The organism is Acetobacterium sp. MES1 (assembly GCF_002237635.1).
GTDB classification, from domain to species: domain Bacteria; phylum Bacillota; class Clostridia; order Eubacteriales; family Eubacteriaceae; genus Acetobacterium; species Acetobacterium wieringae.
The window spans coordinates 1-56385 of the sequence record NZ_MJUY01000015.1 but is presented as its reverse complement, the minus strand read 5'-3'; the positions used below and the strand labels follow the sequence as shown (position 1 = coordinate 56385).

The 56385-nt window shown below is 42.1% G+C and carries 69 protein-coding genes and 1 tRNA gene; 14 read left to right on the top strand and 56 right to left on the bottom strand.

Going from position 1 to position 56385, the window contains the following annotated elements; all coding sequences use genetic code 11:
• Positions 1-359 precede the first annotated feature (359 nt).
• The 45 genes from BI182_RS06635 to BI182_RS06415 form a co-directional block, all read right to left on the bottom strand.
• On the bottom strand, positions 360-572 hold the full coding sequence (locus tag BI182_RS06635; RefSeq protein WP_286806420.1) for a DUF3006 domain-containing protein: 213 nt from the start codon (positions 570-572) through the stop codon (positions 360-362).
• Positions 573-583: 11 nt separating this feature from the next.
• Positions 584-2128 (bottom strand): MBL fold metallo-hydrolase, encoded by a 1545-nt coding sequence (locus BI182_RS06630; protein WP_286806418.1) that lies wholly within the window; start codon positions 2126-2128, stop codon positions 584-586.
• 93 nt (positions 2129-2221) lie between these two features.
• Complete coding sequence (locus BI182_RS06625) at positions 2222-3061, bottom strand: hypothetical protein (RefSeq protein WP_286806417.1); 840 nt, start codon at positions 3059-3061, stop codon at positions 2222-2224.
• Positions 3045-3497, bottom strand: coding sequence for a Panacea domain-containing protein (locus tag BI182_RS06620; protein WP_286806415.1), 453 nt, complete (start codon positions 3495-3497; stop codon positions 3045-3047). Before BI182_RS06620 ends, BI182_RS06625 begins: the two co-directional genes overlap by 17 nt.
• 267 nt (positions 3498-3764) lie before the next feature.
• Positions 3765-5279, bottom strand: coding sequence for a GH25 family lysozyme (locus BI182_RS06615; RefSeq protein WP_286806414.1), 1515 nt, complete (start codon positions 5277-5279; stop codon positions 3765-3767).
• A gap of 17 nt (positions 5280-5296) precedes the next feature.
• Positions 5297-5683, bottom strand: a complete 387-nt coding sequence (locus tag BI182_RS06610) for a phage holin (RefSeq protein ID WP_286806412.1) — start codon at positions 5681-5683, stop codon at positions 5297-5299.
• 14 nt (positions 5684-5697) lie between these two features.
• Complete coding sequence (locus tag BI182_RS06605) at positions 5698-6072, bottom strand: hypothetical protein (protein ID WP_286806411.1); 375 nt, start codon at positions 6070-6072, stop codon at positions 5698-5700.
• 55 nt (positions 6073-6127) lie between these two features.
• Positions 6128-6304: a CD1375 family protein gene (locus tag BI182_RS06600; RefSeq protein WP_286806410.1), complete on the bottom strand. Its 177-nt coding sequence runs from the start codon at positions 6302-6304 to the stop codon at positions 6128-6130.
• Positions 6304-6528: a hypothetical protein gene (locus BI182_RS06595; protein ID WP_286806409.1), complete on the bottom strand. Its 225-nt coding sequence runs from the start codon at positions 6526-6528 to the stop codon at positions 6304-6306. Before BI182_RS06595 ends, BI182_RS06600 begins: the two co-directional genes overlap by 1 nt.
• Positions 6528-9206 (bottom strand): discoidin domain-containing protein, encoded by a 2679-nt coding sequence (locus BI182_RS06590; RefSeq protein ID WP_286806408.1) that lies wholly within the window; start codon positions 9204-9206, stop codon positions 6528-6530. Before BI182_RS06590 ends, BI182_RS06595 begins: the two co-directional genes overlap by 1 nt.
• 4 nt (positions 9207-9210) lie before the next feature.
• On the bottom strand, positions 9211-10305 hold the full coding sequence (locus BI182_RS06585; protein ID WP_286806406.1) for a siphovirus ReqiPepy6 Gp37-like family protein: 1095 nt from the start codon (positions 10303-10305) through the stop codon (positions 9211-9213).
• 3 nt (positions 10306-10308) lie between these two features.
• Entirely contained in the window at positions 10309-11145 is an 837-nt protein-coding gene (locus tag BI182_RS17315) for a phage tail family protein (RefSeq protein WP_286806404.1), read from the bottom strand.
• Positions 11146-11198: 53 nt separating this feature from the next.
• Positions 11199-14978, bottom strand: coding sequence for a peptidoglycan DD-metalloendopeptidase family protein (locus tag BI182_RS06575; protein ID WP_286806402.1), 3780 nt, complete (start codon positions 14976-14978; stop codon positions 11199-11201).
• Positions 14978-15268 (bottom strand): hypothetical protein, encoded by a 291-nt coding sequence (locus BI182_RS06570; RefSeq protein ID WP_286806400.1) that lies wholly within the window; start codon positions 15266-15268, stop codon positions 14978-14980. Before BI182_RS06570 ends, BI182_RS06575 begins: the two co-directional genes overlap by 1 nt.
• A gap of 53 nt (positions 15269-15321) precedes the next feature.
• A complete protein-coding gene (locus BI182_RS06565) occupies positions 15322-15681 on the bottom strand; it encodes a hypothetical protein (protein WP_286806398.1) in 360 nt (119 codons plus the stop codon).
• Between the two features lie 10 nt (positions 15682-15691).
• Complete coding sequence (locus tag BI182_RS06560; protein WP_186895370.1) at positions 15692-16303, bottom strand: major tail protein; 612 nt, start codon at positions 16301-16303, stop codon at positions 15692-15694.
• The gene (locus tag BI182_RS06555) at positions 16300-16650 is read right to left on the bottom strand and encodes a hypothetical protein (protein WP_286806394.1); all 351 of its coding nucleotides are present in this window, start codon (positions 16648-16650) and stop codon (positions 16300-16302) included. The genes BI182_RS06560 and BI182_RS06555 overlap by 4 nt, the downstream gene beginning before the upstream one ends.
• Positions 16631-17143: a hypothetical protein gene (locus BI182_RS06550; RefSeq protein ID WP_286806393.1), complete on the bottom strand. Its 513-nt coding sequence runs from the start codon at positions 17141-17143 to the stop codon at positions 16631-16633. Before BI182_RS06550 ends, BI182_RS06555 begins: the two co-directional genes overlap by 20 nt.
• Positions 17143-17466 carry a phage head closure protein gene (locus tag BI182_RS06545; RefSeq protein ID WP_286806391.1) on the bottom strand — a complete coding sequence of 108 codons (324 nt, stop codon included), beginning with the start codon at positions 17464-17466 and terminating at the stop codon, positions 17143-17145. Before BI182_RS06545 ends, BI182_RS06550 begins: the two co-directional genes overlap by 1 nt.
• Positions 17454-17756, bottom strand: coding sequence for a head-tail connector protein (locus BI182_RS06540; protein WP_286806389.1), 303 nt, complete (start codon positions 17754-17756; stop codon positions 17454-17456). The genes BI182_RS06545 and BI182_RS06540 overlap by 13 nt, the downstream gene beginning before the upstream one ends.
• Before the next feature lie 19 nt (positions 17757-17775).
• Positions 17776-18906 (bottom strand): phage major capsid protein, encoded by a 1131-nt coding sequence (locus BI182_RS06535; protein ID WP_286806388.1) that lies wholly within the window; start codon positions 18904-18906, stop codon positions 17776-17778.
• Positions 18907-18915: 9 nt separating this feature from the next.
• Positions 18916-19554: an HK97 family phage prohead protease gene (locus BI182_RS06530; RefSeq protein WP_286806386.1), complete on the bottom strand. Its 639-nt coding sequence runs from the start codon at positions 19552-19554 to the stop codon at positions 18916-18918.
• Positions 19551-20786 (bottom strand): phage portal protein, encoded by a 1236-nt coding sequence (locus BI182_RS06525; RefSeq protein WP_286806384.1) that lies wholly within the window; start codon positions 20784-20786, stop codon positions 19551-19553. Before BI182_RS06525 ends, BI182_RS06530 begins: the two co-directional genes overlap by 4 nt.
• A 2-nt stretch (positions 20787-20788) precedes the next feature.
• Complete coding sequence (locus tag BI182_RS06520) at positions 20789-20953, bottom strand: hypothetical protein (RefSeq protein WP_175440878.1); 165 nt, start codon at positions 20951-20953, stop codon at positions 20789-20791.
• Positions 20953-22578: a terminase large subunit gene (locus BI182_RS06515; RefSeq protein ID WP_286806383.1), complete on the bottom strand. Its 1626-nt coding sequence runs from the start codon at positions 22576-22578 to the stop codon at positions 20953-20955. Before BI182_RS06515 ends, BI182_RS06520 begins: the two co-directional genes overlap by 1 nt.
• The gene (locus tag BI182_RS06510; protein ID WP_084633437.1) at positions 22568-22951 is read right to left on the bottom strand and encodes a phage terminase small subunit P27 family; all 384 of its coding nucleotides are present in this window, start codon (positions 22949-22951) and stop codon (positions 22568-22570) included. The genes BI182_RS06515 and BI182_RS06510 overlap by 11 nt, the downstream gene beginning before the upstream one ends.
• Before the next feature lie 63 nt (positions 22952-23014).
• The gene (locus tag BI182_RS06505; protein ID WP_286806379.1) at positions 23015-23491 is read right to left on the bottom strand and encodes a DUF8602 domain-containing protein; all 477 of its coding nucleotides are present in this window, start codon (positions 23489-23491) and stop codon (positions 23015-23017) included.
• 173 nt (positions 23492-23664) lie between these two features.
• Positions 23665-24225 carry a sigma-70 RNA polymerase sigma factor region 4 domain-containing protein gene (locus BI182_RS06500; protein ID WP_286806378.1) on the bottom strand — a complete coding sequence of 187 codons (561 nt, stop codon included), beginning with the start codon at positions 24223-24225 and terminating at the stop codon, positions 23665-23667.
• Positions 24226-24233: 8 nt separating this feature from the next.
• Positions 24234-24782 (bottom strand): DUF4406 domain-containing protein, encoded by a 549-nt coding sequence (locus tag BI182_RS06495; protein WP_286806377.1) that lies wholly within the window; start codon positions 24780-24782, stop codon positions 24234-24236.
• 3 nt (positions 24783-24785) lie between these two features.
• A complete protein-coding gene (locus tag BI182_RS06490) occupies positions 24786-25148 on the bottom strand; it encodes a hypothetical protein (RefSeq protein WP_286806375.1) in 363 nt (120 codons plus the stop codon).
• 11 nt (positions 25149-25159) lie between these two features.
• On the bottom strand, positions 25160-26233 hold the full coding sequence (locus tag BI182_RS06485; protein WP_286806373.1) for an RtcB family protein: 1074 nt from the start codon (positions 26231-26233) through the stop codon (positions 25160-25162).
• Between the two features lies 1 nt (position 26234).
• Positions 26235-26465 carry a hypothetical protein gene (locus BI182_RS06480; RefSeq protein WP_286806372.1) on the bottom strand — a complete coding sequence of 77 codons (231 nt, stop codon included), beginning with the start codon at positions 26463-26465 and terminating at the stop codon, positions 26235-26237.
• Positions 26465-27073, bottom strand: coding sequence for a Holliday junction resolvase RecU (locus BI182_RS06475; RefSeq protein WP_286806371.1), 609 nt, complete (start codon positions 27071-27073; stop codon positions 26465-26467). The genes BI182_RS06480 and BI182_RS06475 overlap by 1 nt, the downstream gene beginning before the upstream one ends.
• Positions 27074-27557: 484 nt before the next feature.
• On the bottom strand, positions 27558-29204 hold the full coding sequence (locus tag BI182_RS06470; RefSeq protein ID WP_286806369.1) for a PcfJ domain-containing protein: 1647 nt from the start codon (positions 29202-29204) through the stop codon (positions 27558-27560).
• Between the two features lie 188 nt (positions 29205-29392).
• Positions 29393-29947, bottom strand: coding sequence for a Cas9 inhibitor AcrIIA9 family protein (locus BI182_RS06465; protein ID WP_286806367.1), 555 nt, complete (start codon positions 29945-29947; stop codon positions 29393-29395).
• A gap of 16 nt (positions 29948-29963) precedes the next feature.
• Entirely contained in the window at positions 29964-30293 is a 330-nt protein-coding gene (locus BI182_RS06460) for a hypothetical protein (protein ID WP_286806365.1), read from the bottom strand.
• The gene (locus BI182_RS06455; RefSeq protein ID WP_286806363.1) at positions 30283-31035 is read right to left on the bottom strand and encodes a rolling circle replication-associated protein; all 753 of its coding nucleotides are present in this window, start codon (positions 31033-31035) and stop codon (positions 30283-30285) included. Before BI182_RS06455 ends, BI182_RS06460 begins: the two co-directional genes overlap by 11 nt.
• A 469-nt stretch (positions 31036-31504) precedes the next feature.
• A complete protein-coding gene (locus BI182_RS06450; RefSeq protein ID WP_286806360.1) occupies positions 31505-31660 on the bottom strand; it encodes a hypothetical protein in 156 nt (51 codons plus the stop codon).
• On the bottom strand, positions 31657-31800 hold the full coding sequence (locus BI182_RS06445; RefSeq protein ID WP_286806358.1) for a hypothetical protein: 144 nt from the start codon (positions 31798-31800) through the stop codon (positions 31657-31659). The genes BI182_RS06450 and BI182_RS06445 overlap by 4 nt, the downstream gene beginning before the upstream one ends.
• Before the next feature lie 144 nt (positions 31801-31944).
• The gene (locus BI182_RS06440; RefSeq protein ID WP_286806356.1) at positions 31945-32280 is read right to left on the bottom strand and encodes a hypothetical protein; all 336 of its coding nucleotides are present in this window, start codon (positions 32278-32280) and stop codon (positions 31945-31947) included.
• Positions 32277-32933, bottom strand: coding sequence for a hypothetical protein (locus tag BI182_RS06435; protein ID WP_286806354.1), 657 nt, complete (start codon positions 32931-32933; stop codon positions 32277-32279). The genes BI182_RS06440 and BI182_RS06435 overlap by 4 nt, the downstream gene beginning before the upstream one ends.
• Positions 32934-33005: 72 nt before the next feature.
• The gene (locus tag BI182_RS06430; protein ID WP_286806352.1) at positions 33006-33170 is read right to left on the bottom strand and encodes a hypothetical protein; all 165 of its coding nucleotides are present in this window, start codon (positions 33168-33170) and stop codon (positions 33006-33008) included.
• 23 nt (positions 33171-33193) lie between these two features.
• On the bottom strand, positions 33194-33970 hold the full coding sequence (locus BI182_RS06425; RefSeq protein WP_286806350.1) for a phage antirepressor: 777 nt from the start codon (positions 33968-33970) through the stop codon (positions 33194-33196).
• Positions 33967-34254: a hypothetical protein gene (locus BI182_RS06420; protein WP_286806349.1), complete on the bottom strand. Its 288-nt coding sequence runs from the start codon at positions 34252-34254 to the stop codon at positions 33967-33969. The genes BI182_RS06425 and BI182_RS06420 overlap by 4 nt, the downstream gene beginning before the upstream one ends.
• Positions 34255-34260: 6 nt before the next feature.
• Positions 34261-34563: a helix-turn-helix domain-containing protein gene (locus BI182_RS06415; protein WP_286806347.1), complete on the bottom strand. Its 303-nt coding sequence runs from the start codon at positions 34561-34563 to the stop codon at positions 34261-34263.
• A 246-nt stretch (positions 34564-34809) separates the two neighbouring features.
• Between BI182_RS06415 and BI182_RS06410 the strand changes: the two genes are divergently transcribed.
• From BI182_RS06410 to BI182_RS06400, 3 genes are all read left to right on the top strand, one after another.
• Positions 34810-35208, top strand: a complete 399-nt coding sequence (locus BI182_RS06410) for a helix-turn-helix domain-containing protein (RefSeq protein WP_286806345.1) — start codon at positions 34810-34812, stop codon at positions 35206-35208.
• 4 nt (positions 35209-35212) lie between these two features.
• Positions 35213-35641, top strand: coding sequence for an ImmA/IrrE family metallo-endopeptidase (locus BI182_RS06405; protein ID WP_286806343.1), 429 nt, complete (start codon positions 35213-35215; stop codon positions 35639-35641).
• A gap of 156 nt (positions 35642-35797) precedes the next feature.
• Entirely contained in the window at positions 35798-36907 is a 1110-nt protein-coding gene (locus tag BI182_RS06400; protein WP_286806341.1) for a tyrosine-type recombinase/integrase, read from the top strand.
• A 58-nt stretch (positions 36908-36965) separates the two neighbouring features.
• Here BI182_RS06400 and BI182_RS06395 read toward each other — a convergent pair.
• The 4 genes from BI182_RS06395 to BI182_RS06380 form a co-directional block, all read right to left on the bottom strand.
• Positions 36966-37055, bottom strand: a tRNA-Ser gene (locus tag BI182_RS06395).
• A 203-nt stretch (positions 37056-37258) separates the two neighbouring features.
• Positions 37259-39298: a CotH kinase family protein gene (locus tag BI182_RS06390; protein ID WP_286806340.1), complete on the bottom strand. Its 2040-nt coding sequence runs from the start codon at positions 39296-39298 to the stop codon at positions 37259-37261.
• 14 nt (positions 39299-39312) lie between these two features.
• Positions 39313-39984 carry a DUF4956 domain-containing protein gene (locus BI182_RS06385; protein WP_148636901.1) on the bottom strand — a complete coding sequence of 224 codons (672 nt, stop codon included), beginning with the start codon at positions 39982-39984 and terminating at the stop codon, positions 39313-39315.
• A gap of 47 nt (positions 39985-40031) precedes the next feature.
• Positions 40032-40706 carry a polyphosphate polymerase domain-containing protein gene (locus BI182_RS06380; protein WP_070371732.1) on the bottom strand — a complete coding sequence of 225 codons (675 nt, stop codon included), beginning with the start codon at positions 40704-40706 and terminating at the stop codon, positions 40032-40034.
• A 166-nt stretch (positions 40707-40872) separates the two neighbouring features.
• Between BI182_RS06380 and BI182_RS06375 the strand changes: the two genes are divergently transcribed.
• Together BI182_RS06375 and BI182_RS06370 are read left to right on the top strand one after the other, a co-directional pair.
• Positions 40873-41553 carry a response regulator transcription factor gene (locus BI182_RS06375; protein WP_286806337.1) on the top strand — a complete coding sequence of 227 codons (681 nt, stop codon included), beginning with the start codon at positions 40873-40875 and terminating at the stop codon, positions 41551-41553.
• 5 nt (positions 41554-41558) lie between these two features.
• Positions 41559-42773, top strand: a complete 1215-nt coding sequence (locus BI182_RS06370) for a sensor histidine kinase (protein ID WP_286806335.1) — start codon at positions 41559-41561, stop codon at positions 42771-42773.
• 87 nt (positions 42774-42860) lie between these two features.
• Here the strand turns inward: BI182_RS06370 and BI182_RS06365 are convergent, their stop codons facing one another.
• Positions 42861-45113 (bottom strand): HD domain-containing phosphohydrolase, encoded by a 2253-nt coding sequence (locus tag BI182_RS06365; protein ID WP_286806333.1) that lies wholly within the window; start codon positions 45111-45113, stop codon positions 42861-42863.
• A 372-nt stretch (positions 45114-45485) separates the two neighbouring features.
• Positions 45486-46160: an NAD(P)H-dependent oxidoreductase gene (locus BI182_RS06360; protein WP_070371736.1), complete on the bottom strand. Its 675-nt coding sequence runs from the start codon at positions 46158-46160 to the stop codon at positions 45486-45488.
• 196 nt (positions 46161-46356) lie between these two features.
• Here BI182_RS06360 and BI182_RS06355 point away from each other — a divergent pair, with 196 nt between their 5' ends.
• The 6 genes from BI182_RS06355 to BI182_RS06330 all read left to right on the top strand — a co-directional run bounded on the left by BI182_RS06355 (position 46357) and on the right by BI182_RS06330 (position 50701).
• Positions 46357-47256, top strand: coding sequence for an ABC transporter ATP-binding protein (locus BI182_RS06355; RefSeq protein WP_286806331.1), 900 nt, complete (start codon positions 46357-46359; stop codon positions 47254-47256).
• Positions 47253-48050 carry an ABC transporter permease subunit gene (locus tag BI182_RS06350; protein WP_286806329.1) on the top strand — a complete coding sequence of 266 codons (798 nt, stop codon included), beginning with the start codon at positions 47253-47255 and terminating at the stop codon, positions 48048-48050. The genes BI182_RS06355 and BI182_RS06350 overlap by 4 nt, the downstream gene beginning before the upstream one ends.
• A gap of 20 nt (positions 48051-48070) precedes the next feature.
• On the top strand, positions 48071-48868 hold the full coding sequence (locus BI182_RS06345) for an ABC transporter permease subunit (protein WP_148636909.1): 798 nt from the start codon (positions 48071-48073) through the stop codon (positions 48866-48868).
• Between the two features lie 118 nt (positions 48869-48986).
• Positions 48987-49619: a TVP38/TMEM64 family protein gene (locus BI182_RS06340; RefSeq protein WP_250934301.1), complete on the top strand. Its 633-nt coding sequence runs from the start codon at positions 48987-48989 to the stop codon at positions 49617-49619.
• Complete coding sequence (locus BI182_RS06335; RefSeq protein ID WP_070371746.1) at positions 49620-50111, top strand: hypothetical protein; 492 nt, start codon at positions 49620-49622, stop codon at positions 50109-50111.
• A gap of 47 nt (positions 50112-50158) precedes the next feature.
• The gene (locus tag BI182_RS06330) at positions 50159-50701 is read left to right on the top strand and encodes a PH domain-containing protein (protein WP_286806323.1); all 543 of its coding nucleotides are present in this window, start codon (positions 50159-50161) and stop codon (positions 50699-50701) included.
• Positions 50702-50764: 63 nt separating this feature from the next.
• Here the strand turns inward: BI182_RS06330 and BI182_RS06325 are convergent, their stop codons facing one another.
• The 5 genes from BI182_RS06325 to BI182_RS06305 are packed head-to-tail and all read right to left on the bottom strand — an operon-like array spanning position 50765 to position 53144.
• A complete protein-coding gene (locus BI182_RS06325) occupies positions 50765-50968 on the bottom strand; it encodes a YwbE family protein (RefSeq protein ID WP_228881886.1) in 204 nt (67 codons plus the stop codon).
• Entirely contained in the window at positions 50965-51219 is a 255-nt protein-coding gene (locus BI182_RS06320; protein ID WP_286806321.1) for a TIGR03905 family TSCPD domain-containing protein, read from the bottom strand. Before BI182_RS06320 ends, BI182_RS06325 begins: the two co-directional genes overlap by 4 nt.
• Positions 51220-51231: 12 nt before the next feature.
• Positions 51232-51708, bottom strand: coding sequence for a methylglyoxal synthase (locus BI182_RS06315; protein WP_286806319.1), 477 nt, complete (start codon positions 51706-51708; stop codon positions 51232-51234).
• A 37-nt stretch (positions 51709-51745) separates the two neighbouring features.
• A complete protein-coding gene (locus tag BI182_RS06310) occupies positions 51746-52753 on the bottom strand; it encodes a PLP-dependent cysteine synthase family protein (RefSeq protein WP_286806317.1) in 1008 nt (335 codons plus the stop codon).
• A complete protein-coding gene (locus tag BI182_RS06305) occupies positions 52746-53144 on the bottom strand; it encodes a winged helix-turn-helix transcriptional regulator (RefSeq protein WP_148636916.1) in 399 nt (132 codons plus the stop codon). The genes BI182_RS06310 and BI182_RS06305 overlap by 8 nt, the downstream gene beginning before the upstream one ends.
• Before the next feature lie 126 nt (positions 53145-53270).
• Between BI182_RS06305 and BI182_RS06300 the strand changes: the two genes are divergently transcribed.
• The 3 genes from BI182_RS06300 to BI182_RS06290 all read left to right on the top strand — a co-directional run bounded on the left by BI182_RS06300 (position 53271) and on the right by BI182_RS06290 (position 55890).
• The gene (locus BI182_RS06300) at positions 53271-53663 is read left to right on the top strand and encodes a pyridoxamine 5'-phosphate oxidase family protein (protein WP_286806314.1); all 393 of its coding nucleotides are present in this window, start codon (positions 53271-53273) and stop codon (positions 53661-53663) included.
• Positions 53664-53875: 212 nt separating this feature from the next.
• On the top strand, positions 53876-55237 hold the full coding sequence (locus BI182_RS06295; protein ID WP_070371753.1) for a DUF2252 domain-containing protein: 1362 nt from the start codon (positions 53876-53878) through the stop codon (positions 55235-55237).
• 158 nt (positions 55238-55395) lie between these two features.
• Entirely contained in the window at positions 55396-55890 is a 495-nt protein-coding gene (locus BI182_RS06290) for a QueT transporter family protein (RefSeq protein ID WP_070371754.1), read from the top strand.
• Positions 55891-56385: the final 495 nt, after the last annotated feature.

Sequence of the window (56385 nt, the reverse complement as noted above, 5' to 3'; positions counted from 1 at the left end):
TTTGAAAGAATGGACGCATTAATCAAGAGTCTTTAGGGGTCAACAAATCTCTTTGGGGTAACCTTAGGGGTCAACCCTGCAAAGAGTATAAAAAAACAGCCACAAACGGCTGTATTATTCGATTTCTTTATTAATTTCAAATGGCGGAGAGAGAGGGATTCGAACCCGAAAAAATTGTATAAGTGGCTATTAATATGGATAAACTGTTTTAAGTACTCCTCTATTCCATGCCGTTTTATATCAATTATTGCAAATGATTATAAATTGGTTTCAAACAAAAATATGTCAAAAAATATGTCATCGAGCAACAGGATCCCAGGTTCTATTATGCCTGGGATCCATGATCTGTTTATGTAATTTTATTTCCATAACCCCTTTGCCAACTCTTCAATTTCTTTTTTTCTTTGTTCCGTCGCTTTGTGATCAATAATGATTTCTCCATTTTCGATAATGAGCACATCGCCTTCCTTGGCATCTTCCGGAGTTACAATTCTTGGTATCTCCGTCATTGTACGGTCTTCTTTTTCACATACCGTCGCTCGTCCTTCAAATCGATCAATTATTACTCTCATCTCTTCACCTTTTATGGGTTACATTTACTGCATGGCCCTAATCCTTGGGCTATAGCAGCTGACTTCATAATAGCAATTTTACTTTTGCTTAGGTATGAACAACCATCCCGATGATATTTTGTACCTGATGTTGTCTTATACACAGTATAGTCCATTGGTGTTTCAGGTGTTGGTGTAGGAGTTGGTGTCGGTGTTGGTGTTGGTGTCACTGGAACCGGATTCGTTGGATTGACATTAAAAGAAATATTCGTTCCATCTGACGTTGCAACAATCGTACCATTTTGATCTGTTCGGAAAATCTTTTCGCCATTATTTTGAAGTCTGGTTATCGTGCTGGCTGCAGGGTGTCCATAAGTATTTCCAACTCCGACTGATATGATGGCATAGGAGGGTGATGTAGCATCTAAAAATGCTTGTGTCGTTGAAGATGTGCTACCATGATGTCCAACCTTCAAAACATCGACGTTCATATCTCGCCCAGAATTTATCATCGCAGCTTCATTCACCGCTTCTGCGTCACCAGTAAACATAAAGCTGTTATTATTATAGTCAACTTTTAGAACGATTGAGCTAGTGTTTAAGTCCTCTTGGTTCCAATTCCCCTCAATGGGTCCTAAAATTGTACAAGTGGCATCACCAAGCATAAATGAAGATCCCGCTACTGGAGAATTAAACTGCATTCCTTTATTTGCGACAGCTGTCAATAAATCTTGAAATGTTTGAGTTGTGGCCATGGCTTCAGGAAGATAAATCTTACCGATATTAAAGCTATTTACAATATAATCCATTGCCCCTATGTGGTCCTCGTGAGGATGTGTGCAGATCACATAGTCAAGAACAGATACTCCTTGATTAGAAATATAGTTTTTGACAGTATTGGCATCATCGTTGTTGCCGGCATCGATCAACATAGCGTGATCTCCCTGCTGAATCAATATGCTGTCGGCTTGCCCTACATCTATATAACTTACTTTAAGTTTGCCATAAGTTGGGGTGTTTTTGACAAATGGTTTTTCTGTTGATCCTGGTGCAGCGGATCCAGCAGGTACAATAACTATTTTTATACCTTCGAGTCGATAACTAAACCCTGCCGTTCCGGCACTTTCGCCATTTTTCGCCCATCCCATCCAACCGATGTTTTGAGCATGGACCTGGTAGTAGATGTCAAATTTTGAAGCATCAGCCCCGGTAAGCTTAATTTGGATACCTTCAAGACGATATGAAAGACCCTCTGTTCCACTCATAACATCATTGGCCTTCCAACCTCTGGATGTATCTGCTTCCCATCCAATGTTTTCGATGTGTGTCTGATAGGATACTCCCAGATCATAGCCCTGAGTATCCAGTTTGATCTTAATTCCCTCTAATCGATAAGACTTACCCTCGGTACCACTCATTACACCATTGCTTTTATAATCTTGCCAACCAACATTTTGAACGTGGGTGCAATAAGATGCAGTAGGGGTAGAAGCAGCCATAACACTGGCTGGGATCATTCCCACAATAAGCAATAAAGCCAATAACAATACTGAAAACTTTTGAATGCTTTTTTTCACAAATTCGTCCTCCTTCTCAACTTTTACTCTATGATAACGATTGTAACATTGAAGCTAAGTGAAATTCAACGGTAAATAAAAAAAAGACCGGCACTAAGCCGGTAATAAAAATACATCTACTAATAAAAATATTACAATTAAAAATAATAGAAAGATATTCATAACAAAAGCGTATGGATATTTTCGAATGAATTTATGAAACCACTTATTTAATTTCATTTTATCATTGCAAGTGTCTCCATTCCCACATTCAAGACAATTCTCATGATTCTTTGGTGCAAGTGTACTTCCGGATACCCTTCCAGCCGCATAAATCAAAGAATAAATAGTATTGAACATAACAAAACCTACGATCAAAGAAATGATGGCAATATGTATATAATCGCCCTTATCTTTGATGCTAGTCAACGCACCTGAGAACATCGAAAAACCGCCAAAAAATGCCATTGCAACACCAGTGAAAATACTTAAAACAGTTACTGCTTGGATATTTGAATTTTTCCTATCCTCGAGAACTTGATCTTTTAAATTTCTGGTTTCATTTAAAATAGATTTTGCATTCTCCTCGGTATCTTTAATTGAATTGTAGTTTGTCGCTCTAGCTGCTTCTAGCACAGTATAATCACGTAACTTGATAAATTTTTCTACTATTTTCTCACTACATGTTTCGTCTTCATCAAGCAACGTTTCAATTTGAGCTAAACGAAAATCTAAATAATCTAAAGCTCCTTGATCTTCAATGTCTGACAACCATTGATATGTTTGACTGTATAGATTATAATTTCCGTCTTGATAATACCTTTTGAAGTCTTCTTTGTAGCTTCCAATTTTTCTTTCAAATTCTCTATCATTAACTATATGTATTTCACGAAGCAATTTGCTCAACGAATCTCTTTTATTTTTGCTCTTACTTTTATCAGTTTGTTTGTCCAATATTTACCCTTTCTGACGCAATATCAGATATAGGAATTGTATTATTACATCTTGGCAAATAACTATCTTTCCATGCCTTTGTTTCGTGTGTATAATCAACTAATTTCCAAGGATCTATATCTAATGTTATATCAATTATTTCATTGATTAAATACGTGTCACATGGGTCTATGTCTATTGCTTGTTTAAAAATATTGTCATCCAAAGAAATTGGAGTAGATATGTATTTTTTTAGAGCTGAGTACAACTCGTTAATTACTGGTCCATGTCTCCAAGCTTCAAATGCCGCATCAAAAAATACACATCCGGTCTTATTTAAAGAATTCATTTGTACGTAAAAAAGTACCTTTTGCAGTTTAAGATTAGAAATTCCGCTTTCCTTCTTTTCATATTCAGATACAACGTATTTAGCCGTATCAAAAACTGAGTATGCCATTTTTTTACCTACCTTTCAAGACACATTATCAAATGAATTAACATTTTGAGATAATGTCAAAATACATTGCACATATTTACCGTAAACACATGCAATGCTCAATATTTAACAATTTGTTAAGTTTATACCCGTATTCTATACCATATTAACCCTTTTTGACAACTATATTATTGTTAATTCCTTTGATTTTCTTTTGCAATTGTAGTATAATAGCAAAGTTTGTCACAAAAAATAAAAAAACAGCTACCCTTTCGGGCAGCTTGAGTCTTAATAAATGAACACGCCTGTTTCCTGGTTGTATACGCCACCAAGGTCTGACAACTCTAAATGAGCAAATTCCTGTGATGGGTATACCCTAACCGCAATGCCAAATACCTGCCATGCTATCCTGGCAAATTCGATGATGTCCAGTCCTGGACAATAACAGTCTATAGCTTCACCCAACATATGCAGTGAATTCCAAACGCCTTGCCAGTATTTGTTGTTCTCCGGACAGCGGATCCCACACGTTATGACAATCGCCCCGACATAGTCCCGGAGCTGCTGCAGTTTATCAATTAGCTGTTGCGCTATGATCTGTCCATAATTTGTTTCCGGATATCCATTGCAACCGCTTGTCGGATCCCCCTTGATGCATCCACAGGCGAACTCGTACCAACTGAAATTCTTTGAGGCCATTCCTTCAGGCAATGCGACTACCGGTGCCGTTGCTGCTACCGGTGCATTTGTCACTGAGAACAACGCCGTAAAAGTATTGGTCCCAATTATTCCGTCAATTGTCAAGTTTCTATCTTTCTGGAAACTTAATACCCGGTCTGTTGTTTGGGTGCCGGTATCTCCAAGGCGACCATCAATATCGCATACATAACCTAATTCATTTAACCGGGCCTGCACTGACATTAGCTGACCTCTTAGGCACCGTTCCAGATCCAGACCTGATTCTCCGGTTTCAGCCAGGCCATAACCTCTTCTAGCATTATTTCTTGCAGATCTTGTTAAATCGCCGGCTTGTCCATCCGCTTGGATATCTCCATAATTTAAAAGTCTTAGAACTCTTTGCTCTTCTATAATAGAAAATACCTGGACACTTAACGGATCCGCTGGTGTAATCACTTCCTGGGATGGACTAGATGGCTGTGTAACAACGACTTCTACTGATTTCATCGGAAATGGGTTGTCAATGTTCACGTAGTCCTGATAACAGATATTAAGATCAACGTTTCCGGAAATACCTTCAACAGATCCTTTATCTGAATACTGCCAGATGCTGGGTATAAATTCCGGCTGATCCACATCCCATTGAGCCAACCACTTGAACCACTTTCCTTTGTTGATGTCATTAACCTTATTTTCAAACCAATCCAATGACGTATAAACAATGACTTTATACCCGGAATCATGGATCTCTTCACAGAATGCATCAATGATCGGGTTAATGTCGATGTTCCCCTGATACTGCTGATCCTCAACATCATATGCGATTGGATATGCAAAGGTTGATCGTGGATACTTGGACAATATGGTTTTAACAAAATTTGCTTCCATCTTTGCCTCTTCCACGGTTTGAGCATAGGAGTACAAGTATGGCATTGGTGGAATACCATTGGCAACACATGCATCCAAGTTGACCAGAGCTTTTGCATCAAGTTCCCCACCTGATGCATTCCTGGCTTCACCCCATCCGATTCGGACGCCGGAAAACTTTTTGTTTGAGTTTTTTACGAGTGACCATTGAATATCCCCCTGGTGCTGAGAAACGTCAATTCCTTCGATTTGCAGCATTTCGCCACCTCCGCATTTTAATCTTTTTTATAGTTCCCTGTATTTTGAACAGTTTCTGTATTCTGATCAGCTGATGTGTTCTTTTTTTCTTTGACCTGTTGGATGTATTGTTGAACCTCAGCGACTGTGACCAATCCCTGTTTTAATAGTTTTAGCACCTCATCCGCTGTTTGCGCTGATTTCGTGATTGATATATTTTTCCAGATCCCATAACCGATACTGGCAAATACCAGCGCCCACGACACGTACTGAAATAGCTGATCATCTGATACCTCAATCGGATTATGCCCGGTTACTGTAAGAATCGCATTTACAACCGCTAAAAGAATTGTTGCCAGTACCACCCACGTAGAAACGGACACTCCACTTAGAGCATCCGCAATTTTTGTTATTTTTTCTTTCATTTTCTTATTTCTCCTTAATCTGTTTTGAATTTCAGAGCGCATACACGCTCATACAGCTTTTTGCATGTTCCATTTCCACCCATGGCCGTATAAGCATTATAAAGGTGTTCCAGATTCTTCAGATCCTCAACATCGATGCTTTCCTGTTCGATGTAATGTTTACATGCCTGGTATACCCGATCATGGAGTATCGCCAATTGTCCGGCGATCAGAATCTTTTGAGTTTTTTCATACTCATCACACCGCTTATTTAGATCATCATGTGGCTTGATAATTTTTTTTCTTAAGCACTCAATGACCGGTGGCCATATCTTTGCTTTAAATGTTAATAATACGAGAACCCCTCCCACTACCTTTACTGCCAGATCAAACGCCGTTTCCGCTCCCAATTCCACCCTCCTGTGATTCTTTTTCAATGTCGTTTTTTTTAAATAAAAAAACAGCCTATGATAAAGCTGCTACTTCCCGGTTTGCAATTTCAATTTCAACTTCCGCTCTCAGAGTGGTTTTTGTGCCATCGCTCAATTCCCACTCTGTTTCCGGCACTTCTTCAAGTTTTTTTCTTCCTGCCATAACCAACGTGGCATAAGCATTTGTTAATCTTTTTTGTAATGCTGTCATTATAAAAGACCTCCTTCCTGTAATATTTGAATGGTTTGAATTTCAATTTCTGCCATCAGAATTTCTTTTTCATTTGGAATTAGACTATCAAGTATTTTTTGCTGTTCTCTTTCTTCATCGATTATTTTTCTTTTTTCAATAAATACCTCTGATGGCTCAATAAGCACTTCAACAAAACCGTCGACTTCCCATAACCCATCGTCATTTGTTTTTGTATAGCTCATTAATCTTCACACCCCCATAAAGAAAATACCGCTCCTGGCATCATGTAAGTTAGAGAAAATTTAATTCCTTCAACATCATCACCTTGATAATTGTCATAGTAACTGTATCCGTCTAATTTAGAAAAGCAGTATAAATCAGCGTTTTTGCTTGAAGAATACCCTTTATATATGCACTTTGGTCTATAACCTTTATCTCTAATAATTAAAATATCAAACGTCGTGCTTTCTTCTGATCGTCCACCATAATTTGCAATCGGATCTTTGTTCTGTCCCATGAGATTGGTTCCAAGTTTTATATCTCCTGTCCCACTTGCAATAGAATTAAGTGGAATATAAGAGTTATCCGACGTTCTAATGAAAACTTCTTGCTGTACCCCAAAGTGAGAACCTAATGATCCATCATCTTTAGAAAACAACCCAAAATATGAAGCATAGACGTTTGTTGTGCTATAGCTTCTTAACTTTTCCACTTTCAATCTTAGCTTTGAATATTTTTTAGGGAATCTAAATTTGACAGTTCCATCCGAATATGATTTGTGTTCATACGTCTGTATGTGCTCCCACTCTTTCAAATACTCTTTTTCCCATGTTACACTTGGATTCAAGACTGTAGGAGAGTTGATAGCAGCACTGTTTCTTGAAAGAGTCCATCGAAATCTCAATTTGTCATCGGCTGAAACATCTGACAAATCCGTTTTTTCTGTTAACCCTGTTTTTAAAACAGTACCCTCATTTTCAAAACCCACTTTAAAGTTGGAAATATTATAGCAAGAATAACTTGAATTGTTGGGCATATTCAATCTAAAATATTTATACGATTTAGAACAATTAATATTAAATGCTAATTTTTGACTAGCGCCCCACAGTTCCTTATTTTGCACATCTAACACAGTCCAACTTACCGCATCATCACTTCCCAACAAAGTCCAAAATGACGGAAAGTAATTTCCAGAGGTGTTTACTTGTATCTCGTACATTGTTGGAGTTATAGGTGTAGTAAATGAATACTGTAACCATGCTGGCCCGTTGCCGCTAGATTGCCAGTATGAATTGGGATCATTGTCAAACGCCTTATATGCTTGTACGTTCGTTCCGGCATCTGAACTTGCTGACGCAACCCCGCTCGGTAATGTATTTGAGGTCATTATTGGGATTGAACTTTTTACCGTTTCATAATCGTCCATCTTTAACAAATCGCAAACGATACTTGCACCGGTTGCATCAATCTTTGCAAATTTCAAATTGCCCCATTTTTTTACATTAGGTCTGTTAACATCAACCGATCCTTTGCCTGTTAATGGTTGATATCCATATCCCATTCTGATATAAGGGATTCCATAGCTGTTGTAAGTATAAGTAACTGTATTATTAGAAGTTGCAGTATAATATGAATAACCAGACATGCTGGAATACTGCCCCTTTATCGTCCAGGCACTGTTATTTAATGCATATAATCGAATACTTAGATAATCCTGGCTTCCTCTATCCACTGGTTCATTAAATGTGAATCGTGTCATTTGACCAGCCGTAATATCAGCGAATTGTTTTATACTTCTGGCAATAACTTTTTGTTTTGTAAAATCATATATTTCACAGACAAATGCGCCGGTACCTTTTGTTGTGATGAAAACTTCAACCCAGTTAACAAACCTCGTTCCAACATTGAAACTGTTTGTCCCTGAGAATAAAAACAACATCGTTGTAGCTGATAGCGTGCTTCCTTCACCTAGATATTCTTTAATGCCTGTTGGCTCATTGATTAATTTCAAAGATCCGTCTAAAACTTCACATCCCTTGAAAATTGCATCATCCCAACCAGCGTTAACAGAATATCGTCCATAATCCTCTGGAAATGGGATGATCAGGTTTCCGTCTGTATCGATACTGTCTGTCTTAACGTGACCTAGTACATTTTCCGCTGCTTTTATTATTACGTGATCTGCTATATTGTCTACATTCTGTTCAATCGCCAATTCAGCTTCGGTCATCCGTGTTGTCAAAGTATTGATCATGTTCAATAAATTACCAGCTGTATTTTCGTCCAGAATATCCTGTAAATTAGCAAACCAAGCATTGAAACTACTCTGGAATGCTGAAAGCATCGATGCAATATCGGTTGTTGCGTCGTCAATCGTCTCAGCATACCAAGCCTGAAATTGGTTAAAAATTGTTGTTGTATCTACTTGATCGATCACACCATGCACAATCCCACAATAAGTACTGTTAAGGCGTAGATCTGTAATATTGGCCTGGGAAATACTCACAGCCCCGTTTGCAACATAGATATCCGCAATACCCAACTCCCACATATCTGCATCACGCTGCAGGCTTGGAGCTGTTGGCGTACTAGCAAACGTTCCTTTTTTCACATAAGCCTTAATTTCCCGGTTTAACACCGTGTACCGTATTACAATCCGATCAATCCGTTTTAAAACACCATCTGCTGTTTCAATGCTTAAACTTTTGTCACTATCATTTATATACTTGTACCCATTAATATAGGCATTCCCAGGCTTCAGCGTTACGGTCATGTCATTATTAGCCAATACTTGACACTGGGTTGATGGATTCGGGTAGATCCCATTACTTATAAAATCGGCAAAATACTCAGCAAAAAAGCTTGTAAAATACTTTCTGTCCCCGTTTACTGATGGGAAAATCCCACTCTGTTCTGCCATTTGATCACCCCTTTCTTAATTGTTTAATTTTATCAATCAGCGTCGGCGCTTCATCCCCGAAAACAACATTTATTTTTTCGCCGGCTTCCTCATAGACCTCTTCTATTTCTTCGATCCTGGTATCCAGCTTAACGCCCCATTTTTTATTGATGTTTGTCACGATATCCCCCAGATCATAATCCTCTTTGTATTTCCTGTTGGCGTTAACGTCAATGGAGCTGTCAAACACGCAGATCTTTTTATTCTGGGTGAGAACTTCACTTCCCTTGCCCTGAAGCAGCGCCTGGTATTCTGCATCAGTCAAGGTGACGCTATCCACAACATTGCTCAGGCTCTTCTGATCCGAAAACACTTCGAACCGATCCAGACCTGCTGCGCTGCCAACCGTTGTCAGTTTTCTGTCGGCACCTTCTCCGATGCCGCCAACCAGACAAACATTCCGGAAACTGCTGTCACTTTCGGTAAACTCCTGCTTTTCGACGTTGTTATAGTCTTTACTGAAAATGCATCGGGGATTGTCACTCTGGCCAGCGGTCCGATCCAGCCCTTTATAGGTCTCAAACTGCATTGACTTGGTTGATCCGTCGTATCGGACACGAAACCCGATATCTGACAGATTGCTCAGGTTTTCAAGTTCATCCGTCAAATTTGCATAGGATGTCTGATAATCGGCGGTTTCGGTGTAGCTCATCAGCGTTCCCAGGGATAACCCCGGGATGATTCTACCTGAATCTATCGGACTGATTGCGTTTTTTGTGACTAACGTCCGCATGGCTACTTCCACCAGTCCATTTATGACTTCCATCCCCCAGATGATCCGCCGATTCAAATACCCGGTCAGGAAGTCACCTTTGACTACAAGCAACTCTTTACCCTCATCGTTCTCCTGCAGGTTTCGATATTTAATAAACCCTGCTTCCGGATCCCCGGGCTTGATGATGACATTTCCCCGCTGCAGCTTCTCAATGTTCTGCGACGTTGCCGGGCAATGGATCTCAAATTCTCCGGTTTTTCGGTACCGGCGCACCCAGCGTAATGATGTCCGGTTGTTTACGGTACCCAGTTTATTAAAGCTTCTGTCTGCTACATAAAGATCCATACTCTATACCCCCAGATATTTATTTTGGCGGTAGATATTTACTACCAGATTATCCAGGCCGGTTTCCGCATCGTACCGGAAAAGGTTGTCGCCCTGGTAAAGCTTCAGGAATGTCATATCTTCATCGATGTAGTTAAATGCATTGGACGTCACCCCGTTCAGCTCCATTTCCACATCCTCTTCAGCGAAATGTGTATTCACCCGAATGATCTCGCCGGCCACCATGGTTTTATTGATTTTCACAAATTCCTGGGTATTGACGTTTCGGAGTGAAGGATTTGTCAGAGTGGCCAAAGCCCGGAATTCAATGATCATTCCGGCCTCTCCATCGCCATCGTTGGGACAATTGACAATCAAACTCGGTTCCCGGTGACCCATGATGATGCCATCCTCTGGGATCTGCAGACCGTTTAGGATGTCGAATTCAAAGTCGCCTACCCAGAGTGCTATTTCCTCTTTTGTCTGGTTCATATCCATCCAATACGGGTTATTTGCGATTAAAGATATAATGCATTCCCCTCTTCGATCGCTCTTGTTTACTATAAACGGAACCTTTGCGGGTACACATTTAATTTCCAGATCTTTTTCACCATTATTATGAATAAGTGATCCCATTCCAAATTTCGGATTAAAAACTCTCCTTAATTTTGATTTAAGCTGATCGAATTCACTTTTTTCACTACCTCTAACTGATATTTTTAAAGAAATATCGCTATCATCCAATGAATTGCTTAAAAATGTATTCCCGTCTTGACCAGATCCTTTGTTTGTGTGATTAACAACTCCGGTATTCTGAGAAAATTCCTTTAACCAAAAAGGAGCTGAGTCTGTGAAAATCAACTCTTCTCCCTGGCTGTTTATGTATTTTAATGTTTTCAGTTATCTCAACTCCTCTACGCCATCATTAAGGCCCACTCCTGAAGCCCACGTTTGGCAAATCGGGCAGACTCTGACGGGCTCAGTTCTTTAGGGCTATAGTTATTTTGCGTGAATTCTACCTTTGTACCCTGTGACCAGACCGGACCACCACTGTTTACATATGGGTTTTGATCTGCTGGAATAATTGCTTCTCCTTTATGGATCATGGCAATCATATCTTCAGGAACGTACCTGGATCCCACATCAAAGCTGGCACCTGACCATAGCTGCATTGGATCGACCAGTTGGCCATTAATCAATAACCCAAAATGAAGATGAGCCCCATAAGATGCACCGGTATTTCCGACTGTTCCGATAATTTGTCCAAGGCTTACCGCTTGCCCTGCTTCAACTGCAATACTATCTAAGTGAGAATATGCTGCTGCGATCCCGTTTCCAAAATCAATAACAACCTGGTTTCCATATCCGCCATTATAACCAGCCGATGAAACCACCCCATTTTGAATTGAATAAAGCGGTGATCCGGCTCCTACTGTATCATTAAAATCGAGCCCTTCATGATATTGACTTCCTACTGATCCCGCTCTGTCTCCAAAGTCTTCATCCCAGGCAAAATTTTCATCAGAAACGCTTGTTCCTGTCGGTGATCCCCAGAACATTCCATTTAGTCCGACTGATCCAGCACCCAGATTAATGCCAATCTTTGAGAGAAAATCCATTGCTGAACTACCCAACGTTGCCATGATACTTCCAACATTAAGCGCACCATTGGAAAATGCTGTTTTAATCTGATCCACAATGTTATTCACAAATGACATCAGGCTGTCACCTGAAAGACCTTTGATTAATCCCTGAATCATAAACTGACCGATGTCTCTTAATACTGTTGAAGGAGAAGCGATCCCAAAACCATCTTTGAATTTTTGAATGACATCTGTAACGAGGGTTGAAACGCCAGTATAAACCTCATTTATCTTAAGTGCTATCCCCGCCGCCATTTCAGTCATCATTCCGCTGCCAATTCCTTTTAAGTACTCAGGTAAATTCTTGACCGCAGTTTCAATTGTTCCTTTTATGCCATCCCATTTGGTTTCAGTATCGGTTTTGATAGCATCCCATTTCGACTGTAAATCAGTGAAAATACTCCCTGCTTTTTCAATGGTGTTTGTATAAATTTCACCAATTTTTGTTTTCAGATCTTCCCTGATTGCGCTCCATTTGGTTGATGAATCAGTCTTTGCTTCCTCCCATTTTTCAGCAACCTTTGTGGCCGTATCGGTTACCTTGGTTGTTATATCCTTCTTAATATCATCCCATTTACTGGCCAAATCTGTTTTAATGTCATCCCACTTTTTCTGGGAATCTGTTTTTGCTTCCTGCCATTTATCGGCAACCTGCTTGGCCGTATCTGTCACCTTGGTTGTTACATCCTGCTTGATCTCATTCCACTTGGTGGCCAGATCCTGCTTAATGTCATTCCACTTCTGCTGGGAGTCTGTTTTTGCTTCCTGCCATTTATCGGCAACCTGCTTGGCCGTATCTGTTACCTTGGTTGTCACATCCTGCTTGATCTCATTCCACTTGGTGGCCAGATCCTGCTTAATGGCTTCCCATTTTGCTTGGGTGTCTTCTTTAGCTTCATTCCACTTCTGGGCCATCCCGGTTGCTGTTTCTGTCAATTTCCCGATCGTATTATCATAAATACTCTGTAATGTTGTTTGCAAAAATGAAGTAATGGCATTCCACGCCTCGGTTGTTGATGTTTGAATATTTGTCCAGGATTCTTGAATCTTTGCAATGAGTTCCCCGAAAATCAGGAAAAATACATTCTTCAGACCTTCCAGTCCATTTCCAAGAAAATCAATGAAGCTCTGTCCAGCTGACTGAGCAAAAGTCCAAGCTGCAGCCCAATCACCATTGAATAAAGCAAATACAGCTCCTACCAGGTTCCCGATAAAAGCCAGTAAATTACCTAACCCTTCGATGAATGGCGCAATAGCAACAATCACATTGGCAAACCCATTGATAAAGTTGTTGAAAAAATCTTTTACAATTGGCACAACATACGTTCCCAGAAAATCACCGATCTGCTGTAGAATTGGTGTCACATCTGAAGAAAATCCCTGAAATGATGCCAACGCCGGACCCATGGCTTCACTGATCCGGGCAAACGCATCTTGAATCGTAACTTTAATTGATTCAAAAGCTGAACCCACTGAATCACGAAAGATTTCTGAATTCTGCCAGGCGCCGGCAATGACGGCTCCAATGGCTGCTACTGCTGCCACTGCTATGCCCACCGGCCCGGTTAACGCCGTAAATGCGGCTGATAATCCCCCGGTCGCTCCGGCTGCGCCACTCATTCCTCCAATTAATCCGGATGAACCCACTAAACCTAAGATATTTGATAATCCCCCGGCGATTCCACCGAATAACATCAGTAATGGTCCCATGGCTACCGTTAAACCTGCAGCTCCACCGACTATTCCCTGTAATGGTCCAGGTAAATTGCTGAATTTTAAAATTAGATCAGCTATTCCCTCTGCAAAACCAGCAATGGCCGGAACAATCTGATCCTGGATCACAGGCATGAGTTCCTGCAATTTAGGAAGTAATTCCGCAAACGCTTTAGCAAAACCAGCAGAGATTGCCATTTTCACAGCATCCATGGAGTCGCCAAAGGCGTCCATGGCCGAAATGTCTTCGTTGCTTAATACTGCTCCAACTTTTCTGGCCTCTTCTGTCAATCGTGCCATCTCATCGGATCCAGCTTTGATCATTGGGTTTAATTCCATTGCAGACTTACCGAAGATACTCATGGCCAATGCATCCCGCTCTGTTTCGTTACCTACTCCATTAAGCGCTGAAAAAGCCTCGTTCATGACATCTTTGGCATCTCTGAGATTCCCGTTGCTATCGGTTACTGATATTCCCAGAGTAGAAAACGCCTCTGCCTGGGTTCCCGTACCATCAATGGCCGCCGCCATGGATTTAGTCAGCTTTGCCTGGGCACCGGCAATGGTATCCAGACTCACCCCAAGATTATTCCCGGCATATTGCAGCTCCTGTAATCTTTCAGCTGAGATCCCGGTCACATCGGACATTTTCTGAATTCCGTCTGCATTATCAATGGCCTTTGATGCCAGCAAACCCAACCCGGTTACCGCTGCTGCTATCGGAACGGTTATCCCAGCTGTCAGGCTCCCACCCAAATCTTTCATTTTAGTGGAAGCATTCCCCAGATTGTCTGCCAACTCATTGATTTTGAATGAACTGACCTCTTTATTGACATCCTTTAATGCTTTTTCAGTCTGATTGAGTTTGTCTTTATTGTCTTCTAGCTTTTTATTAGCAGCGTTGATTTTTGTGATATTTGAATCAATGGCACTGTCATTATTTTTCTGCTGTTTCTCAAGTTTTCCCAGATCATCGGCCAGCTTTTTAGCTTCATCACTATTTTTGCCATATTGGGCCTTTGCTGCTTCCCATTTTTCGGTTGTTTCAGCAATTTTTGTGGTCAACTCTGACTGTTTGGTTTTTAGTTTTTCCTGTTTTTCTGCCAGTGTATCAATATAACTCTTTTGAGTCTGAACAGCCTCCGAAGCAATTTTCACTTTATCGGCTAATAATGACTGCTGATCTTTCAGCCCTTTGAATTTGTCATCTGCTAATGCGGCTGCCGACGCTGAAGCTTTCATTGCTGAATCCAGCGTCTTCATTTCGTCATTCATCTGTTTAGTTGCTTTTTGAAATTCTGAAATATCAGCTCCAACTCTTAGGGTTGCGCTTGCCATTAGTCATCACCTCCGTTTTTAATTTTGAAAATCAATGCTTCATAAATATCAATGTAATCGCCATTCCAGGCCTCAAAAAAAGAGCAGTTTAATTGCTCAACCGCAAAATAAACGACCTGGTATATCTCATATAACAGGTCTTCTCTGTGATCATCCTCTTTAATGAGGCCTTTTTCTTTAAGGGCCTGCTTCATTGGGCTGTATTCTTTTTCGGCACCAATGAATTTTCCCAGTTCATCCTGCTTTTCTCTGAATTTTTTCAAACAATAAGAAAAAAACCGCTCATTCATGATCACATCAACGGCGGTTTTCTCTTTGTAAAATTCTGGTATTTGATTGTCTTCTATGAATTGTTTGAGATTTTTTGCGCTAAAGCATCCGCGCTTTTTTGAAAAAAATCCTGGTACATTTTGTTGATCCGGTCAGCAGCTCCCTTTTCAATGTCAAACTGGACTTCTCTGACAAAAGCTACTAAATCCAAAATATCACCGTTTTCTTCAATCTCCTCAACCGATAATTCCCCATTGAATAAATTAGAGACCACCATGAATACCTCATCCAACGCTTCATCGGTATAATTGTTATTCCCGAAAAGATCCATATCACCGACTTTATTCAGCATATCTCTGAACCGTTTGTATTTTTTCGGCGGTAATTTTTTCAGCGTGTACTCTTTATCATTGACTGTTAGTATTACATTCATACTCAATCACCTACGCCGCAAAGGTTGGTTCCTGGACAGCAGCAAACCAATCATCCAAGGCGGCCAGTGCGTTTGTATCCGTTACGGTTAATGCCTCTTCACTAACCGTTGTACTGATTAGATTTTTGCTCTTTCCATCAATGACTGTTGGTTTACGCCGTTGATAGAATTTGCCTTTAATGGATTTTGTTTTTGTCGGTGTCTTTTCTCCCTTGGTTTCGTATTCGTCACCTTCTGAATTTGAGAATTTACCGCAGTAATACCAGGTTACTTCCATCTTTCCGTTGGCTCTTTCCGATGCAAAGCCAAGAGCCACTTCTTTAGACTCATCCTGAGCCGTTTTAATTAAATAGCCCTCTTTGTTGATATGTCCAAACAGTAATGCCTGTTCTGATGGCGACAACGCATTAAACTCAAAGTTCATCTCTGTGCTGGTGTAATCATTGATAACCTCTTCCAGCATATTTTCTGAATACAGATCTTCACTGGCATAATTATCGGTTACTTTCCCCTTAATGGCTCCGGATACGAATACCGGTGTTCCAACCGTGTAGGTTGAATCATCGTTTTTTGTTACCTCTGCAACATGAACATTGTATAAAAATCTCGATCTTGATTTCATAGTTCTTCATTTTCCTCCAAATAATAAAAATTTAATTGTATGTGGAAATACTCGATTTCCTGAATGAATTCGTTGGCATTACCCTTCCAGTCAAACCCTGCAGCAATCAATTTACTTTTAATTTCATCTTTATAATGATGAACATCGGTTTCTACCTTCCCTAATATATGAAGTTCCAGATCATGGCCGGTACCTTCCACAGATCCATCAGAGTAAAACTCCGGGTACTCCGCAACCTCATTGAATACCACATAGGTTACATCCAGATCCTTCTGGTATGTGCTCTGATAGACGTTTTCCAAACTTTGCAGGGCTTCATAGACTAAATCACTGATTATCACTGCCAAACACCTCTTCCAGTTTCTTTGAATATTCTGCTAATCCTATTTCATTTATAAAGGTCGCAACCTCTTTGTTTGCCTTATTAAAAAGCCCTAATTTTGGTATCCTTGGCACTTTTCGATTGTAATTATACGGTGTTGTATGCTCATCAACACCTTCTTCAAAGAATTTCGCATAGAAGTTTTCTTCATTGTCCGATGGGCGCCAACCAATAAAGCCAAATGTCTGGCCATTGGTCGACTTTACATTGTCAATTGGTATCTGATCAACGGCATGATCGCTTGGTGCCTTTCTTGGTTTCCCACTTCTTTGGGGTCCAGATTTTTCCAGGTCCATCGACTTTGGCATGCTGCGTTTAATGATTTCTGCTCCTTGTTCCTGGCCAGCTCGAATTATTTTTTTATTCAGCTTTTTTAATTCAGCTTCTGATGTTTCTTCCAATAATTTTTTTTGGACATCTGCAAACCCTTCGAAGTCCATAAATATACTGCTTGCCACTATTTCACCGCCTCACATCTGATTTCGATATATTGTTTATCGTTTTTGGCAAAGTCAATGTCATAGATACGATATTTACAATCTTTGAACAGCACATGATAGCCCTTGAAATTCCAGAGATCTTCCATTTTCTTACAATACCGAACCTTAAAAATGATGGTATTCGTCAATTTTGCATTGATGCTGTTATAGAGTTCTGCACCCTTAAGGCTGATTGGCTCTGCCCAGCACTCCCGAAATAAAACAGGAGGCGCATCAACCGGTCTCCCGTTGATACGTCCTCCATCCACTTCCTTCATAATCTTAATTTTTACGTTTCCCATTGTGCACTCTCCAAATTCTCAAAGATGGTTGTCACGATGATTGATTGCTTGGTTCGATCTGTCACCGTTGTGGATCGTTCATCATACATATCTTTGATTATTTTCTTTTGCACCAGAATTGCAATTTTTTCATAGGCTGGTAAGCTTTTATAAGCCGTTCCCACCGCTTTATCAATGTAAAAATCAGATACATCAATCAGATCACTGATGTAGTTATCATCATCCTCATAATCAATCCGGAGGTAGTCTTTAACCTCCTGGAGGGTTATCTTTCCACTTGCTAAGTCCATTCATTATCCCCTCATCCTTTTAGGCTGGTTTCGTGAATTCAATTTTCTTACAAGCCCGGTCATCCAGTTTTTGAACATCAAAACGCTCTAATACCCGGATTGCTGTCTGGTTGTAATTAAACAACACTTCTTTAGATGAGCCAATTTCATAGCCTTTACGGTCGAAGAATTTAACCAGTGCCCATAAGTTTGTGACATAGAAAATCATATCACCTGGCGTGGTTGGTGCGACATCGGCATCATCCATCACGATGATTGGTCTTCCATTGAATACATCTGTCCCGTCTGGCAGCGTTGTGATCAAGTTCAGCGGTCTTAATTCCCCATCCTTCAGACCTTTTAAATACACGTATCCGGACAGATTGGTGATGGTCACTAAGCCCGATCTTAACGATGGCAGCACGCCATTCATGGCAGCTTCCACATCTTCATAGCTGGTGGCTCCGGACACTGCGTCAGCATTGGCTGTAATGATGGCCAGTATTTCATCATTTTCTGTCAGAACCGATGCTTCCGCAAATTCAGGCGTGATAACATTTTGAATTAATCCAACCACTTCATCATCGGTTAAGCTGTTCTCGACTGGGATGATTTTCCCGTAATCGTCGATGGAGTAATTAATATCTTCGGTGACCTTTGATCCTTCAGGAATTGCCGAACCCGATACCAGTTTAGATAGTTTATTCGTCCCGATCGTCGCAAAAGGCATTTTTCCCGTTTTCCCGGTAATAGGAATAACATGGCAGTATTTTTTCAGGGATGGGAACCCTTTTCTCAATAACTGCAGCTGGTTAACAAATTCCTCCGGAAGGATAGCACCATTATCGGCCACCGTGACTAAGGCTCTTTCTTCTGGGGTAATATCTCTTTTTAGAATTACTTTTGCGATTGCTCGGTATTCTTCACTGGAAGCGCCCGTTTCTCTGTTCTGTGCAACCAGCACCAGCTTTTCCCGTTCTTTTTCCCGTTTTTCTGATTCATCTGCAATCTTAATCAGTTCATTGATGGTTTCAATTTCGTTAGAGATGCTTCTGATCTGAGCATTGATGCTTCTTAATTCTTCTGCACTGTCAACACCATCCGCTCTTTGTGCCAATGCGGTTTTTTCAGCGTTTTTTGCGTTCAATAATGCCAATAATTTGTCTTTCATTCTACTCTCCTAAATATTTAATAAAATTTGTGTTCTCAGTTTTTCAATTTCCAATGCCTGATTGCTCTCAGGCGTTTTCTGATTTTCCCGTTGTTCTTTAATTTCTTCAAAACTTCTGCAGTTTATCTCACTGCTGTCATAGGCCGGGAAGGTACACGGGCTTACTTCAATGAGATCGGCCCGGGTGATGGTTCGTTTGTCAATCTTCTTGCCTTCATAATCAATGACGCTCCACTTTTCTTCTTTGGTTATGAATCCAAAGCTGGATCCATCCACATCACCCCGTTGAACACTTTCATAGGCATCATTTCCCCAGGTGTTGCCCGGCAAATCCACATCATAATTCAGGCCTTCCGGATCCTTGTTAAATCGGAGGGTCTGGCTCCGGGTAGATCCTAATGGGCATGATGTCTGGTGATTCCATAATGCTTTGACAACTCTTGACTGGATTGATTCGTCAAAAGCGCCCTGGGCAAATTCTTCCAGAAATTCATCGCCCCACCAATCAATAATTTTTGTTGGTGAGTTGTAACGGAGGGCGTAACCACCAATGGTTTTTCTGTCCTCTTCCTCTGTTTTGGCCCGGATCTCAATTCCATTGGTATTTCTTATTTCTTTCACTGGTCCATCACTTCTTTTTCTTGTCACTTTTTAACCTCCTTCCCATCATTCTTTCCAAGGTCTTTTAATTTCATGACCCCTGAATTAACCACTAACTCATCCGCTCCCTCTTTTGCCATTTGCTGGGTCATTAATCGGGCTTCATTGGGTGTATAAATTCCTGATGTTACATATTTTGTCAGAATATCTGCCTGCACCTGAGCGGTGGTTCGCAGCATGACACTGGTATTGAATCGGCATTTCATTCCCTTTTGCCGTTGGTCCGGCCTTAACAGCTTCCAGTCAATCTCCTGTTCAATGGATTCAAATAAAATAAGCAGCGTATCTACTAAAAAAGATAACTGCTGCTGCTCTAAACTATTATTATTGGTATCCTTCAGGTCATTTAACTGAAACATCTTGATCCCAAAGCTGGAAGCAATCTGACTGATTGACATTCGCCGGATCTGTTCAAATTGGGCATCGGCTAAAGATAGATTCAATGTGCTGACGTTGTACCCGGCCGGCACCGTGAAAATACGGCCATTGTTTGAATAAAGCCGGTCAAATTTTGCCTGAATATTTTTCAAATCCAGTTCTTTTCGTGTATCCGATGTTAATTGAACAACTGCCTTGTTTGTTAACCCGTTATTATACAGATCATTTAGATATTTCTGACTCTTTATTCCGGTGTCAATGGTGCTGGACATCATGACCCGATTCGCTTTACTGTTTATGCCATTACTCGAAAATGATTTTAAATGAATAATCTCATCATAGAAGCAGCACTCAATGTTTGAATTCCCTGTTTGGGTATACTCCACCAGGATCCGGTTCTTCAACTTCGAACTGATTAATCCAGCATCGTCAATAATCAGTCGATGCAGTTCAATTGGCCATAGGTTTAAAACATTTCCTTTGGCGTCTTTTTCAATGTAAGCACAGCCATTTCCCAGATGATGCCGGTTAACTTCCAATGCTTTCCAAAAATCGATTGCCGTCATATATGGGTTTGGTCGCAGGACCAGCTTTTCATAAAGACTCTCATTTTTTAATCGCAGATTTCCGTTTTCGGTTTCCTGGACTAAATAGCACGGGATCTTTGCAATGGATTCACTCATAATTTTAATACAGGTGAAATAGGTTGCTTCTTTTAAAGCGCCGTCACTGACATAACCCTCTGCATCAATACCAAAGGCTTTAAGCATGGCCAGTTCGATATCTGAATAGCTTGGTACCGTCGCCGTTTCTTCTCTTTTTTCAAAGAATTTACTGATCACATTTAGTCACCCCCTCCCTTCCTTACGATGCTGATTCCATACAGCAACAAAAAAACACCCAACAGATAGCAACCTGCATAGGTATTAATGACAAACGTGGTACCGATAAAGATGATACAAGCCAGAATCACAAGTATTTCTGCAATAATATATTTTTTTAACGTCATCACATCCTTTCCAATTGTTCCAATGCGCCGACCATATCATAATGACTGATCTTATTTGCATCAATGGCCAAACATAAACCCATGAGCATACCAATGATGCCATCTATTTTAAATCGGCTCTTACGCTTTGAATATTTCACATTCATGGCATCATCAAACACGGCCACACAGTTTTTGGCCATGGTCCGGAAACAATCATTCTCTGCAATGATAATCCGTTCGTCAATGAGCAAACATTCAAAATCATTAATGATTGGTGTCATGGTCTGCATGCCCTGGCCCATGGGCACGATGTCCCATTTTTCTTCCAGCCGGTTTAAGATGGTTGGGGATCCCCAGCGATCAAAACCGGATTCCTGAAACTCAAAATCCTCTGCAAGGGTGTAAACATAATCCAGGAGCAATTCAAAATTTATGTATTTTCCAGCTAAAGCAATTAGTTCGCCATCTTTAATCCACTTTGAATAAGGGTTTTTATCCTCTTCTTCCCGCTTGATCACCGTATCTTTCGGCGTAAACAGGTGTGGCCAGATAATAAATTTATCCATCAGCTCATCATAGAACACCTGAACAAAGGCTGTAATATCTCTGGATGAGGATAAATCCAATCCATTCCAGCATGGCAGTCCTTTTAATGAATCGTATGATATATCTTTTGTGCACAGGTCCCAGAGATCCATGTTAATGGCTCCCTTTTCGCCATCCAACACGACATGCTGGTTTAAGAACATCCTCCGGAACATATTTTCCTGCAATGGCATCTGCTTTGCTTTTCGGGCCATTACCTCAATATCTTTTCGGCTCCTGAAAATATCAATCCCTGGGTTTGCTTTTTCCCATTGCTTCTGATCCTCTAAGTCACAGCCCTTATCTGCTTCATAAATCCTATAATAGAAGGTTGGATCATCATCATTTTCAAGCTCAATCTTTTTACACCGGGAATAAAGCTGCTGTTCCAGGTTTGTTTCATCTTCTCCGGAGCTGGCAGTTGTTATGGTGATAAGAAGCGGATCATCCCAGGCACCCTGGCCGGTTCCCAGCTTCCCATACATCCGGTCGTTTTTACTCTCATGGATTTCATCCAGGCATGCCACATAATCAGAGTATGAATCTGCTCCGGTGGCATCACTGGAAAGCACCATGAGCTTATTCCGGTTATCTTTCCGGATCACCAATCTTTTTGATTCTACAAATCGACAATATTTTTTCAGGGTTCGATTCGTTTTAATGAAATAGCAAACCGTATCAAATAACTCACCGGCCTGTTTAACATCATTAGCTGTTAATATAAAAATAGCCCCCCTAATTTTAGGTTGGCAAAAGAATAAATATGTAATGATGATGGCAATGATAAAGGACTTCCCGTTTTTTCTGGCCATGTTTATATGAACTTCACGGTGTTTTCTTCTGTTGTTTTCCCGGTCTTTTACACAGAGAATTTCTGTGATGATCTCAAATTGAAACCCAATTATTTCAAATCGTGATGTGATCCCTTTATCATTTTTCAGCTTACCGATGAATCGCCAAATGTTCTCTGCTTCATCCTCGTCAAAGTAATAATCGTCATTGTTCCATTTCAGTTTGAGCTCTTTTATTTTTTCGATAACCCATTTCTTAAGTGCCATCGCTAATCATTTCTTCGAGCTCTTCATCAAACTCTTCTGTTTTTTCATAGATTTTATGACGATTCATACGAGATCTTGAAGCCGGTGTCAGGCCTAATTCTTTAGCGGTGGCCAAAAGCCGCTCCTGGGCTTTGTTCCCGATCGCTACTTCCGGACGTTGCTGAATGTAGCCGTTTGGTGTTTCAAATGTCAGGCCTTTAGAATCTAAGATTTCCTCACACTTAAGCCATTTCGCATAATTCACGCAATAGGTTTCCAGGGTCTTAAAATCTTTTTCTTCGAGCTCTTTTTCTTCTTCAATTATTAATTTTAAAACTCTGCGCCATTCTTTTTTGGCCTGATCGTTCATCCAACTTGGAGCAGTTTTCTTCACGCAGACCCCCCCCTACCCTAAAATTTTACATTTTCGTTCCTCCCGAGTTTGTATACGCGACCGTCAGAGGGTTTCAAAAGTTTTTTGTACCCCCACCCTGTAGTCCATGAAAAATTTAATTTTCATTTCAAATAAAATGTCCTGCATTTGTTTTTTATTGCCCTTGCCATATTCATTGTGAATATATTGATGGCTCTTTTCTGTTAAAGGAATAAGATTGTTTGAATCATATCTTTTTGACCAGTCTTCTTTGATTGGCACGATATGGTGCACCGTAGCAGCTTCAACGATCATACCGGTCGTATAGTATTCAAAGATATCAATGCCAAAGTAATAGGACATGGAACCATCCCGGGTGTTCACCCATGCTTGCCCACGGTAGAAGTCCTGCTCTTTATGATCATTCCTGTTCCGCTTGTACTCACGATCACGTGAAGCTTTATGATCTCTGGTCTGCTTCTGGTGTTTGTCACAGTACTTCACATCTTCATCCAGCAGCACCCGGCATCCGGTATAGCTGCAGTATTTCTTTATTGGCATATCCTATTCCATTCTATAAAAGAAAAAGCAACGGTTGCCCGCTGCTCTTCTTCTGCCTGCTTCTCTTTGAAAGGAGGTAACTCATTGAAGTTATTGCACGGTAATAGTATATCTCTTATATTATGAGCACACAATGGCATCAATTGTGCGCTCATTGTGCATTTGTCAAGTGCTCAGGTAAACAGTTCGGTGATGGCTTCATCACTGAATAGAATGATCTTTAACTCATTCACCAGCCGGCTTTTATTCCTGGTTATCGTTGATATATCTTTGCCGAACATCTCAGCAATCTGTTCATGTGTTTTGATCTCAAAATACTTTGCCGGGATGATTTCATAATAAGGATCATCATTGAGCTTACCCAATGCATCATCGATCAGTTTGACTGATCGCTTTGTTCTTTCCAGTGACAGCTCATATGCGTCGTGCTTCTCTTTGATAATCTCCTCAATATCCTTAGACCCTTGGGGCTGCTTTGAATACCGGACAATGTCTGCACTCTTACCTTTGGGGAAGAAACTGGACTCACAGGATAGGACCTCTTCCCGCTCCTTTATAATTTGTTTAAACTTCGGATAATTATAAAGGAGCGATTCTGTTTTCTTAAAGGTTGATCGCTTATTATCTTTCATCAGATTTCCTTTTTGAAACTTTAACAATGTCTTTGTGGATGAAGTCTCGGCCGCTTCTTCTGCTGTTGTTTTTATGATTGCCATTAATCTTTCGTCGTTCATGGTTCCCCCTAATTTGTGCTTAAGTATATTTTTTCAATGTCTTTTTCTTCTGCCCGGTTATGCTCCTGGGTGCAGCCATTACTTTGATTCCACCCCATTGGTAATATAATGGCATGAGCAGCGTCCAGCATATTAAAGCACCGGCGCATTGCTTCTTCATGTGCCATACCTTCTGGGATTATCTGCAGCGGACGAATGATCCGGATGCCTGGATTCTCGTTAATAATTCTCTGATATAAAAATTCTTCTCTCAATTTATTCTCTTTTATGCTTTTTCCCCCGGTCGTGCATGGGTGAGCCAAATAATATATTTTGCTTTCATCAAGCTTTTGTATCCGGCCGGCAAATGTAACCTCCCATGCATGCCCTACATTTTTAAATGCTTCCCCAACTCTACTGAGCGCCGTTTCAACTTCTCCCACGGGCTGGATAACTTCTTTTTTATTTCCAGCACCATACACTGTGATTTTCAGTTTTTCAATCTCTGTATATGAAGCAACAATCCACAACAATGTGACAACGCCCATCAGAACTATCAGTAATGTTAACATGTCCATGTTCTATTCCTCCTCCGGATAAACGCCATCATCGTCTGGCAACACATCACGGTAATCAACCTGTCCTGGTATTCTGCTTGTTGAAATACTCGGCCTAGTTTCATACTTTCCAGTAATTGTGGTAATAATATCCATCCCTGTTTCACCACCCATGATTGGTGCCAATGTTGTTTTAATATCGTATGTTAATCTCACTTTATCTCTTTCACTTTTAGGAACAACGATCACATTAATCTGAATTTTCCTCTTATCTCCCGGATAGGTGCGCTTATCCATAATGTTTTCAATGACTTTTTCAAGTTCAACTTCAAATAGTTCTTGCAACGATTGTTGTTCTCGTTCTTTTCCAATATCGCTTAGCTTCATCTTTCCTCTCCTTATGCCTTAAAATTATAAACCGGCTTCAAGATATCCAGTATTTCAATGGTATCTCCTATGTGCTCAATGATTTGCGCCATTGGCTTATAAGCCATCGGTGCTTCATCTAAAGTGTCTTTTGAGATGCATGTTGTAAAAATACCGGTCATCTCTTTTTTAAATTCAGAAACCTCCAGGCGCTTCTTTGCCTGGGATCGACTGAGTATCCGGCCGGCTCCATGTGGTGCTGAGAAATTCCAGTTCTGGTTTCCTTTACCTTTTGCTAAAATAGTGCCATCCCTCATGTTCATTGGGATCACCAGTTTTTCATCTGGCCAGGCGCTAACGGCTCCTTTTCTCAGTGTGATCATATCCCAGTTCATTTCTATGTAATTGTGAACGGTCGTGCATTCCGTTGATCCCTGGATCCCCAACCTGACAATAATCTCCATTCCAATTGCAGTTCTATTTGCCTCTGCAAATGCCTGGCATGTCTTCATATCCTGCAGGTATTTGTCTCTTAATTCCCCGGTCAGAAAACCTTCCGGGCCTGCAGCAGCACCATAGATCAGCGCCACCTGATTCCCCAGGTTTCGGGATCCGCTATGTATGAGCAGGAATCTTTCCTCTTCCTGATTTTCAGCCACCTCTATGAAATGATTCCCACCACCTAATGTTCCCAGGCTTTTATATAAATGCTCTTTGTTTTTCAATTGTTCAAAGCAATTCAGCTTTTTAACAAATTCCTCTGCCTGGTAACATGGCTGATTATAAACGCTAAACCCATAGTGAATGTTTTTTCTGATTACATCATCCAGCTGTTCAAATGTGAAATCTCCCTGCAGCTTCATCAATTCAACACCACAACCAATGTCAACCCCCACAAAGAATGGATTGATTGGTGTATCAGCAGGCATCATGATTGTGGTTCCAATGGTGCAGCCTTTGCCGGCATGGCAATCCGGCATGATTTTAATGGTCGAATTTTCAAGCTCTTTTAAATTGCACATTTCCAAAATCTGCTTGTGGGTTTCTTTTTCTATTTCATCCGTAAATACTTCTGCGGTATTGTATTTTCCTTTGATCTCTATCATCTCATTCTCCTATTTCAATAAAATTTTCTTTAAAATGTTCCTGCGTAATCTCAATCCATCCAAAATCGTCGCAACCACTAATCAAAGCAAGGTGCACATCTCCATCGGTATAATCATAATCGCAGATTTCCCAAATCGATCCTATTAGTACGTATCCAAACTTATTTTCTACTTCATTGCAATTTTCATCGCACAATTGTATCTCAAATTCATTTATACATTGATATTTCATCACATCACCTCTGCTATGTTATGCATAAAATCCAGGCATCCGTTTCTAAATTTAATCCTGCAGTTTTCCAGATCCTTTTCCTGCAGATACTTCCTGCCATAGAATGTTTCCATTTCTCTCCATATACCCCATGGCACCCGGTAATACCTCTCCTGGTTAAAGCTAACCAGAACAAAGGCGCTGGCTTTCATCTTCCAGTATCCTTCCAGGTATTCAAATTGCTCATCTGTGATCACGCTTTTCCGGATCCTGTCCTTTTCGGTGGCCTTGGCTTCAAAGACAACCGCTTTTCCATTGGCCATACAACCTTTAAAGTCTGGTTGGGCCTTTTTAATAAAACATGCCGGGAACCGGCCCTTAATGCTTTTTCCCAAAACCTTCATTGGTTCTGGGGTTTTCTCGATGATGGCAATCTCTTTATTTCGATAATTTATACAGGCCGCTTCAATCACCTCTTCAAAGCTCTTTCCAATCACCCGGCTGCGGTGGCCCTGAAGCTGCTCCCGGCTTTTTCTATTTTCACGGTTAATATTTTCTATGGCCATTGCAGCGGTGGGATCCGGATACTTCTCCACATACTTTTCCTCGTTGTAAATTGTCTTTGTCATGTTCAAATCCTCTCAGTGTATTTTAGATGGTTTCCAGGGTAACCCATTAAGCTCAATAATGCGGTCTTTTTTATCTTAATGGCCGAATGGGTGTCTTTTACCTTGATCACCACACATTCAGAAAGTTCAGTTGCTGATATCTCACAATCTTTAAAAAACTCTGCCGGCTCAGTTATTTCCGATCCGTACAGTTTGACCTCGCATAGGGTAATTTGTTTTTTGATTTCCCTGGGATCTGATTGTTTCATTTTTGGGTCACTTCTTTCTTTTTCAAATACAACTGGCAATCATTTTGCCGTTTGTGCTGCGTGGCCGATGCAGAACAATTGTTGTTGTATTGTTTATGGTCATAATACAAACAGTCGGCTTTTTTACAGTGATCTCTTTTTTCTTTTTTCATATCGTTATACCTTTCACATGCAAATACGCATATTAAACTCATTCCTCCATAATTGTCACATCCCATACATTTGTTGTACATCGGCTATACCGCTTCCTGTAGCATTGTGTTTTTAATTTTTTTATCGGTCCACTCATTTACAAAGGCAGCAACTTCTTTTGTTGGCAACTCATTTCGTTTACCTCTGATCTGGATAACCCTGTCTCCGGTCAGCTCCAACGTGTAGAATGGTATTTCTGGTTTATCTACCTCTCTGATAAATAAAATTGTTGTCTTCCCGGAAGCATGACTTTTAATGTATGAATCACCGCCAACACAATGCCCCAGTTTTTGACCTTCCTGGATGATATCTTTTGCCTCTGCAGGTGCTTTTATCAAAAATCCCTGGCTTTCAAAATAATAGCGATCATCAATCCTCTTCTGGCGCTGCTTCATCAGCCTGTTTTCTTTTCTCAATTTCTTCATCCGCTCTTCATCTTTTTTCTTGTTGATGATATCCACCAGCTGATCATGCCGGGCGATTAGGTTTTTCGGCCAGAGGTTATGCTTTTCGCTGAGATCCCATTGCTCCTGCCTTGCCATGTTGATGTAATCAAAATAGGTGCCAACCATTGAATTGACGGTGGTTTTTTTCGATTTGATGCCAGCCTGTTTTTTTAGATACTTTATGTTCTTGACTGGATCGCCCTCACATTCAAGTAATTTTTCAAAGTTATGATCTTCTATCCTGCATTCCTCGATAAGAATCATGTCTGGTTCTTTTGGTGTTTGGTTTTCCTTTAATTTTATGAATTGCTTCAGTGTCCTTAATTTAGGATCCACTCTTTTCACCATCATTAATTCTTCTGTCGTAATACTAAAATATTCCTGCAACGATTTTGCCGTTTTTCCATAAAACCAATAACCATTACTGAGCATATCGGTGGCAATGTTATAAATCCCAGCTTTCACGATATATTCAATCGCCGGATTATGGTCATAATGGAATAGGTAATCCAATGGATTAAACTGCTTCCCTGCTGCTGCTAGAATTTCCATTTTTGAGTATTGCCAGTATGTGCCAGAAAGAACGCTTTTTATATTTTCCGGAAAAACACTGTAACGCTTATTGTTATTTCCCGTTCCTCCTCTTTTAACCCAGAGTTCCCCCGCCCATGGTTCTTGAATTCGTTCATACTTTGTTAGCTTTTTGCTGTTTTTATCAAGAAGAAATCTCATTTCCTCAAATTCATTCATTCTGCTTTCTTCCCGTTCTCCGGTATGCTCGTTTTTGCTGTAATGCTTGCAAAAATTAAAATACCTCACAGCAATCTGCCCGTTGATAATCTGAATAAAAGCTACTTTATGTTCTTCTTTTTGAACCCTGGCATTATTTTTCTTTACAAACTGCTTTTCCACCCATGTTTCAAAACCTTCCGGATCATCAGCCGTTTCAAACATATCCATTACTTTGTTTGTTCGAATGAATTTGCTGTTTTCTTTTGCTTCTCTTTTTTTACTTAATACTTTTTCCTGAAAATTCGTGATTAAATCATAGGGCTCATTTTTATAACATGTTGTCACATCTTTTAGGTATACTTTTACTTTTTCCGATGCTGCTAAAGGAAACATCTTCCAAGCCACATCATAGTTCCAATAACTCTGGCTGTCTAAATGCTGCTCCCCGATCGTTCTGATATTTGCATCTCTCCATAATTGCTTCCCCCAGGTATCCCATTTGCCGATGATCATCGTTGCAAAGTCCATTTTTCTGCGATCAAGAAAAACTCTTGCCACCGCTTCTTTTAGTGATGTTGAATACATGGTTAAATACAGAACATCGTCCTCTTCAATTAGATCCACCATGACCAGCGTCTTTTCTTTTGGGCGGTTTATTTCCGGATATGGTTTGATCTCAATTTTTTCATAGGTCCGTTTTTTCACAGGATCACCTCGTTTCCAAAAATATCAAATTGGATTATCTGTTTTCCCCCGGCTTTCTTTATGTCCTGATTATTGTCTTGTCGTTCTTCCATGCATTTTGCCATTGTTAACTTTGCCTCTTCCAGCTGCCGCGGATCCATCGGCTGCGCCTTTGGCTTTTGCTTTTTCTCTTCTTTCTTTTCGGGCTTCTTTTTCTCCGGACGATCTTTTTCCGCTGCCCCCGGTTGTTTTCCATCATGATCCACTTCCAATAGATTTTCTCCAATGGTCATGATCATCTTAAATTCAATGCCAGCATTCGGAATATAATAGCTGGCTGCCTTTTTATAAACATCCAAATCTGAAATGCTGTTACCGGTACCAGTTACGATATACTTCAGGCAATCACCGAAATTCTTTTCCTCTTCCAGCACTGCCTGAGAAAATACTTCCTGATCACAAAAGCTGAGGAGTGCTTTTAACACACATGGTGCGATTGCTTTTTCTTTCTGGCCGGATATTTTCAGGTTCTTACTTTCTTCTTTCAGTTTGTTTTTGGCCTGTTCAATCATTCCTTTTCCCTCTCTCTCAATAACTTTCGATATAAATTACAATTGCTTTTGTCCACTCGATTGTATTCATTTCCATCTGTATTTCTTTGTCTAAATCCTCTTCTGATATTTCAGGATTGTCAGAAGCAATTCCCGCTTCAATTTCATATCTCAGTTCATCTTCATCTGTATAAATCCCTTCTTCTGCAAAAGCAACCGTTTCTATTTTTGCTTTTGCTTGTGTAATTACATAACAATAATCTGGATTTGAGCAATCTTCACTTGCCATAAACATAATTGGCAACTCTGGATTTTCTGCAACAATTTCTCTTAATTCCTTGTATTGATCTAAAAATTTACTGATCATTCCTGAACCTCTTCCTTTCTTCAACCCTCACCATGCTATAGCACTGAAACGGCCACCCGGTAAAATCATGGTACCCTTCTTTGATGCTATCCGATTCCAGGATATACCCCTGTAATGGCGATGGATCCTTTCGCCATTCTTTTGCCTTAACAATCTCAACATCAGTTTTTGGCTTTTCCAAATTCCTGGAAGGGTTCCATCTTCGTTTTGAAGGTGATCCCTCTTCCCGGTATGTTTTTCTGGTCTCTTTTATCAGGTAATGGGCCAGCGCTCCATACTGCCCGGTTTCATCCAAATAGGTAAACCGTGTCCGGCCATTGATCCAGAGATCATTCAACGCCTTCACGCTGATACTGTTCACCATGTTAATTATCAGGTGATGATGAATTGATTTGTTTTTATATTCCGTTACCGTGATGTACTTAAGATCATGGCCACTCCGCTTGTATAAGGTTCTTACTTTTCTTAGATATCGCTCCAGCTCTTTTTTTGATTCTTCCGGATCCGGCCTCTGGTCTTTTTTATATGTCAGAGTCTGATGAAGATCCCCCGGGCCAAAATTGTTATTGATCAACTGCCTTAGAGTTTTTTCTGCATTCCGCTCATTGATGATGGCCATTTTCTCTGGTGTTGGTTTTTTGTTCTCTCCCCTGGTAATTCCTTTTTTGTGGTACCGGGTAGTAAAATATTTCTCCACTTCAATCGTCATGCCTGCCCTGGTTGTCTTTTTGACATACGGCATTTTTGCTCACCTCTTTTTCTATAAAGATGTCGATAAATTAATACTCTTATCGAGTCAAAAAGCTGATTAATCAGCCGTTTTTCGCTTGTTATCTTTATTGAAAAAAGGTATAATTAGATAACAAGTTATTAGAAAGACCGCCTCTGCTTCCACAGCTTATTGGGCGGTCTTTCATTATTTAATTATTTGTGATATAATTTGTTCAGTATTTTATGAGAGTCTCTTCCTGATCGGCGTTCCAGCGCCTGGAAGAGTCTTTTTTTATATGTGTTTTTCATATTCCCACAGCTCCCAGTTTTTGTTTCATTCGCTTTAATGATCTGATTGCTTTGTTATCGCCTTTTTCGGCCTGGTTTGTACAGTGTTGACAGATAAACTTTTTCGGGTGTGTCCAATAATCCATTTCATAAATTAATCCGCACATCTGGCATTGTCTTTCAAATTTCGGCATTCTGCTTTTTCCTCCGTCTTAATAATCATTGATGATAATATAAACAACCCCATCATCATTCTGTTTCAGCTCCATTGTTTCAATTGGATACTCTGATCCCGTTTCGGCGTTCAGCACCCGGACTTCTTTTGTTTTATGATCCCGCAATGCATTTAATAAATTCTTTGCTTTCATTTCCTAACTCCTCCCCAATATCCCGGCCGTTGTCGGGCCTTTTTATCCATGGCCACATGCTGTTTGAATTTTTCGGGATCCCCGGTTTGTTCCCAGTATCCTTTTTCCACCTCATGGCCCAATTGCCGATTACCTGCCATTTTATCCACATTTGTTAAGCTTATTTGCCCCAATTACTTCACCCGTCTCTTAATATCGACGGTCTGACCGACGATGATTCCTACGAATAACCCCAATAACAGTGCACTTAGATATCCAAAAATCATTTTTTCTCCTCCTATCCTTTATCTGCGATTTATGATTGGTTCAGCACAATCATTGCCCTCAATCATTCCAAAGTAGTTCATGTGTGGCAAGATTGGCTTGTAGTTCTTGAACTTTAAATCTTTTTCCCAGTCCACATGCTCTGCGGATCCACCGCACTGGCAGATGATGTTCTTTGGTACGGTTTTATGCTTCTCTGGATAGATCCGGCGAAACCGTGGATCCTCCACACCTTTTTCCAGCCACATGCGCCAACGTTTGCCGCATTCCTGGCACTCAAACCACATGGCTCCGTGAGTCTCTTTATCTGTGGCCGTCTTTACTTTTACTGGTTTGGCTGCTTGCTTCTTTTTCAAACGGCAACCTCTTGATTTTCGATTTCTTTGATGATCTTTTCCTGGTCTTTCTTAAAATCCGCTTCTTTTATTCTTTTTCTTGCTGTCTCAAGGTCTTCAATGAGATTTTCACTTTGCTTCTTCAGATTTTCGTTTTGCTTCTTCAGCTTTTCAAGCTCCATGTCCATGGCGTATTTTTCTTTTTTCATCTTCTCCATGGCCATCCCGGCTTCGTAGGCTTCCCGTTTCATTTCTTTGATAGTTTTTTCTCTTTTTTCTTTTTCTTCGCCAATGTCGTCGCCCAGTTCAAAGATTAACGCTTCCAGGTGGCTGATCCGATCTTCGTACTGTTTTTGCAGGAAGTCGTCCAGGCCCGTTACCACGTCTTCCAGCTGCTGCCCTGGTTGTATTTTCTTATTTTCTTTGATCGCTTCCATGAGCAGATCGCCCAGGTCGAAGAAATCCGCATTAAGCTCTTTTAGTATTTCTTTCTGTTCTGCGTCCAATTGCTGCAGCTGATACTTTTCCTGGATGATCTGATCTATGTTTTGTTCTAAGTTTTTCATTACCTCCATCTCAATTTCAAGATCGGCTAAGGTGTTTTTGTGCTCTGTTCTTTCATATACCAGTTCATTCTGCAGTAGCTCAATATATAAATCTTTGTTAAGTTCCATGTGTTACCTCTCCATTCGTTAATTAAATTGATGATCTTCCTTTAAATTCTTCCAGTAGCTTGTCCGCCTCTGTCATTTGAAAATAAACGGTAATTTTTCTTCACCTCCTCTGCAATTCTTTGGCTTTTCAAATTTCAGTTCTTTTTCAACGGCCAGCAGCTCCAAACGCTGATCCAGATCCTTACAGTGGTTCCCAATTCTGTTTTTGCACTTATGGCATTTAACCTCTTCCATCATTATCCTTTTCACCCCTCTCGTTCCTATCGTTCGATCACCGGTACAACCCCCTGTTTCTTCAGCAGCTCATATAAAAACAGCCTGCCTTTTTGTGTCCATTTGGTAATCAGTTTAACGTCAGTTCTTCCATCGGTTCTGGTAAAGCTAACCGTTTCAGAGCTGGTAAAACCGCTTGACTGGTGCTTTGCGTACAACAACCACTGATCCCCTGATTTATATTGCACCTTCAAAGCATGCAGCAGGTTATTCATTTCCTGTCCACTCATTCCATAATCTTTGGCAATTGACGATATCTTGATCAGGCTTTTGTTTTTCAGGATATCGTCAACATAATCAACCTTTGGTTTCATTTCACCTATCAACTGTTCCTGGACCTTAATCGTGTTGTCTTTTTCCTCAAGCATTTTATTCGCTTCGAGCACCGCCAGCGCAAGAAGATATTCGCCATCTGGTTGTTGATTGTACGATCCCGTCTTCCGGATCGCAGGAAGGACTTCATCTGTCACCCAGTCCTGGAATTTTTCGGCGTCCGGTTTATGGGATTTAAAAATCAGCTTATAGACACCGCTTTCAGTGAGGAAGTTCTCACCGGTGTTGTGGAGTTTTCTAAAGTTACTATCTGTCACTTTAGAATTTGACAGCTTTACTACCTGATTTTCGTTCATTTTTGTGATTGCTTTTCTTACTCCTTCAGGGCTTAATTCCAAACATTCTCCACAATGGTATGGATTAAACAAAACTTTTCCTTCATACTCGAATACTTCAACCTGGCGCCCATCGAAAATCATTAAGTTGTTCATTGTTTTATCCTTTCCGCTTTTCTCAATTTTTCCAGATTCTCCGGATTTTCAAGCCACTCATCAAGAAGCTTTTCATTAATCAGTTCCCGGTTACTTAAGGTAAATTGGATCGGTGACGGAATCACCCGCTTATTGATGATTGTTCTCACCGTTGGATATGATCGGTGGAGCTTTTCACAAAGCCCTCTTGCATCAAGCAGCACCGATCCACTTGGTCTATCAATCGCTTTGAGTATTGTGTCGATTTTTCTTTCAAGACGCTCCAGTCTTTCTTCAGTAGTCATGATTGTTTACTCCTTTCTGTTTTCACATGAATAACTGTCTAAAATTTGAGAGATTGCTTTTTTCTGATTGTCATTAAGGCAATCAAATTTTGTTGCAACCGTAATTGCTTTTTCTGACAAAGTTTTATCTGTTAGCAAATAGTCAACACTAACCTCGAAATAGTCAGCCACCTTTTTTAATTTTTCAACACTTGGTGAAGATTTTTCCCAATTTCTAACTGTTGCATGACCGAATGATAAATTTCGTTCTAATTCACTAATTGAAGTACCCCTGGCCGAACACAGATTTTTAATTCTCTCTAAGATCAAAATACTCACCTCTTTTCCATAAAAACTATTGACATATAGTAGAAAATAATCTATCATTAACGCATGAACATAACTCGAAAAAATCCTAATGAGTCCCCACTCAAATTAGAAATAGCGTTGATAAAATGTATTATTTTCTACTATATGCGGTTTACAACCATATATTACTAGATAATACGCTAGTTGTCAACACCTATAATAGATTATTTTCGAGTAATTTGGTAGTTGATAAGGTGGGTTATACAAATGTTGGTAGATAAAATTCGAGTACTTGCTAATGCTAAAGGTTACAGTTTAACGACGTTGGAAAAGGAACTTGGTTTCGGAAATGGCACAATAACAAGATGGAATAAAAGTTCACCATCGTCTGAAAAATTGTGTAAGGTTGCGGATTTTTTCGGGGTTACTATTGACCATTTATTAGGGCGTGATGAAAACGTGTTAAATCGGCGTGACCAAAGAGACATTGAAAAGCTGCTTGATATGACTAAAGAAGAACTCTTAACGAGTGAAGGTTTGATGTTTGACGGGAAGCCGGCAACCGACGAAGAAATCCAGCAAATATTGGATGCTATGCAAATAGGTTTAGAGATGGCTAAGAAAAAGAATAAGGAAAAATTCACACCAAAAAAATATAGGAAGTGACTGTATGGGGGATGATATTCCAAAAATCGTAAATCGATTAATTAAAAAACATGGCACAAATAACCCGTTTGATCTTTGTAAATGTTTGGGCTATACTGTTTTATTTTGTGAATTGCCTGATTGCACAAACGGATTTTATCAATATGTTATTCGCAATAACATTATTTACATAAACAACGACCGATCCGAAAGAGAACAACACATAATTTGCGGTCATGAATTAGGTCATGGAATTCTACACAAAAAAACAAACTCAATCTATTTGGATACCAGAACTTTTTTCAAAACAAGCACATTTGAAACAGAAGCTGATCGATTTAGTGCAGAATTATTAATTAGAGAAGATGTTAAAAATTTTGAGGGACTGTGCATTCATCGGATTGCAAAAATACTCAATGTTCCAGAAAGATTTGTAGAATTAAAATACCAATAATAAAAAACCGCCCTCCTGCGCCAACAGGAGAACGGCTTTAGATATACCGGGATATAAAATCACGATATAACTGTGTATTAATATTATACTTTATATCCCGGGTTTTTACAACACCCGGGCATTTTTATGCCCTGAATCAGAAAGGATTTTAATATCATGAAAATCAGCAAGCGTAAAGATGGCCGGTTTGGAACACAGATCCCTACCCCTGATGGGAAGTATAAAACGGTGTACGGTAAAACAAGTAAAGAATGCCGCCAAAAGGCATATGACCTGGTGGCACAGTTGGAAGACGGAACATATGTCAAATCAGATAAAACCTTGTTTTCCAAATGGGCCGATGACTGGAAGGCCGGTTACCTCATTGGTATAAAGGCTTCCACAAAAAAAAGTTACTGCGGTCATTTGAACAAACATCTAGTACCAGTTATTGGCGATAAGCCAGTACAAAGTATTGAGAAGAAAGAGTTGCAAAAACTCTTTACGAGTCTCTTTAATGACAAAGGCCTGTCCCCTAAAACAGTAAAGAACATCCATGGCTCTTTACATAAATGTTTGGACGATGCCATATCAGCTGGATTGATCCGGATAAATCCAGCTACAGGAATAACACTTCCTAAACGAACGAAACCAGAAATCCACCCGTTATCTGAATCCGACATCCCAATATTTTACCAGGCCGCTAAAAACAGTCAATATTACCCAGCATATTTGTTTTTACTGCTTACAGGTCTTCGACTTTGTGAGCTTACCGGCTTGACGTTGGATCGCATTGATCTTGATAATAAAACCATGCTGGTAGACCGGCAATTACTGTCTGTTGATCCGATTGAGTTCGGTCCGCCTAAACATGACAAGCATCGAACCGTTCCCTTACCTCAAACTGCTCTTGATATCATAAAGTCACAAAAGATTAAACAAGCTGAATTCAGGCTTTTGACAGGCAATCCAGATTATAATCGCACTGGCTTTGTTTTTACGGAAGACGACGGGCGCCCGTGCCAGGGGCAAACGGTGTCTAAGCACCTTAAGAAGATTGCTGAAAAATCTGGCTTCCCAAATTTGCGGCTCCATGATCTCAGACACACTTTTGCAGTTTTATCTCTGCAGGCCGGAGTCGATATTAAAACGGTACAGGAAAACCTTGGTCACCATTCAGCTGCATTCACTTTAGACCAGTACGCATTTGTAACACCAGGCATGCTACAGAGCGCTGCTGACAAGTTAGAAAACATATATATGTCAATTTCTATGTCAAACGAGTAATCTTCATTTTTTTACATTAAAAAAACGGCTATACTAAGCCGTTCTTGCTTTCTTCAAATGGCGGAGAGAGAGGGATTCGAACCCTCGGTACGCTTTCACGTACACACGCTTTCCAGGCGTGCTCCTTCGACCACTCAGACATCTCTCCTCAGGTAGAACAAAAAAATTATTCAATTTTTTCATGCTTGTTGATTATACGGTAATTGACCCTAAAAGTCAATCTTTTCTTTGTAAAACCCCTTTTTTTCTAAACCAACCGCTTCATTGCGCCAATTATTTTATAAACGGCGGTTACCTACTGGCACCCGCCGCTTTTAACTTATCGCTTTGTTGGTTTAGCAAAGCTGTTTTTTATCGTTTATAACGCTTTGCCACCAGAATCCCCAACAGCAGTACCAGACAGGAGCCTCCCAGAAGTATCAGGGATGGGAGATCCATCGCGCTTGCCGTGGTATCGTTGGGCCAGGTGCGTTCATCTGGCTGATTTGTTGTATTTTCTGACTCGATTTGCCCGTTCCCCGTCTGATTTCCACCAGCAGCCAAATCACTCTCTGCCGTCGATTGCGTATTGGTTGCTGCCGTGGTCGTGTCCGCATCGGGTCGGTTTGGTGGTTGCCCTTTGGCGGACTGCGGAGTCGCTACTGACTGCACACTCGTAGCATCGGCATTGGCCGTTTGATCCGTCCCTTGACTATTCGGTGCTGCCATTTCCCTGTCCATACCACCACCCATGCCGCTGCCCATGGCCGCAATGTCAAGATTGCTGGCATCGAGCAGCGCCGTTGGCTGAGCAGCCTGTCCCTCGGTGGTCGCCGGAATGGTTCCGTCCAGCTGGCCGCTGATGCTTTCGGCCCGGAGGGTACAAAATTGCTCAAGTACAGCAACCCCGGCCTGATACTCTTCATAAGTACAGAAGGCCGTCGGATCGTCTTTTACATAATCCGATATCAGAGCCGTAGCCTGATCGATGGTCTCGGTACATTGACCACTCTCAAAATAGCCGGAAATAAATTCCTGAAAATACTGATGATATTGTTCTAAATACGCTTCATTGGAAAGCAAGACACCCAGTAGCGGCCGCTCGTCCATGGTGGTTCCCGATACCGGGGTATCAATGGGATTGTTCACCAGGGTTGTTGCTTCATCGGTGCTGGTAGCCGTTGTTGTTGTCCCGCCACCCATGCCGCCACCACTGAAATTGCTAAAAGCCAGATTATAATCCCAGGCAATCATTGATAATTGGCCCTGATCTTCCCGTAAATAATAGTTATGTTTCATGCTGCCAGTGTAGCTGTCAAAATTGTCGACGAAATTATGCACCACAAAATATTTAAGCACCGCTTCCACATCCACCACCGTTTCCAGATTTTCCCCGGCATTAAGCTGTTTAATGGAATCAATCAGTCGTTCTTTATCGCTGGTGGTGACATCAAAAACGGCCCCTTCCCAGATATTTTCGTAGCTGGAGAGTTCATCATCGGAATAGATTAGTGCCACATCATTTCCCGAGTTAACGCCCATTCCCATTTGGCCGATGTCCGGAAACTGACCAGCATTGGCGGCCGTTTGATCGGGCTGACCGGTCGTCTCGCTGTTCATTTCCGGAGGTGTACCGATGTTTTGTGGTTGAAACCCATCAGCAGTTTGGGAAGCACCGTTTTGGTCGGTCGTTGTCTGACTGTCAGCGGTTCCCTGCGGCCGTTCCGGCATCTGGCTCATATCGGGCTTTTCACCATCGCCCATTTCTTTGTCACCCCCAATTTGCATGCTGTCGGGTTTATAGATATTGCCATAATCCGAACCGTAATTGCGCTGGGCAAAGGCTTCTTCCACCCCTTCCACGGCCAGGTAGAGACCAAAATATTCACCATTTACCGACACTTTTGCAAAGCTCGCTAGCGGTGCCGCTACTCCCATATAAGCCATCATGTCATAACTGAGGTATTCTTTTAAATAAGTATTGTCCGAAATGATATTGTTTAAATTGAGCTTATCCAAACCATGATAGGTTAAACCGTCACTGTATTTGTCAAAGTCAATCTTGAAGCTATAGCGCTCCGAATCCGACGAGACCACGCTGGTAAGCGATGAATTGCCCTTGGGCCGAATCGCCACATTGTCAAGGGTTTCGCCATCAACGGTAATGGTACAAAGCTGATATTCTTCATCGGCGGCATTCTCCTGCAGATTGTTCCAATCCGATTCAGCAATCTCAATGTCGATGGTATGAACCATGCTGTCGTCAAATAATGTCGTTGCATAACTCAAGTCCGTACTGCCACTGACGGTGATCCCCAGGCTTTCGCCAAAATAGGCGAAAACCAGTCCGAACATCAGGGTGATGATGCCAATGATGATGCAAATCCGTTCAATATTTTTGTGATCGGCCAATCGGGTCACCTCGCTTAATTCATAAATTCGCCATTATAGCTGACCAGGACGGCATGATTAACATTTTTCAACTCAACCACCTGGTTAATAAAGTCGGTGTTATCATTTTTGAGTCGCACCTCGATGTTCAGTTCGATACCCTCCCGGGAAACTGTTTTATTTTTGATAATGCTTTTGGTAACACTGGCATCGATGAATTTTTTCACTTCTGCTTCAGCTTCCCGATCGCTACAGTTAACCACGATAATATAGGGCATCTCATTGGGTTTGCGGTTAACAAACACCAGCAGAATGATCCCGATCAATACCGAACCGAGAATCGCCAGGGGAATCATCCCGGCTGAGAGGACAATCCCGGCAGCAATCGACCAGAACACAAAGGCGATGTCCAAGGGTTCTTTGACCGCCGTTCTAAACCGGACAATCGAAAGCGCCCCAACCATCCCCAAGGACAGTACCACGTTGCTGGTAATCGCCAGCATCACAAAGGTGGTGATCATGCAAAGGGCAATTAAGGTAACTCCAAAGCCGGATGAATACATCACCCCCTTATAGGTTTTTTTATGAACCAGATGGACAAATACGCCAATCCCAAAGGCCAGAATCATGGCCATGGCGATATCGATCATCGATACCGATGTGACATTGTCCAGAAAATTTGACTTAAAAATATCGTTAAAACTCATTTAGATCTCCTTGTTGATTTGCGTAATTGAATTTGTTAAACAAAAAATTAGCTGTAAATCCGGCTGGCTGCGTATTTTGAAAAAGCCGTTTGTCTTCGGCCATCCAGCTGGATGATATCGGCAATCACGGCGGGAATAAAGTTATCATACTTCACTTCCAGCAGCAGCTGCTGATCCCCGGCACAAACGGTGGGTAAGTCGGGATTAAACAGATCCGTGCTGAAAAGACCGGTGCGGATGTCCCGGTCAATCGTAACCCGGACGTTTCCGGGTCGATAAACAAAGGCCTCCCGTTTATAGTCAACAATGGTTTTGGGCCTTAGCTGGCCCGACTTCATTTTGGAATAGAGCTCCACCACCAAGGGTTCTGAACTTGTAGCCATCCAGTCGGTATCATGGGCCAGAATCGCTTCAACCTGCTCCCTGGTAATATTGGCCTTGATCTTGGCACAAAGGCCATTGATCTTGCTCTTTTTTTCCAGATTGATAAAGGCAAAGTCTTTGTTATAACAGCGGATTCTGAATTTTTCCCGATGGTTGATCCCACTGATCTTATCCTGCAACGCCACGTCCCGATAATTATCAAAATACAAACTGCGAATCTGGTATTCGCCTGCTTCATCGGTATTGACGTCGGGCTGCATCACGGCTTTTAGCTGCCTGCGCAGAACCAGGTAATCCAGATAATTAATATAATGTTTGTGTTCATGCCGAAATTGCATGTCGTACCTCCTTTTGTGATTTAACACGTTCTTAACAAAACCTATGATAGTGAGGCTAGCTTGAATAAAGATTGAAGCAAGAATCTCTTAAGCTGGAGTTCAAGCTTCATTCAATTAAAGATGCTATAATAAAAAATAGCGATTGGGACGAGGAGGTGTTTTTTGCATGCGGCTATTACTGGTGGAAGATGAATGGGGACTGGTCGAAGCCCTGAGAGCAATTTTTACCAAAGAAAATTATGGCGTGGATATTTGCATGGATGGCGAAAGTGGTCTGGATAATGCCCTGACCGGGATTTATGATCTGATTATTCTGGATATTATGCTGCCCCGTAAAGACGGCCTGGCGGTTTTACAGGAGCTGCGCAAGGCTAAAATTGAAACTCCGGTGCTGATGCTGACGGCCCGAGCCGAGCTGAACGATAAAATTGCCGGATTGGATCGGGGGGCGGATGACTATCTCACCAAGCCTTTTCAAACCGGGGAACTGCTGGCCCGAATCCGGGCGGTGACCCGACGCAAAGGTGAGGTGGTGACGAATGATCCGGGCTGGGGCGATCTGACCTTACGACAAAAAACCCGGGAGCTTTGCTGTGGCAATACGACGGTAAAACTGGGTTTGAAGGAATTTTTGCTGTTGGAAACCCTGATGATCCATTCCCGCCAGATCATTTCCAAGGAACAGTTGATTGAGAAGGTTTGGGGCTTTGACAGCGAAGCTGAGTATAATAATGTGGAGGTCTATATTTCGTTTCTGCGAAAAAAGATCAGTTTTGTGGGATCTCAGGTCCAGATTAAGGTTAACCGGGGGATCGGTTATTATCTGGAGTTGTCGGCACAAGGGTAAGCACGATGATAAAAAAACTGAAGCGTCGCTTTGTGGCAACGATTATGATTATCCTATCGCTGGTTTTTGCCCTGATTCTTGGTTCCATCAACTATTTCAACTACCAGTCCAGTGAACGCCAGAGTATTTCTCTGTTATCAGTGCTGGCCGACAATGATGGGGTGATTCCTCCGGCTACTCCGGTAACTCCAGGGGCGGCTAATCCCCTGCCGCCAGATATCTTTGAGCGGGAAAAAACCTACTCGGTTAAGGTTAATGCAGCGACTAACCTCTTCACCATCAATGGCAGCAGCGATACCAGCCAGGTATCTCAGGAGGTTCTGGATCTGGCAAATCAGATGCTCGCAAAAAACAAAGTTTCCGGCGCCCTTAACGGTTACCGCTATCTGGTTGTTGACAAACCCTATGGACAACTGCTGGTTTTTGTCGATCAACGGATTTCCAATGCGATGGCGGATCGGCTGCTAACCACCTCCCTGATCATTGGCAGTATCACCCTGCTGGTGCTCTTCTTTGTCTCGCTTTTTCTGGCCAACCTGATGGTTAAACCCGTGGCCGACGCCTTTGAAAAACAGAAGCGGTTTATTTCGGATGCCAGTCATGAACTCAAAACACCCCTCTCCGTTATCAGCGTCAACGCCGATGTTTTAGCCGGAGACATCGGAACAAATCGACATCTTGGCTATATCCAATCTGAAACCGACCGGATGAATACCCTGGTCAATGACCTGCTCACACTGGCCCGGCTGGACGCCGACAAAACGCACGGGGTTACCTCAACCTTTGATTTGAGCCAAGCCATAAAAAGCATTGCCTTAAGTTTCGAGAGCATTGCCTTTGAGGCGCATAAAAACTATGCCCTCGAAATTGAGGACGGGATCACCTATCAGGGTGATGCCAATCAGATCAAGCAGGTTGCCGCCATCCTGATTGACAATGCCATTAAACATACCAATGATGATGGGCAAATTGAGCTCACTCTTAAGCGCATTGGTGATAAAATCCATCTTGAGGTATTTAATACCGGTGCCGGAATTCCTTACGATCAGCGGGATAAGATTTTTGAGCGCTTCTACCGCTACGATGAATCCCGTTCCAAGGCTACCGGCGGCTATGGCCTGGGGCTGGCCATTGCCAAAGCGATTGTTTGCGAGCATCAGGGCAAAATTAAAGTAAGCAGCGAGGTCGGTCATTGGGCCCGGTTTAGTGTGATCCTCTAAACTGCTACAGCCCCAAAAACAGCACCTGAAAAAAGCCATCCGGATCTTTTGGTCCAGATGGCTTGCTGCGGTTCTGTTGACATGCTACTAGCTGGGAAGATTTCTGATCATGTTGACAAATTCCCGCTTGATTTCCGGATCAAAATGCCCTTCCAATTGCTCCAGCTGGTTCAGGGGATTTTGCTCTGCTCCCAGGGCCTCACCCGCCTGGGCCGAGGTCAGGCGATCATAATAACTGGCCACGGCAACAACCCGTGCAATAAAAGGAATTTCTTCACCCTTTAAACCCTTGGGATAGCCAGACCCATCCCATCGTTCGTGATGATGCAGTACCGCATCGGCCAGGGACATGGTATCATCAAAGGCATTGAGAATCCGATACCCCATAATTGGATGTTTCCTGATCTCAGTCCTTTCTGCCTCAGTAAGTTCACTGCCTTCTTGCAGACAATCTTTGTGTAAAACAATCTTGCCGATATCATGAAAATAACCGGCCAGTTTCAGCCGTCTGATTTTAACATGGGGCAGTTCCATTGACACTCCCAGATCATGACACCATTGACTGACCCGCTGGGCATGTTCCTCTTCCTGGGGACAATCACTTTGCAGGCTGGTGACGATGGAATCCAGGGTTGAGCTCTTAAAATCATCCCGTTCCAGCACCTTGATGGCATACATTCGTTCTTCAGCGAATTCCAGGCATTCCATAATACTCTGGTTCATCGCAGTTTTAGCCGCACAACCCAACGAAATATTTCCCCGGATGAGCTTGACGCCATCCTGGGCAAACTCGGTTTTAATCCGCTTTTTAATCTGTTTTGCCTGTTCAATGGTGGTTTTTGGCAGCAGGATCACAAATTCATCGCCGCCCCAGCGGGCAATGATGTCATCAGACCGGCAGACTCGGCGCATCACATCGGCTATTTTCTTCAGAAAAACGTCCCCGTGGGCATGGCCGAAAATATCATTGGTCAGTTTTAAGCCGTTGACATCCCCCATGATAATCGAAATCGGCAGATTTCTTTCGGTATCCAGCCGCAATAACTCTTCTTCCAGAAAACGACGGTTATAAAGCCCGGTCAGCGCATCGTGAAAGCTCAGATACTCAATCTCTTTACGTTGCTCCTTTTTCTCGGAAACATCCCGAAAAACAAGCACAATCCCCACCGTTTCACCCTTTTCATTTTTAATCGGTGCCGCACTATCCTCCAGATGAAAGACCGATCCATCCCTGGCTGTCAAAACAGCATGATTTTTAAGTTCCTGGGTCTGATCCGTCGCCATCGCTGCAACGATGGGATCTGCAATTTCCTGGCGACTGTCTTCATGGGATAAAACAAAAACCTCCCGATAATGCCGCCCTTTTGCCTCTTCATTGGTCCAACCGGTCAGTTGCTGGGCCACCTTATTGAGCATTTCGATCTTGCCCTGGGGATCCACCACCATGACCCCATCGCCTATGGAAATCAGGGTCTGGAAGTATTTACTGCGTTCGGCAAACAGTTTATTCTGGATATTTCGCCGCTCCACATTCGTTAAGACCCCGTTCATTAATACGGTTATTTCATACACATCATTATCGCCATATACGTCAACTTTACCGGCGAAGCCCACCACCGCTGTGATTTTTTCATCAATAAAAATGGGAACGGCGATAAAATTGCCGGTAATCGTCGATCCCCCGGGAAGTCCGCATTCTGATGCTAATTTGTCGACTTGGTTATTTAAGATGACCGGCTGACGCTGACGTACCGCATCTCCCCACAGCCCGACTTCCTCCAGTTGGTAGCTCTGCTTAAGGCGCATCATATCCGCCCCTTTAATTAGGCCTTTAGACCAGGCTTTGAGGGTAAATTGCCGTTTCTTTTCATCATAAAAACAGATAAAACCGCTATTGCTATCGGTCAGTTTCAGGACTTCATGCAAGACATAGTCCAGCTGCTTCTGATCATTCCTGAACTTCTTGCTTAAAACATTCACCAGAATCTTGTTTCGAAAGAGCACCCGCTCCTGTTTTTTTATCAATTTTTCTTCATCGGTGATTTCTCGAATAAAAGCGCCGACCCCAATCCGGTCATTTTCTAATTCCACGGGAAATTTCTTGACTTTGAAAATACGGTTTTTGTGTTTTTCTTCATACTCAATTGTTTTTTTAGTTTCGATAACCTGCCGATCAGTCACAAGAATCGACGACTCAAAAGCTTCTGCCTCAAGGGACGGATCGATCTGGTTAATGCGCTCCGGCACCAACTTCAAAAAATGCGACTCGGCAGCCTTATTCAAAAAGACGTAGTTCAAATCCTCATCTTTCAAATAGATGGCTGTTTCATGACCATTCATGAATACATCACAGATGTTCTTAATGCTTTTTGTCTCCGCATTGTTGTCTGTCAATTTTTTTTTGTTTGAACGAATAATAGCAATAGCGTCACGACTGCAATCACAAGTCCAACAATCAATAGACTATCTGCCGCTGCTGGTTCCATTCTTTTATCTCCTCATCCAACCTTTTCCACTCATGTCAGACTCTTATATAAAGCATCAAAATCTCATTTTTTCACTTGTAAAGGTTTTCTTTTTACTATTGATTTCATTATTATATAACAAAATTAAATTAATTCCTATTTTTTTATCAAAAAAAACACTATTTTTATTTAATCTTGTTATTAACCACAATATTCCAAATTCAATTCAATCAAATACTCATGGGGTTTATTCAATTGTTTCCAGAATTTCCTCAGTTTTTCTTCTCGTTTTCGGACGATGATCCCGGTTTTTATAACCAAAGGCAATCATGCAGGATAATCCAAAGTGGACGGGATCGAGAATCCCCTCCTGCACCAGCACGACTTCGACCTTTTCGGTATTAAATCCTTCCATCGGGGTGGAATCTACGCCCAGCATGGCGGCAGCCGTCAGCATATTGGCCAGTGGAATATAGGTTTGCTTGCAGGCCCAGTCAAAAAAAGCCCGATCGTTTCCGGCGATTTTCAGATCATCCTCCTGAAAGCTCTTCAGTTTATTTTTACGGGCGGCTCGCAAGTCGTCAGTGAAATGCTGGATATCGTTCATAATGTACTCCACATAGTCAGAATCCGGCTTTAGATCAACCGGTTTTCTGGCCAGAATCAGGACAAAGTGGCTGGCGCCATCGAGACTGACTTCTGCGCCCCAGGCGAAGGGTTTTATTTTTTCGCGAAGCTCCCGGTTATTGAGCAGCACAAATTTCCAGGGTTCCAGCCCCATCGAACTGGGTGAGAGCCGGGCCGCCTCCATGATCACAGCAAAATCTTCATCGCTGACCTTTTTATTGGCATCATAGCCCTTGCAGGTATAACGATTGTTAAATATATTCAGAATCAGGTTTCGAGTTTCTTCTTTTTTCATCTTGATGGCCTCCCATATTTTTTATTATCTTTTAGTATATTCCCTTTGAAAAATCACTCAAACATGACATGTTATTATTTTTTTCTTTTCGCCCTCATTTATCCCCATCAAATCATTGTTTATTTTTACTTGATCAGGGTAAATTAATTGGAGAACACCGAATTATTTGAATCGAATTTGAAAGAAGGGGATCTGCATGAATGTAATTGAAATCAATCAACTGACAAAATATTATGGAAAACATCGAGGCATTGAAAACGTATCCTTTTCTGTGGAAGAAGGCGAGATCTTTGGTTTTATCGGTCCCAATGGCGCCGGTAAATCCACCACCATCCGGGCGCTGTTGTCGCTGATCCATCCCACCAGTGGCTCAGCCACCATTTTTGGGAAAGACTGCATTAAATACGGCAGCGAAATTCGCCGGGATATTGGCTACCTGCCTTCGGAAGTCTTTTATTACGAACACATGAAGGTCAAGGAGGTACTCAATTATTCGGCCAGCTTCTATGATCATGTCGATACTAGCCGGATTGCCAGCCTGGCGGAGGTTATGAATCTTGACTTAAATAAGCGCATTGATGACCTCTCCTATGGCAATAAAAAGAAAGTCGGCATTATTCAGGGCCTGCTCCATGAACCCCGACTGATCATTCTTGACGAACCAACGGGCGGTCTGGATCCCCTGATGCAGCAAACGTTTTTTGAACTGATCCGGGCGGAAAACAAAAAAGGTGCCACCGTTTTATTTTCTTCGCACATTCTTTCTGAAGTACAAAAGCTGTGTGGCCGGGTGGCCATCATTAAAGACGGCACCATTGTTCGGGTTGAAAATATCCGGGATATGCAAAAACACAATTATAAAAAATTCACCCTGGACTACAAAGGCGTGATGGATGTTCAACACTTTAATCTGGAAGGGGTCACGAATTTAACGGTCAATGAAAACAGCCTGCATTTTTTATTTAAGGGTGATATCAATCGGATGGTTGAGCGCCTGCAGGGCCAGTATCTTTTAAATCTGCTGGTTGAAGAACCTTCGCTTGAGGAAATTTTTATGCATTATTACCAAAAGGAGGAAAAGGAGGCCCAACCATGAACATTTTAATACAGGAACTGCGAATGGGCCGAAAAACCCTGATCATCTGGTGCATCTCACTAATTGGGGTATTAAGCCTCTTTATGTTGCTCTATCCTTCCATTGCCAGTCAACTGGAGGACTTCCAAAGGGTCTTTGAAAGCTTCCCGATTGAATTCCAACAGGCTTTCGGGGTGGCTGATCTGGAGCTTGCCAGTATTTTAAGCTTTTATCAATTTACCCTGATGTACGTTTTGCTGGCCGGGGCCATCCAAGCCATGAATATGGGGGTTTCGATCCTCTCCGCCGAAGTCCGGGAAAAAACTGGCGATTTTCTGTTTGTCAAACCGGTCAGTCGTAACCGGGTCGTCGCCATGAAAATCCTGGCGGTGCTGGTTCAAATTCTGATTACCAATGCTGTTGTTTTTACAGCTTCCCTACTCATGGTTACCCTGCTCAGTGACGCCGCCTACAACCTTAAGCTGTTTACCCTGTTTACCCTGAGCCTACTCTTTATCCAGATTTTCTTTGCCAGCCTGGGGCTGTTTGTGTCCGTTTTTTTAAGACGGATCCGCACCGTTCTACCCATCAGTATGGGGGTGGTCTTTATTTTTTATATTATTCATCTGCTCAATGAAACCCTGCACGATGAAAAGCTGGGACTTATTTCACCCTTTGATTATTTTAATCTCTCCGAGATATCAAAAAATATGAATTATGATTCGCTAAACCTGTTGTTATGGTTTGTATTAGTTGGCGTGTTTATTTTTCTGACCTTCAAGCTGTTTGCCCGAAAAGATCTGCCGTCGATCTAGCCTAAAAGGAGGCGTTAGCAATGAATGTATTTAAAAAAGAAATGAAGGCCAATATCAAGTCGCTGATCATCTGGTGTTGTGCCCAGGTTTTCATTATCTTTGCCGGAATGATGAAATACCAGGGTTTTGCCGATTCCCAGGTGGACGTCAACGCTCTGTTTGCGGCCTTTCCCGAAGAAATTATGGTTGTTTTTGGGATTGGTTCGGTGGATATTACCACGGTTGCCGGGTTTTATTCGGTGTTCTTTCTCTACTTTATGTTGCTGGCCGCTGTTCATGCGGTGATGTTCGGAGCAGTGGTGGTGTCCAAGGAAGAACGGGATCACTGTGCCGATTTTGTCTATACCAAACCGGTACGCCGGTTTCAGGTGATCTGGCCCAAGTTGTTGGCCGGGATCATCAATATTCTAATTTTTAATATCGTCACTTTTTGTGCTTCCGTATTTTTCATTGCCCAGCACAACGATGGCAACGGCCTGATCGACAAAGTATCCCTGACAATGCTGGCACTCTTTATCCTGCAATTGTTCTTTTTAGCTTTGGGAGCGCTGTTTGGATCGCTTTTAAAAAACACCAAACAGGCGACTGCTGCGGCATCCGGGCTGGTGATGGGTTTTTTCATCTTATCCGTGGCAGTGGATTTATATGATAAGCTGGACTTTCTTGCACTCTTCACTCCCTTTAAGTATTTTGAAGGCGCCAGCCTGATGATCAATGATCAGCTTTCCTTCAATTCCGCCGCCATTTTACTGATTGTCTCGCTGCTCTTTTTCGTTTTGACCTTTGTGGCCTTTAACCGTCGGGACTTGAGTACCTAGTCTGGCTCCATTTATTTCTAATTCTTAAATAATTATTTTACTTCCCGGCAGATCCCCAAAAGATGGTGTGGATCTGCCGTTTTTATGCTAAAATGATTAAAAGAAATCGAGGTAAGAAATGGAAATTTTTTCAACACTTGACACCTTGCAGAGCTTTCTTTTACAATTTGGCATCTGGACCCCACTGGCATTTTTTTTATTGCAGCTGCTCCAGATTATTATTGCCCCCATTCCTGGTGGAACCGTGGGACTGGTCGGCGGCGCCCTGTTTGGCACCATCGGCGGTTTTTTAATTAGTGCTGCTGGCACACTGATCGGCTCAATTATCGTTTTTGTTTTGGCCAAACGCTTCGGCCGACCCTTTGTGCTGCGCTTTGTCAGCCCGGAACTCGTTGAAAAATACGATCATATTAAAGAATCCCGGCTCAATACGGTTCTTTTTCTGATTTTTCTGTTCCCACTGTTTCCTGATGACATGCTGTGTTTTATCGCCGGTCTTTCGCCGATGCCGGTAAAAACCTTTGTCCTGATTATTATGTTGGCCCGAACTCCCAGTGTCTTTATCAATACCATGATCGGTGCTGGTATTATGGATGACAACCCCACCCAGTTTATCATAGCGGTATCTATTTATGCGGTATTGATTGCGGTTCTTTATTTTAACCGAAAGCGCCTGGATGCTTTTATTGATCACAGTAAAAACAGGGTAGCCGAACTTCCCTCACCGCCAAGTCTTGACAAGGAGTTATAAATGACCGAGAAAACAAAAAAAGAACTGAATCGTTTGTATATGAGTGAACTGCTCACCGCCCTGGTCTGCGGTATGCTGATGTATCTGCTCACCGACTCCACCGGTCAGCCCCTGGATCTGCGTCTGCTGATACCCGGTGGGGTACTGATTTTTATCATCCTCCAAAGCGCCGGTTATTGGTATTATCGCTATCAGCTACTGGAGGACCCCCGCAATCCGATGGACTGGGTAATGCCGGTTTTTTCGATGCTGAAAAAGTTGGATCTGGCTTTATTCGCGCTATACCCCCTGTATTTGCTTTATCTGCTAATTTTTCAGCCGGATGCTTTTTTTATGACAATGAATATTTTTGGCCTGATCCTTTATGCTTTTTCGATGATCGAATACTATAACTACTATTATTTCAGTGTCCAGATCGGAACAATTAAAAAGAAAGTCCCCTCTGAACTCAGTCTGGAACTTTCACACTATGAAAAGACAAAATTAATTTAACGAAGGGTAACGGTTTCCACCTGGTCTAAACCGTGGTTTATTAACACATGACTTATTTTGTTTCTCTTTTACACACCATTAATCCACTTTTTTTTGCACTTTTAGCGGTCCTGGCATTGCTTCTCTGGAAAGCCATCTATACTTTCAAAACCTACCCGGACGACCCGGAACTACGCCGCAATGCGATTAAGGAAATGTCCGTCGGCGGCCTTGTACTGGTCTTAATTCTGGGTATCTTTGTGGTCGTTCCCCTGGTCGCTGGAATTACCGTTAAAGACGATGAATTATCGTTGCGACTGCCCACGGGCTTCACCTTTGAGACCTACCCTGAAGCCGATATCCTCTCGGCCAAGATAGTCAGCCTCGATCAGAGTGAGTATGCCATTGTGTCCAAAGTGGTTGGCACCGAAACCCGGGCTTACCGGGAAGGGATCTTCCTGCTCCAGAACGGCACCGAAGCAGCCGTCTTTTTAAACGGCAATACGGCCATCCTGGTGGAAACCCCCAACCGGATCCTGTTGCTAGGACCTGATCGATTCGATGATTTTGTAAAAAACTTCAGTGAAAAACTGATTCCTGTACAGCCGTGATAAAAATATTAATCTAAAAAAAGCGTGCCTCTTCATCGATGGCACGCTTTTTTGCTCTTTTGACTATTTGGGATCTTCAACGATCTTGGCTACCCGGCCCACTTGTCCGTCAGTGAGCATAACCTTGATGCCGTGGGGATGAGTGGGGCTTTTGGTCAGCAGTTTGGCTACCCGACCCGGGGTCAGCTTACCGCTGCGCTGGTCAGCCTTTAGGATAATCTCCACCAATGCACCGATCTTTACGTCACTTCTTTTTTGTCCGTTCACTGCTTTTCCTTTCGGGCCGTTTCCAAGGCAATAGCCAACTGATCCATACAGGAGGTTGGCTTTTTTCCACAAGTCTGTCCTTTAAACAGGCTGATAATTTCATCCGCCGGTTTCTCATCAAGCAGCTTGACCAGGGCTTTTAGATTGCCGTCACAACCACCTTCAAAGACCAGGTTGCTGACCACATCATCGCTTAGCTCAAATTGGATATTACGAACACAAACGCCCTGGGGTTTATAATTTACTGTCATTTTTTCCTCTTTCTACTTTAGTACATTTTCCAGTCGACTTTTCATTTGTTTGGCATAATCCTCAATCGGATGGACATATTCTTCGTTCATAAACCGCGAATGAATAATAAAATCGGCTGTCGCCAGATTATTGGCCACCGGGATATCATAAACCGTGGCAATCCGTAGCAGAGCCTTGATATCCGGGTCGTGGGGCTGAGCTTCCATGGGATCCCAGATAAAAATCAACATGTCAATTTTGCCATCCACAATCCGAGCTCCGATCTGCTGATCACCGCCTAATGGGCCACTTTGAAAAATCTGTACCGGTAACCCGGTTCGTTCCTGAATCAGTCGACCGGTAGTGCCAGTGCCACACAAAAAATGGCTCTGTAATATTTCTTTGTTCCGGACGACCCAATCCAATAACTCGGCTTTTTTTCCATCATGAGCAATTAAGGCAATTTTCTTGGTCTTTTCAATCGTTACATCAATGTATTCCGTTTCCATTTCATTCCTCACGCACTTTCTATTAAATTTTTACACCTTATTTTTTTACTTCAAAATCCAGCAGTTTGACATCTTTTGATAAGAACTCCGGTTTTACCGTTTCTTCCTTAACATAATCGGTACTTAAATATTTTTTATTATCATCGGCAAAAACGGTGACCACCACTGCTTGGGGGTCTTCCAGGAGATCTTGGGCAATAATGGCAGCAATAAAGTTGGCCCCGGATGAAATTCCCACTCCCAGTCCCAATTCTTTGGACAGCTTCTGGGCCATAATGATGGCATCCCCATCATCCACTGCAATAATATCATCCAGTTCTTCTAATTTTATCAGATCCGGAACAAATTCGTCTGAAATACCCTGAATTCGATGGCTACCAACCTTATAGCCCGTGGACATGGTTGGTGAACTGACTGGTTCCATCGGATGGACTTTAATCTCGGGATTCTTTTCTTTAAAGTAGCGGCCTAAACCCATAACCGTTCCCCCGGTTCCAACCCCTGCTACAAGGGCCTGGGGCATGACGCCAAAAGCCGCCAGTTGGCATTCAATTTCCGGAGCGGTGCGCAGATACTGTGCCTGAGTATTTTCTTCATTGGAAAATTGGCAGGGTAAAAAGGCATTGCCTTCGGCCGCCAGAGCCCCGCATTGGGCAATGCTCCCTAAAAAGCCGCCCTCTTCTTTGGACACCAGCCGAACTTCTCCGCCATAACTGCGGATCAGGTTTTTTCGTTCGTCACTCATCCAATCCGGCATGTAGATCACAACCGGATGTCCCAGACAGGTGCCGACGGCTGTAAAAGCGATTCCGGTATTTCCACTGGTGGCTTCGATAATCGTTTCCCCTTCATGGATCTCACCCTTTTCATACGCTTTTTTTAGAATATGCAAAGCCACCCGATCTTTGATACTGCCGGTAAGATTATAATGCTCTGCCTTGGCATAAACGCTACGGGATACGCCCTTATATAAAAAATTGATCTTTAACAAGGGGGTATTCCCGATGAGTTTTTCCAGTTCTCCAAATTTTTCTTGGTTATTCATTTACCTTTTCCTTTGTTGTATTTAGTTTGTGTCCCCAATGACCCAAGTCAAATAAAATTGGTGTCAAACTGAGGCCGCCATCCGTCAATGAGTACTCGACCTTTGGGGGTACCTCATGATAGGATTCCCGATGGACGATTCCGCATTCCTCCAGTTCCTTTAATGAGCTGGTCAGCATCATGCTGGTAATCCCGACGATTTCTCTTTTTAGTTCATTAAACCGCATCGTTTGACCGCCCAAGGTACAGATAATTGGGAGTTTCCATTTACCGTCAATCATTTTGAGGGCCTGTTTAATACTGCACTCCGGTTTCACACACGGATGATTCTGCTCCGAATCGACCTGATTGATCGGGCATGTTTCGCCATTTATACAATGGTTGTCTTTCATTTTTCTCTCCAACACTCAGAAATATAGTTCTAAGTCATAATTTACTACCTACTTGTTTTTTATTCTGGCATTGTTATAATCATACTAAAATAAACCAAATAAAGCAATGTTTATCAGGAGGTAAAGATGAACGAAGTAATTGAATTTCTAACTGACTGTGGTGTTTTCTTTCTCGCTACCGTTGAAGGCGACCAACCCAAGGTTCGTCCCTATGGATTTGTGATGGATTATGATGGTAAACTCTGTCTCTGCACCAATAATAAAAAACCCAGCTATGCTCAAATGAAGGCAAATCCGGCAGTGGAAATTTCGGCCTCAAAAGAGGGCAAGTGGATCCGCCTTAAAGGCAATGCCGTTTTCTGTACAACACCTGAATCTCAGGCCAAGGCTCTGGAAGCAATGCCTGGACTGGCTGGCATGTATACCGTTGGCGATGGCTTATTTGAAATCTTTGCCATCGAAAACGGGGTAGCGGATTTCTGTTCCATGGCTGGCGAAAACCACCAAGTTATTTTATAATCTACCCGATCATCAATTTATAAACGGCTCTATCTAAGCAGTCTGACCTTCAACTCAGACTGTTTTTTTATGCTGGCAGGACGGATTCTGCTATGCAAGTTTAAACAACCGTGCTAAAATAAAAAGCATCAATCCCCTAACTGCCCCCCACGATACTGAATCTAATTACCTTTTTATCAGTAACAACGATTTAAAACCCAGGAGGTTAATGAATGATTGTCGGTTTAACCAAAAATCAGCAGATTCCTACGGCAAAAATGAATCGCAATAGCGGTCGGGCCATTCGGGAAAGAATTCCATTTTCTGCCCAATCCGTTTTTCACCCTGTTGATCGTGATCCAGTTGCCATCATTGAGAGTCAGAACTATTTTCGGATTCCCGAACTGATTCCGCTGCGACACCAGAAAATGACGGCATCTCCTTTTGCTTTTTTCCGGGGAACAGCCCTGTTGATGGCCAATGATCTATCCCATCAGGCCCAGTCCGGCATTCACGTGACCATCTGCGGTGATGCCCATATTGGCAACTTCGGATTCTACGCTTCTCCGGAACGCCGACTGATCTTTGATCTCAACGACTTTGATGAAGCCGCTCCCGGCCCATGGGAGTGGGATTTGAAACGACTGATTACCAGTGTGATTCTTTGTGCCCATGACTTGGGCTTTGATAACAAAAAAATCCGTGAGGTTATTCTGCAAACCGCCGCCTTTTACCGCAAAGGTCTTGACCTGATGTCCGATATGACCTCCCTTGAACGCTACTTTATCCTGGGCGATGAGGAACTTTTTCTGAAAAGTTTTTCCGATTCCTCCCGGGAAGAGTTTGAAAAAATCATCAAAAAAGCCAAAAAAAGAACCTCTAATCAGGTTATCTCTAAGATGACCGAAACAGACCAGTTCGGCCGTCGGGTTTTTATTGAAAGTCCCCCGATTACCACCCATTTAGATCCCAAACTCATTGATGAAGTGGAACAGTATTTTCGTCAATATTTAAAAACCGTACGTCCAGATATTGAAATGCTCTTATCCCAACATGTGTTAACCGATATTGCCCAGCGCGTCGTGGGCGTTGGCAGTATTGGTACCCGCTGTTACCTGCTGGTGCTAACCTGTGAAGATGCAAGCCATCTTGTTTTACAGATCAAGCAGGCGAATGAATCGGCGATTACCCAATACAATCAGAAAAATTTCACCACCCCGGATACGCTTTCTCATGGCCTTGGCAATGGCTATCGGGTCGTTAGCCATCAACAGATCCTTCAGGCCGCTTCAGATCCTTTTCTTGGCTATTTTTCAGCCTCCGAAGGGATGGATTTTTACGTCCGTCAGTTTCGGGACATGAAAGGCACCGTCGATTTATCCGAACTGGATTTTGAAGCCTTTAAACAATACGTTATTAATTGTGGTTTATCCCTGGCCCGGGCTCATGTCCAAAGCCCTTATGCCAACTGGATTAATGGCTATTTAGGCACTGACGATGGGTTTGATCACGCTGTTCTTGACTGGTGCCTGGCCTATTCTGAGCAAGTTTACCGGGATTATGAAATCTATAAGCAAAGTCTGGCAAGTAACTAAATCCGCACTTCAATACTTGAAAATGTCCGTAAGCCGGGCATTTTTTCTTGCTTTTTATCCGAATATCCGTTATAGTGTTAATAATGGGATCTATCTCATTTATTCTTCGTGTGTTCGTGACCTTCCACACGTAAAACAAAACTAAAGGAGTTTTTTTTATGCGAAAAATCAGTGTTCTCTTTGTTACCCAGGCAGCGGTCATTGCTGCCATGTATGTGGTTTTAACCTTTGTGTCCAGCTCGTTGGGTTTGGCCAGCGGTGAAATTCAAATTCGGCTCTCCGAGATGCTTGTTATCCTTCCGGCATTTACACCGGCAGCTATTCCAGGTCTTTTTCTCGGTTGTCTGCTGAGCAATCTCTTAACCGGCTGTACCGTGATTGATATTGTCTTTGGCAGTCTGGCAACTCTCGTTGCGGCGATCATCAGTTATCAACTGCGCAACAACAAATACCCTATGGTTGTTGCCCTTCCGCCAGTTATTGCCAATATGATCGTGGTACCATTTATTTTAAAATTCAGCTATGGTGTTCCTTTACCAATCCCAGTCATGATGGCGACGGTGGGTATTGGCGAAGTGATTTCCTGTGTTGTTCTGGGATCGGTTCTTTACTTTGCCCTGGACAAGCGTCGGGTTATTTTTCATCAGAGTTAAAGCGATCTGTGCGATAGTACAGTCGATTCTTAAAGACAGGCCGGTGGCCTGTTTTTTTAATGACAGTCGTTTAAAAAAACAGCCGTTTAACTCGCTCATGCGGCACGTAGGCGTCGCGTCAGTCGCCAGATGGCTCCTTCCTTAAAAATATAAAAAGAGCCTTCGTCTCAAACGGCTCCTAAAGTTACTGCCGTCTAATGAATCCGTGCAACTCCGTCGCAGCTATCGCTGCGCCTCCGTTTGGGGCTTCGCCCCATAAAAAAATACAGATATAAACATTGATTTTCAAGCGAACTTGAATCAGGCTCATAACTTTACTGCCGTTTACTCGCTCATGCGGCACTTCGACTCCGCTACGCTGCGCCTCAGTCGCGTCAGTCGCCAGATGGCTCCTTCCTTAAAATATAAAAAATAGAGACCAAAAAACAAATAAAATTTGCTCTTTGGTCTCTATTTTTTATATTTTCGCCGCATGGCTCGTTGTTTCACGCAAAA

Excerpts from the sequence above, each read along its gene's own strand:
- BI182_RS06635 (WP_286806420.1), bottom strand. The coding sequence starts at position 572 with ATGAGAGTAATAATTGATCGATTTGAAGGACGAGCGACGGTATGTGAA.
- BI182_RS06620 (WP_286806415.1), bottom strand. The coding sequence starts at position 3,497 with ATGGCATACTCAGTTTTTGATACGGCTAAATACGTTGTATCTGAATAT.
- BI182_RS06615 (WP_286806414.1), bottom strand. The coding sequence starts at position 5,279 with ATGCTGCAAATCGAAGGAATTGACGTTTCTCAGCACCAGGGGGATATT.
- BI182_RS06610 (WP_286806412.1), bottom strand. The coding sequence starts at position 5,683 with ATGAAAGAAAAAATAACAAAAATTGCGGATGCTCTAAGTGGAGTGTCC.
- BI182_RS06600 (WP_286806410.1), bottom strand. The coding sequence starts at position 6,304 with ATGACAGCATTACAAAAAAGATTAACAAATGCTTATGCCACGTTGGTT.
- BI182_RS06595 (WP_286806409.1), bottom strand. The coding sequence starts at position 6,528 with ATGAGCTATACAAAAACAAATGACGATGGGTTATGGGAAGTCGACGGT.
- BI182_RS06590 (WP_286806408.1), bottom strand. The coding sequence starts at position 9,206 with ATGGCAGAACAGAGTGGGATTTTCCCATCAGTAAACGGGGACAGAAAG.
- BI182_RS06585 (WP_286806406.1), bottom strand. The coding sequence starts at position 10,305 with ATGGATCTTTATGTAGCAGACAGAAGCTTTAATAAACTGGGTACCGTA.
- BI182_RS06575 (WP_286806402.1), bottom strand. The coding sequence starts at position 14,978 with ATGGCAAGCGCAACCCTAAGAGTTGGAGCTGATATTTCAGAATTTCAA.
- BI182_RS06570 (WP_286806400.1), bottom strand. The coding sequence starts at position 15,268 with ATGAATGAGCGGTTTTTTTCTTATTGTTTGAAAAAATTCAGAGAAAAG.
- BI182_RS06565 (WP_286806398.1), bottom strand. The coding sequence starts at position 15,681 with ATGAATGTAATACTAACAGTCAATGATAAAGAGTACACGCTGAAAAAA.
- BI182_RS06560 (WP_186895370.1), bottom strand. The coding sequence starts at position 16,303 with ATGAAATCAAGATCGAGATTTTTATACAATGTTCATGTTGCAGAGGTA.
- BI182_RS06545 (WP_286806391.1), bottom strand. The coding sequence starts at position 17,466 with ATGGGAAACGTAAAAATTAAGATTATGAAGGAAGTGGATGGAGGACGT.
- BI182_RS06540 (WP_286806389.1), bottom strand. The coding sequence starts at position 17,756 with ATGGACTTAGCAAGTGGAAAGATAACCCTCCAGGAGGTTAAAGACTAC.
- BI182_RS06535 (WP_286806388.1), bottom strand. The coding sequence starts at position 18,906 with ATGAAAGACAAATTATTGGCATTATTGAACGCAAAAAACGCTGAAAAA.
- BI182_RS06520 (WP_175440878.1), bottom strand. The coding sequence starts at position 20,953 with ATGACGTTAAAAAAATATATTATTGCAGAAATACTTGTGATTCTGGCT.
- BI182_RS06515 (WP_286806383.1), bottom strand. The coding sequence starts at position 22,578 with ATGGCACTTAAGAAATGGGTTATCGAAAAAATAAAAGAGCTCAAACTG.
- BI182_RS06505 (WP_286806379.1), bottom strand. The coding sequence starts at position 23,491 with ATGCCAATAAAGAAATACTGCAGCTATACCGGATGCCGGGTGCTGCTG.
- BI182_RS06500 (WP_286806378.1), bottom strand. The coding sequence starts at position 24,225 with ATGAACGACGAAAGATTAATGGCAATCATAAAAACAACAGCAGAAGAA.
- BI182_RS06495 (WP_286806377.1), bottom strand. The coding sequence starts at position 24,782 with ATGGACATGTTAACATTACTGATAGTTCTGATGGGCGTTGTCACATTG.
- BI182_RS06490 (WP_286806375.1), bottom strand. The coding sequence starts at position 25,148 with ATGAAGCTAAGCGATATTGGAAAAGAACGAGAACAACAATCGTTGCAA.
- BI182_RS06485 (WP_286806373.1), bottom strand. The coding sequence starts at position 26,233 with ATGATAGAGATCAAAGGAAAATACAATACCGCAGAAGTATTTACGGAT.
- BI182_RS06480 (WP_286806372.1), bottom strand. The coding sequence starts at position 26,465 with ATGAAATATCAATGTATAAATGAATTTGAGATACAATTGTGCGATGAA.
- BI182_RS06475 (WP_286806371.1), bottom strand. The coding sequence starts at position 27,073 with ATGACAAAGACAATTTACAACGAGGAAAAGTATGTGGAGAAGTATCCG.
- BI182_RS06470 (WP_286806369.1), bottom strand. The coding sequence starts at position 29,204 with ATGATCATCGGCAAATGGGATACCTGGGGGAAGCAATTATGGAGAGAT.
- BI182_RS06465 (WP_286806367.1), bottom strand. The coding sequence starts at position 29,947 with ATGATTGAACAGGCCAAAAACAAACTGAAAGAAGAAAGTAAGAACCTG.
- BI182_RS06460 (WP_286806365.1), bottom strand. The coding sequence starts at position 30,293 with ATGATCAGTAAATTTTTAGATCAATACAAGGAATTAAGAGAAATTGTT.
- BI182_RS06455 (WP_286806363.1), bottom strand. The coding sequence starts at position 31,035 with ATGCCGTATGTCAAAAAGACAACCAGGGCAGGCATGACGATTGAAGTG.
- BI182_RS06450 (WP_286806360.1), bottom strand. The coding sequence starts at position 31,660 with ATGAAAGCAAAGAATTTATTAAATGCATTGCGGGATCATAAAACAAAA.
- BI182_RS06445 (WP_286806358.1), bottom strand. The coding sequence starts at position 31,800 with ATGGCAGGTAATCGGCAATTGGGCCATGAGGTGGAAAAAGGATACTGG.
- BI182_RS06435 (WP_286806354.1), bottom strand. The coding sequence starts at position 32,933 with ATGGAACTTAACAAAGATTTATATATTGAGCTACTGCAGAATGAACTG.
- BI182_RS06430 (WP_286806352.1), bottom strand. The coding sequence starts at position 33,170 with ATGATGGAAGAGGTTAAATGCCATAAGTGCAAAAACAGAATTGGGAAC.
- BI182_RS06425 (WP_286806350.1), bottom strand. The coding sequence starts at position 33,970 with ATGAACAACTTAATGATTTTCGATGGGCGCCAGGTTGAAGTATTCGAG.
- BI182_RS06420 (WP_286806349.1), bottom strand. The coding sequence starts at position 34,254 with ATGACTACTGAAGAAAGACTGGAGCGTCTTGAAAGAAAAATCGACACA.
- BI182_RS06410 (WP_286806345.1), top strand. The coding sequence starts at position 34,810 with ATGTTGGTAGATAAAATTCGAGTACTTGCTAATGCTAAAGGTTACAGT.
- BI182_RS06405 (WP_286806343.1), top strand. The coding sequence starts at position 35,213 with ATGGGGGATGATATTCCAAAAATCGTAAATCGATTAATTAAAAAACAT.
- BI182_RS06400 (WP_286806341.1), top strand. The coding sequence starts at position 35,798 with ATGAAAATCAGCAAGCGTAAAGATGGCCGGTTTGGAACACAGATCCCT.
- BI182_RS06385 (WP_148636901.1), bottom strand. The coding sequence starts at position 39,984 with ATGAGTTTTAACGATATTTTTAAGTCAAATTTTCTGGACAATGTCACA.
- BI182_RS06380 (WP_070371732.1), bottom strand. The coding sequence starts at position 40,706 with ATGCAATTTCGGCATGAACACAAACATTATATTAATTATCTGGATTAC.
- BI182_RS06375 (WP_286806337.1), top strand. The coding sequence starts at position 40,873 with ATGCGGCTATTACTGGTGGAAGATGAATGGGGACTGGTCGAAGCCCTG.
- BI182_RS06370 (WP_286806335.1), top strand. The coding sequence starts at position 41,559 with ATGATAAAAAAACTGAAGCGTCGCTTTGTGGCAACGATTATGATTATC.
- BI182_RS06365 (WP_286806333.1), bottom strand. The coding sequence starts at position 45,113 with ATGAATGGTCATGAAACAGCCATCTATTTGAAAGATGAGGATTTGAAC.
- BI182_RS06360 (WP_070371736.1), bottom strand. The coding sequence starts at position 46,160 with ATGAAAAAAGAAGAAACTCGAAACCTGATTCTGAATATATTTAACAAT.
- BI182_RS06355 (WP_286806331.1), top strand. The coding sequence starts at position 46,357 with ATGAATGTAATTGAAATCAATCAACTGACAAAATATTATGGAAAACAT.
- BI182_RS06350 (WP_286806329.1), top strand. The coding sequence starts at position 47,253 with ATGAACATTTTAATACAGGAACTGCGAATGGGCCGAAAAACCCTGATC.
- BI182_RS06345 (WP_148636909.1), top strand. The coding sequence starts at position 48,071 with ATGAATGTATTTAAAAAAGAAATGAAGGCCAATATCAAGTCGCTGATC.
- BI182_RS06340 (WP_250934301.1), top strand. The coding sequence starts at position 48,987 with ATGGAAATTTTTTCAACACTTGACACCTTGCAGAGCTTTCTTTTACAA.
- BI182_RS06335 (WP_070371746.1), top strand. The coding sequence starts at position 49,620 with ATGACCGAGAAAACAAAAAAAGAACTGAATCGTTTGTATATGAGTGAA.
- BI182_RS06330 (WP_286806323.1), top strand. The coding sequence starts at position 50,159 with ATGACTTATTTTGTTTCTCTTTTACACACCATTAATCCACTTTTTTTT.
- BI182_RS06320 (WP_286806321.1), bottom strand. The coding sequence starts at position 51,219 with ATGACAGTAAATTATAAACCCCAGGGCGTTTGTGTTCGTAATATCCAA.
- BI182_RS06315 (WP_286806319.1), bottom strand. The coding sequence starts at position 51,708 with ATGGAAACGGAATACATTGATGTAACGATTGAAAAGACCAAGAAAATT.
- BI182_RS06310 (WP_286806317.1), bottom strand. The coding sequence starts at position 52,753 with ATGAATAACCAAGAAAAATTTGGAGAACTGGAAAAACTCATCGGGAAT.
- BI182_RS06305 (WP_148636916.1), bottom strand. The coding sequence starts at position 53,144 with ATGAAAGACAACCATTGTATAAATGGCGAAACATGCCCGATCAATCAG.
- BI182_RS06300 (WP_286806314.1), top strand. The coding sequence starts at position 53,271 with ATGAACGAAGTAATTGAATTTCTAACTGACTGTGGTGTTTTCTTTCTC.
- BI182_RS06295 (WP_070371753.1), top strand. The coding sequence starts at position 53,876 with ATGATTGTCGGTTTAACCAAAAATCAGCAGATTCCTACGGCAAAAATG.
- BI182_RS06290 (WP_070371754.1), top strand. The coding sequence starts at position 55,396 with ATGCGAAAAATCAGTGTTCTCTTTGTTACCCAGGCAGCGGTCATTGCT.